This is a genomic window from Betaproteobacteria bacterium, assembly GCA_016709965.1.
GTDB classification, from domain to species: domain Bacteria; phylum Pseudomonadota; class Gammaproteobacteria; order Burkholderiales; family Rhodocyclaceae; genus Azonexus; species Azonexus amarohabitans.
In genome coordinates, this window is sequence record JADJLT010000004.1 from 1 (window position 1) to 57,671 (window position 57,671).

The 57,671-nt window shown below is 56.8% G+C and carries 53 protein-coding genes and 1 pseudogene; 33 read left to right on the forward strand and 21 right to left on the reverse strand.

All coding sequences use genetic code 11. From position 1 onward, the window contains the following. Positions 1–465: 465 nt before the first annotated feature. Positions 466–750: a hypothetical protein gene (locus IPJ12_13685; GenBank protein ID MBK7648174.1), complete on the reverse strand. Its 285-nt coding sequence runs from the start codon at positions 748–750 to the stop codon at positions 466–468. Positions 751–1,270: 520 nt separating this feature from the next. On the opposite strand from IPJ12_13685, the gene IPJ12_13690 reads away from it, so the two are divergent. From IPJ12_13690 to IPJ12_13700, 3 genes are read left to right on the forward strand one after another with little or no spacing between them, the layout of a single operon-like run. Beyond that, complete coding sequence (locus tag IPJ12_13690; GenBank protein ID MBK7648175.1) at positions 1,271–8,827, forward strand: hypothetical protein; 7,557 nt, start codon at positions 1,271–1,273, stop codon at positions 8,825–8,827. Continuing rightward, entirely contained in the window at positions 8,764–11,466 is a 2,703-nt protein-coding gene (locus tag IPJ12_13695; protein MBK7648176.1) for a DEAD/DEAH box helicase, read from the forward strand. The genes IPJ12_13690 and IPJ12_13695 overlap by 64 nt, the downstream gene beginning before the upstream one ends. Before the next feature lie 42 nt (positions 11,467–11,508). Then, positions 11,509–13,779 carry a hypothetical protein gene (locus tag IPJ12_13700; protein MBK7648177.1) on the forward strand — a complete coding sequence of 757 codons (2,271 nt, stop codon included), beginning with the start codon at positions 11,509–11,511 and terminating at the stop codon, positions 13,777–13,779. Positions 13,780–14,152: 373 nt separating this feature from the next. Here IPJ12_13700 and IPJ12_13705 read toward each other — a convergent pair whose 3' ends face one another. The 7 genes and pseudogenes from IPJ12_13705 to IPJ12_13735 all read right to left on the reverse strand — a co-directional run bounded on the left by IPJ12_13705 (position 14,153) and on the right by IPJ12_13735 (position 20,379). Further along, positions 14,153–15,178: a nucleotidyl transferase AbiEii/AbiGii toxin family protein gene (locus IPJ12_13705; protein MBK7648178.1), complete on the reverse strand. Its 1,026-nt coding sequence runs from the start codon at positions 15,176–15,178 to the stop codon at positions 14,153–14,155. Next, positions 15,171–15,768 (reverse strand): annotated as a pseudogene (locus IPJ12_13710) (type IV toxin-antitoxin system AbiEi family antitoxin domain-containing protein). Before IPJ12_13710 ends, IPJ12_13705 begins: the two are co-directional and overlap by 8 nt. Positions 15,769–16,223: 455 nt before the next feature. Then, a complete protein-coding gene (locus IPJ12_13715) occupies positions 16,224–17,030 on the reverse strand; it encodes a DUF2189 domain-containing protein (protein ID MBK7648179.1) in 807 nt (268 codons plus the stop codon). Between the two features lie 149 nt (positions 17,031–17,179). Then, positions 17,180–18,229 carry a COX15/CtaA family protein gene (locus tag IPJ12_13720; GenBank protein ID MBK7648180.1) on the reverse strand — a complete coding sequence of 350 codons (1,050 nt, stop codon included), beginning with the start codon at positions 18,227–18,229 and terminating at the stop codon, positions 17,180–17,182. Positions 18,230–18,238: 9 nt separating this feature from the next. Then, positions 18,239–19,135 carry a protoheme IX farnesyltransferase gene (locus IPJ12_13725; protein MBK7648181.1) on the reverse strand — a complete coding sequence of 299 codons (897 nt, stop codon included), beginning with the start codon at positions 19,133–19,135 and terminating at the stop codon, positions 18,239–18,241. Positions 19,136–19,145: 10 nt separating this feature from the next. After that, a complete protein-coding gene (locus IPJ12_13730) occupies positions 19,146–19,487 on the reverse strand; it encodes a hypothetical protein (protein ID MBK7648182.1) in 342 nt (113 codons plus the stop codon). 205 nt (positions 19,488–19,692) lie between these two features. Further along, a complete protein-coding gene (locus tag IPJ12_13735; protein MBK7648183.1) occupies positions 19,693–20,379 on the reverse strand; it encodes an SURF1 family protein in 687 nt (228 codons plus the stop codon). 79 nt (positions 20,380–20,458) lie between these two features. Between IPJ12_13735 and IPJ12_13740 the strand changes: the two genes are divergently transcribed. Next, the gene (locus IPJ12_13740) at positions 20,459–20,659 is read left to right on the forward strand and encodes a twin transmembrane helix small protein (protein MBK7648184.1); all 201 of its coding nucleotides are present in this window, start codon (positions 20,459–20,461) and stop codon (positions 20,657–20,659) included. Here IPJ12_13740 and IPJ12_13745 read toward each other — a convergent pair. The 4 genes from IPJ12_13745 to coxB form a co-directional block, all read right to left on the reverse strand. Next, the gene (locus IPJ12_13745; protein ID MBK7648185.1) at positions 20,647–21,519 is read right to left on the reverse strand and encodes a cytochrome c oxidase subunit 3; all 873 of its coding nucleotides are present in this window, start codon (positions 21,517–21,519) and stop codon (positions 20,647–20,649) included. The two genes, IPJ12_13740 and IPJ12_13745, sit on opposite strands and share 13 nt — an antisense overlap. Beyond that, on the reverse strand, positions 21,516–22,127 hold the full coding sequence (locus tag IPJ12_13750; protein ID MBK7648186.1) for a cytochrome c oxidase assembly protein: 612 nt from the start codon (positions 22,125–22,127) through the stop codon (positions 21,516–21,518). Before IPJ12_13750 ends, IPJ12_13745 begins: the two co-directional genes overlap by 4 nt. 139 nt (positions 22,128–22,266) lie before the next feature. Further along, positions 22,267–23,862 (reverse strand): cytochrome c oxidase subunit I, encoded by a 1,596-nt coding sequence (ctaD, locus tag IPJ12_13755; protein MBK7648187.1) that lies wholly within the window; start codon positions 23,860–23,862, stop codon positions 22,267–22,269. Positions 23,863–23,872: 10 nt separating this feature from the next. Next, positions 23,873–25,024 (reverse strand): cytochrome c oxidase subunit II, encoded by a 1,152-nt coding sequence (gene coxB, locus IPJ12_13760; protein MBK7648188.1) that lies wholly within the window; start codon positions 25,022–25,024, stop codon positions 23,873–23,875. Between the two features lie 143 nt (positions 25,025–25,167). Between coxB and IPJ12_13765 the strand changes: the two genes are divergently transcribed. The 3 genes from IPJ12_13765 (at position 25,168) to IPJ12_13775 (ending at position 26,820) form a co-directional block, all read left to right on the forward strand. Further along, positions 25,168–25,749, forward strand: coding sequence for an SCO family protein (locus tag IPJ12_13765; protein MBK7648189.1), 582 nt, complete (start codon positions 25,168–25,170; stop codon positions 25,747–25,749). A 109-nt stretch (positions 25,750–25,858) separates the two neighbouring features. Next, on the forward strand, positions 25,859–26,341 hold the full coding sequence (tadA, locus tag IPJ12_13770; GenBank protein MBK7648190.1) for a tRNA adenosine(34) deaminase TadA: 483 nt from the start codon (positions 25,859–25,861) through the stop codon (positions 26,339–26,341). Continuing rightward, positions 26,338–26,820 (forward strand): L,D-transpeptidase, encoded by a 483-nt coding sequence (locus IPJ12_13775; GenBank protein MBK7648191.1) that lies wholly within the window; start codon positions 26,338–26,340, stop codon positions 26,818–26,820. The genes tadA and IPJ12_13775 overlap by 4 nt, the downstream gene beginning before the upstream one ends. Here the strand turns inward: IPJ12_13775 and IPJ12_13780 are convergent. Together IPJ12_13780 and IPJ12_13785 are read right to left on the reverse strand one after the other, a co-directional pair. Further along, entirely contained in the window at positions 26,790–27,539 is a 750-nt protein-coding gene (locus IPJ12_13780) for an NRDE family protein (protein MBK7648192.1), read from the reverse strand. The two genes, IPJ12_13775 and IPJ12_13780, sit on opposite strands and share 31 nt — an antisense overlap. A gap of 17 nt (positions 27,540–27,556) precedes the next feature. Beyond that, a complete protein-coding gene (locus IPJ12_13785) occupies positions 27,557–28,573 on the reverse strand; it encodes a folate-binding protein YgfZ (protein ID MBK7648193.1) in 1,017 nt (338 codons plus the stop codon). A gap of 92 nt (positions 28,574–28,665) precedes the next feature. Here IPJ12_13785 and mltG point away from each other — a divergent pair, with 92 nt between their 5' ends. From mltG to IPJ12_13825, 8 genes are all read left to right on the forward strand, one after another. Continuing rightward, positions 28,666–29,661: an endolytic transglycosylase MltG gene (mltG, locus tag IPJ12_13790; GenBank protein ID MBK7648194.1), complete on the forward strand. Its 996-nt coding sequence runs from the start codon at positions 28,666–28,668 to the stop codon at positions 29,659–29,661. After that, entirely contained in the window at positions 29,658–30,272 is a 615-nt protein-coding gene (locus IPJ12_13795) for a dTMP kinase (protein MBK7648195.1), read from the forward strand. The genes mltG and IPJ12_13795 overlap by 4 nt, the downstream gene beginning before the upstream one ends. Beyond that, positions 30,269–31,288 carry a DNA polymerase III subunit delta' gene (gene holB / locus IPJ12_13800; protein ID MBK7648196.1) on the forward strand — a complete coding sequence of 340 codons (1,020 nt, stop codon included), beginning with the start codon at positions 30,269–30,271 and terminating at the stop codon, positions 31,286–31,288. Before IPJ12_13795 ends, holB begins: the two co-directional genes overlap by 4 nt. 6 nt (positions 31,289–31,294) lie before the next feature. After that, positions 31,295–31,657, forward strand: a complete 363-nt coding sequence (locus tag IPJ12_13805) for a PilZ domain-containing protein (protein ID MBK7648197.1) — start codon at positions 31,295–31,297, stop codon at positions 31,655–31,657. 9 nt (positions 31,658–31,666) lie between these two features. After that, the gene (locus IPJ12_13810; GenBank protein ID MBK7648198.1) at positions 31,667–32,440 is read left to right on the forward strand and encodes a TatD family hydrolase; all 774 of its coding nucleotides are present in this window, start codon (positions 31,667–31,669) and stop codon (positions 32,438–32,440) included. After that, a complete protein-coding gene (locus IPJ12_13815) occupies positions 32,437–33,105 on the forward strand; it encodes an ankyrin repeat domain-containing protein (protein MBK7648199.1) in 669 nt (222 codons plus the stop codon). Before IPJ12_13810 ends, IPJ12_13815 begins: the two co-directional genes overlap by 4 nt. Before the next feature lie 168 nt (positions 33,106–33,273). Then, positions 33,274–36,126 carry a PEP-CTERM system TPR-repeat protein PrsT gene (gene prsT / locus IPJ12_13820; protein MBK7648200.1) on the forward strand — a complete coding sequence of 951 codons (2,853 nt, stop codon included), beginning with the start codon at positions 33,274–33,276 and terminating at the stop codon, positions 36,124–36,126. A gap of 144 nt (positions 36,127–36,270) precedes the next feature. Then, entirely contained in the window at positions 36,271–37,110 is an 840-nt protein-coding gene (locus IPJ12_13825; protein MBK7648201.1) for a hypothetical protein, read from the forward strand. 62 nt (positions 37,111–37,172) lie between these two features. On the opposite strand, the gene IPJ12_13830 is transcribed toward IPJ12_13825, so the two are convergent. Then, a complete protein-coding gene (locus IPJ12_13830) occupies positions 37,173–37,442 on the reverse strand; it encodes an acyl carrier protein (GenBank protein ID MBK7648202.1) in 270 nt (89 codons plus the stop codon). 200 nt (positions 37,443–37,642) lie between these two features. Between IPJ12_13830 and cysE the strand changes: the two genes are divergently transcribed. From cysE to sulP, 16 genes are read left to right on the forward strand one after another with little or no spacing between them, the layout of a single operon-like run. Next, entirely contained in the window at positions 37,643–38,398 is a 756-nt protein-coding gene (gene cysE, locus IPJ12_13835; protein MBK7648203.1) for a serine O-acetyltransferase, read from the forward strand. 57 nt (positions 38,399–38,455) lie between these two features. Then, positions 38,456–38,959: a Fe-S cluster assembly transcriptional regulator IscR gene (gene iscR, locus IPJ12_13840; GenBank protein MBK7648204.1), complete on the forward strand. Its 504-nt coding sequence runs from the start codon at positions 38,456–38,458 to the stop codon at positions 38,957–38,959. 7 nt (positions 38,960–38,966) lie between these two features. Next, positions 38,967–40,127 (forward strand): cysteine desulfurase, encoded by a 1,161-nt coding sequence (locus IPJ12_13845; protein MBK7648205.1) that lies wholly within the window; start codon positions 38,967–38,969, stop codon positions 40,125–40,127. 34 nt (positions 40,128–40,161) lie between these two features. Next, positions 40,162–41,373, forward strand: coding sequence for an IscS subfamily cysteine desulfurase (locus tag IPJ12_13850; protein MBK7648206.1), 1,212 nt, complete (start codon positions 40,162–40,164; stop codon positions 41,371–41,373). 21 nt (positions 41,374–41,394) lie between these two features. Next, complete coding sequence (gene iscU / locus IPJ12_13855; protein ID MBK7648207.1) at positions 41,395–41,778, forward strand: Fe-S cluster assembly scaffold IscU; 384 nt, start codon at positions 41,395–41,397, stop codon at positions 41,776–41,778. A gap of 2 nt (positions 41,779–41,780) precedes the next feature. After that, positions 41,781–42,104: an iron-sulfur cluster assembly protein IscA gene (gene iscA, locus IPJ12_13860; GenBank protein ID MBK7648208.1), complete on the forward strand. Its 324-nt coding sequence runs from the start codon at positions 41,781–41,783 to the stop codon at positions 42,102–42,104. Continuing rightward, a complete protein-coding gene (hscB, locus tag IPJ12_13865; GenBank protein MBK7648209.1) occupies positions 42,104–42,631 on the forward strand; it encodes a Fe-S protein assembly co-chaperone HscB in 528 nt (175 codons plus the stop codon). The genes iscA and hscB overlap by 1 nt, the downstream gene beginning before the upstream one ends. A gap of 2 nt (positions 42,632–42,633) precedes the next feature. Next, complete coding sequence (gene hscA, locus IPJ12_13870; GenBank protein ID MBK7648210.1) at positions 42,634–44,514, forward strand: Fe-S protein assembly chaperone HscA; 1,881 nt, start codon at positions 42,634–42,636, stop codon at positions 44,512–44,514. Beyond that, entirely contained in the window at positions 44,511–44,855 is a 345-nt protein-coding gene (gene fdx, locus IPJ12_13875; protein ID MBK7648211.1) for an ISC system 2Fe-2S type ferredoxin, read from the forward strand. The genes hscA and fdx overlap by 4 nt, the downstream gene beginning before the upstream one ends. Next, a complete protein-coding gene (iscX, locus tag IPJ12_13880) occupies positions 44,852–45,046 on the forward strand; it encodes a Fe-S cluster assembly protein IscX (GenBank protein ID MBK7648212.1) in 195 nt (64 codons plus the stop codon). The genes fdx and iscX overlap by 4 nt, the downstream gene beginning before the upstream one ends. Positions 45,047–45,052: 6 nt before the next feature. Further along, complete coding sequence (locus IPJ12_13885; GenBank protein MBK7648213.1) at positions 45,053–45,448, forward strand: DUF2237 domain-containing protein; 396 nt, start codon at positions 45,053–45,055, stop codon at positions 45,446–45,448. A gap of 1 nt (position 45,449) precedes the next feature. Further along, positions 45,450–45,758 (forward strand): YkgJ family cysteine cluster protein, encoded by a 309-nt coding sequence (locus tag IPJ12_13890; GenBank protein MBK7648214.1) that lies wholly within the window; start codon positions 45,450–45,452, stop codon positions 45,756–45,758. 27 nt (positions 45,759–45,785) lie between these two features. After that, positions 45,786–46,010, forward strand: coding sequence for a DUF2132 domain-containing protein (locus IPJ12_13895; GenBank protein MBK7648215.1), 225 nt, complete (start codon positions 45,786–45,788; stop codon positions 46,008–46,010). Then, positions 46,010–46,207 (forward strand): hypothetical protein, encoded by a 198-nt coding sequence (locus IPJ12_13900; protein MBK7648216.1) that lies wholly within the window; start codon positions 46,010–46,012, stop codon positions 46,205–46,207. The genes IPJ12_13895 and IPJ12_13900 overlap by 1 nt, the downstream gene beginning before the upstream one ends. Before the next feature lie 4 nt (positions 46,208–46,211). Then, positions 46,212–46,466 carry a hypothetical protein gene (locus IPJ12_13905; GenBank protein MBK7648217.1) on the forward strand — a complete coding sequence of 85 codons (255 nt, stop codon included), beginning with the start codon at positions 46,212–46,214 and terminating at the stop codon, positions 46,464–46,466. 16 nt (positions 46,467–46,482) lie between these two features. Beyond that, positions 46,483–48,207 (forward strand): sulfate permease, encoded by a 1,725-nt coding sequence (gene sulP / locus IPJ12_13910; GenBank protein MBK7648218.1) that lies wholly within the window; start codon positions 46,483–46,485, stop codon positions 48,205–48,207. A 12-nt stretch (positions 48,208–48,219) separates the two neighbouring features. Here sulP and serB read toward each other — a convergent pair whose 3' ends face one another. The 6 genes from serB to mfd form a co-directional block, all read right to left on the reverse strand. After that, the gene (serB, locus tag IPJ12_13915; GenBank protein ID MBK7648219.1) at positions 48,220–49,065 is read right to left on the reverse strand and encodes a phosphoserine phosphatase SerB; all 846 of its coding nucleotides are present in this window, start codon (positions 49,063–49,065) and stop codon (positions 48,220–48,222) included. Beyond that, positions 49,062–50,297, reverse strand: a complete 1,236-nt coding sequence (locus IPJ12_13920; protein ID MBK7648220.1) for an AAA family ATPase — start codon at positions 50,295–50,297, stop codon at positions 49,062–49,064. The genes serB and IPJ12_13920 overlap by 4 nt, the downstream gene beginning before the upstream one ends. 101 nt (positions 50,298–50,398) lie before the next feature. After that, positions 50,399–51,127: a hypothetical protein gene (locus IPJ12_13925; GenBank protein MBK7648221.1), complete on the reverse strand. Its 729-nt coding sequence runs from the start codon at positions 51,125–51,127 to the stop codon at positions 50,399–50,401. Positions 51,128–51,219: 92 nt separating this feature from the next. Further along, positions 51,220–51,417, reverse strand: coding sequence for a hypothetical protein (locus IPJ12_13930; GenBank protein MBK7648222.1), 198 nt, complete (start codon positions 51,415–51,417; stop codon positions 51,220–51,222). 137 nt (positions 51,418–51,554) lie between these two features. Beyond that, positions 51,555–52,628, reverse strand: a complete 1,074-nt coding sequence (locus IPJ12_13935; protein MBK7648223.1) for a 3-deoxy-7-phosphoheptulonate synthase — start codon at positions 52,626–52,628, stop codon at positions 51,555–51,557. 1 nt (position 52,629) lies between these two features. Continuing rightward, positions 52,630–56,088 (reverse strand): transcription-repair coupling factor, encoded by a 3,459-nt coding sequence (gene mfd, locus IPJ12_13940; protein ID MBK7648224.1) that lies wholly within the window; start codon positions 56,086–56,088, stop codon positions 52,630–52,632. Positions 56,089–56,189: 101 nt separating this feature from the next. Between mfd and IPJ12_13945 the strand changes: the two genes are divergently transcribed. Both IPJ12_13945 and IPJ12_13950 read left to right on the forward strand, forming a co-directional pair. After that, a complete protein-coding gene (locus IPJ12_13945) occupies positions 56,190–56,966 on the forward strand; it encodes a type VI secretion system tube protein Hcp (protein MBK7648225.1) in 777 nt (258 codons plus the stop codon). A 447-nt stretch (positions 56,967–57,413) separates the two neighbouring features. Then, positions 57,414–57,608: a hypothetical protein gene (locus tag IPJ12_13950; protein ID MBK7648226.1), complete on the forward strand. Its 195-nt coding sequence runs from the start codon at positions 57,414–57,416 to the stop codon at positions 57,606–57,608. Positions 57,609–57,671 lie beyond the last annotated feature (63 nt).

The following is a 57,671-nucleotide window of genomic DNA, read 5'->3' on the forward strand; positions in this document are numbered from 1 at the left end:
CGCGCTCCTGACCGTCGCGGGCGTTGCACTAAAGACGGGGTAACCAGGCCGGCCCAGGTCTTCGCGCCGACCTCACCGGAAGAGCGAATCCCCAAGAGGCAAGCGCAGCGCGCAGGGACCGGCACCTGCTGGGGCTGTCGGGGATCTAAGCCGGACGGCCGCGATTCGGCAGAAGCGCGGGGCAGAGCCCACGAGCGCGGCGGCGGACGCCGAGGCCCCCGGAGAGGCTGACCACCTAGCCCGAAGCGCAGGCTAGTCTAGGGCCCTCGCGCTTATTTGCTGCGCAGTAAATATTCCTATCTGCATATTCGATACAATGCCCATATTTATTGGACAGTAAAAGAGGGCTTTGCGCCACGATGATGCTTGAGTCCCCCCTGACCGAACGGCTGTTGATCGCGCGCTTCGTTGATGCCCTGCGGGAGCTTGGTCTACTGCATCGAGCATGCACCGGAGGGGCTCGATTCAGTCGTCGCGGCCTTTGGCCGGGTGCTTGTGGGCAAGCATTCGGCAGTCATACGGGACGGACCCGAAGTCCTCAGACGGCGCTTCGCCAATGATGCGGCGACCGAGGGCTACCGCAAGGACGGGCCGGTTTCGGTGGCAAAGTTCGAGCACGGAGAAGGGCTGGATGTCGAACTGCGCGAGGTCCGGGTGCTCAGGCAGCGCCGGGCCAGTGATCTCATCGACCGGCTGCTCGCCGGCATCGGGTACCCGGCCATGTCGAGCGAATGCCCATCCATGCGACAAGCCCCGACTGCGGCTCTATCCGAACTGCTCGCGACCCCGCCCGGGATGGCTTGTGGGACGTCAACGATCACTCGTCGATGGGCCACGGCAGGCTCACCTGGTGAGCTTGCCGGATGTCAGCATTCAATGGTGATTGGACCGTGGTGCGCGCGGTCCTTCACTATGAATGTGACGCGCGAGGGGAGGTAGGCAGATGGCATCGATCAAGGGCGTAATGCTATTTCCCCTGGATGCAGAGAGCTACCGCCACCACGTGGCGCACAACACCTTCCTCGCCATGGTGAATTCTGGAACCAAGACGCCCGACTCCAGGCTGAAAAGCCCTCTGGCATCAACGTCTCGCTGGTCTCCAGACCGACATTGTGCGAACGATTGCCGATGGAATTGGCAGAGGACACGATATGAGTCGGTCGGCACTCAACTTGGATGGCATATCGAACTTGAGCCTTATCGGGCTGTGGCGACTGCCTTGACAGAAGATCTCCATGCGTAGTCGAAACCTTTACGGGAGACGCAAGAAGTGACCGGATTCACCACTGACTACGTCAACCAGATTGCCATCAATCTGCGCGATCGCTACAGGAGCGGTTTCCCAATCCTGAAGGAGCTCGTGCAGAACGCAGACGACGCCGGCGCAAAGTCCCTGGCGTTCGGGTTCCACGCTGGCCATGGCGCGGCAGCCGACCACATGCTGCTCAAGGGGCCGGCTCTTTGGGTGTTGAACGATGGGAGGTTCGAGGCAATCGATCGCCGCGCAATTCGCTCGTTTGGACTGAACGCCAAGGCGGGTGATTCCGGGGCGATCGGGAAGTTCGGTCTCGGCATGAAGAGTGTCTTCCACCTTTGCGAGAGCTTCTTCTACTTGGCAAGCCATGGAGGAGAGCTAAGCCACGACTTTCTGAACCCGTGGCGTGCGGAAGACTATGACTGCTCGGAGATGCACCAGCAGTGGGAGACTGTCACAGACCAAGACTTGGGCTGCCTGGCGGCGGTGGCGCGAGCGCAACCCGAGGCGTCCAGCGGCCGAGATTGGTTCCTGTTGTGGGTTCCACTGCGGCAGCAATCGCATGTTCCCCGATCAGGTGAACGCCCCATGGCTGCAATCATCGAGCGGTATCCCGGTGAGAACCCCGCCGAGGACCTCGACTTTTTCTCGGATCCCCGCACCGATCAGCGCATCGGGGGGCTGTTGCCCCTTCTGCGCAACTTGAAGCAAGTGAGGTTTGCTGGGGCGGACATGCGTGAACCGTTCACGGTGACTCTGGAGTCGCACCCCTCGGATCAACGACTGGATCATGAGACCGACGACGTTCAGATCTCTGGCACTGTCAGGGATGATCGCCCACGCTCTGAACACATGCACTTCCTGGTTCGCCAGCGCGTCCCGGGTGCCGTTCTGCCCTTTGGCGCGCTACGCGCTACCAAGAGCTGGCCGACGTCAATGGTCATCACAAAGGCTGGGACCCGCGAGCCGAGACCCGACAAGGCGGTCGCCGAAGCTGCCGTGATGTTTGCTCATGCGGACAAGCGTGTCGGTCGACTGGACCTGCAGTGGGCCGTCTTCCTTCCGGCCGAGGAGCAGCGATTCAGCTACGAAGCCTGGATACCCGGGTCTTCGCGGGAATATCGAATCGTCCTGCACGGGCAATTCTTCGTCGACGCGGGTCGTCGGGGGATCGCCGACATGGACGCTTTGGACAAGCCTTGCGAGGTCTTGCCAGAAAGCCCCTCGCAGCATGTGGTGCTCAGGCAATGGAACCAGTCATTGGCGCAGCAAGCCGTGCTGCCTGAGTTCCTCCCGGGACTCTCGGAGTACGTCAAATCCGCTGGTCTGAAAGACGACGAGACTGCTGCGCTGACCCGCGCCATCGTGGAGTGCGCTGCGGCGGGCGATGCGGGGTCGCGCGTCGCGTTTTACCCGACGTTTCAGCAATTCATCTGCAAGCGCTTTGCCTGGATTCGACGGCTGTCGAAGTCAGGGTCGCGTTGGGAGCTCGTCGAGCCGGCCATTCAACCGGTGTTGTCCTTGCCAGCTCCACCGTTACACGATGCCGAGAGACCGTGGCGAGCTCTTCCTGGCCTGGCAGCTTTGAACGGGTATGCGTTTGCTGATGCAGCGGCCCCCTGTCTTGCGATCGGCCACGCCACTTGGGAGACGGGTCTTCTGCTTCGTGCCCTGAAGGGCATCGATGCGCAGATCCTGAAGAGCGGGACGGACCTCGAATATCTCGCCAACTTCCTGGAGATGGAGGCTGCGCGGTACGTCCGTACAGGCGACATCCAGGATGCACTGGTCGCCCTCTTGCGAACGTGTCTGCAGGCAGTACGTTTGGTCGATGTCCGCCAACACAGGAAGATTTTCAAGCGCATTGTTCAACTGTTGTCGCCCGACCGGATATTCGCATTCGGTCCGCAGGATCATGCGGCCAAAGGGGCAATACCTGAGGCGCTCTATCGAACGCTTTTGAACGCTTCGACCCGAGCGCTTCCGGTACCTGGCGATCTCGGTCCGGACGGCGTGACCGCGATCACGAGCGATGCAGACCTCGGTGCCTGGCTGGATGCCATGATGCGGCACGACTTGAGCGAATCGCACTCAGGCGGCGTCACCAAGACTCAACTTCTTGATGCTTCAGAACGCGTCATTCGAGCAGCTGGCGACGAGGCCAGGCAGATATCGCTACTGCGCCAATGCAGCCGCCTCAAGGTGCTTCGTGCCTACAAAGGCGCGGATGGCGACATCGAGGGCGTATCTCTGGCGGAATTGACCGAGTCCCATGGTCGCGGCTGGCTCTTCAAGGTTTCCGATCCCAATCGGCCTTTGGGATTCGTCCAGAAACTGGCTCGCGCCCTCCCCGAGATCCGAGTGTTCGTGGTTCGCTCGACCGTCGCGTCGTATGTGGATGGGGTGAGAGGGGATGGCCTCGGCAGGATACCCAGTTCGGAAGACGCCGAGGCGCTGTTGCGCTCAGCGGGTGCACAGGCGACGCCGCCGCTGCTTGGCGACAACTCGCAGCGCGCCGACCTCCTCACGCTGGTGGCAACCGCAAAACTCGAGGATCCAATCGTCATCCGTGGCGTTCGATACCTGCTGCACGGATCGGCGGATCACTATCTTGGGAGCGATGTGCTCTGGAAGGATCCGGTCGGGCAGAAGTCGCCCTGGGTCAGGCTATGGCGAATGGTCGATGAGGCGCCGTGGCGTGTGCTGACCGACAGCCTGTGCAGTTCCATACCGGACAAGTGCGCACAGCCACTCAACGTCAAGGCTGTCGATGAGACCTCCGTGCTCAATCGACTTCGCGTGTGCAACGACTTCAGCCGGGTCGACGCGACTGAATTCACTTCCGAGGAGATCGATCTGCTGCTCGGCAGGGTTGTGGAGGAACACGCTTGGATGCGCCTGCCACTTCACAGGGACTTCAGTGGTGACCGCGGTGCGGTGCAGGGTGAATGTTTCTTGGGTCGAGATCCTGAACTCCCTGAAGGCCTGACTGTTGGCGTTCGGTTCATCGAACCATCCATCGATTCTGACCATTTGCGGCAGCAGAACCGATTCCTGCGGTCCTGGGGCGCAACGACCGCCGCGTCGGTCGTCTTGAAAGCAGCGAGCCCCGTTCAGCATTGGCGGTACCTGATGGACCTGTTGGGCGCGCATCGGACTCTTGCTGAGCGACTGCCGCAGGCCTGGATTGAAGCGGAATGGTTGCCGCTTGAGACCGGTGACGCAATTGCGTTGAACAGTCTCATCCGCATAAGCAATCTCGACGCTGAAATCAGAGACCTCGCACGCCGATGTGACTATGCATACGCCGGTCCGGACGACTTGTTCCCCGAACTCCGGGCTCACCCCGCCTTCCCGGCACTTCTGGCTCAAGTCAGCAGTGGGGAAGAAGCGTTACCGGTTCTGGGGCAGTTGATGTCCGAGGCCGGCCTCTCGATTGGTCGGGCAGCACGTTCCGGCTATCGCGATTTGCAGCAATACATGTCCACTTTGGTCTCCATCGACCTTCTGCCGGCATGGGGAATTCTTGAGCGGGTGACGGTCGCAACCTCGATCGATGCGGTCGAGAAGCATCTGGTGCCCGAGGTTGCCAAACAGCTATCTGCAGACATCTGCCGGAGGACGCTGACCCAGATTCCCGAGCTGGGACTGAGTGCGCCCGTGCGCGAGGTCTTCGGTATTTACTTGCGTGAATGGCGTGCCAGCGCTCCGGACTCGGAACTCCGCAAGGCGCTTTCGGAACTCCGGCTGCTGAGCAAGGCCGGAACATGGGTGCACGCCGCCGAACTCGTGGCTGGCGTGCATGGCGTGATGCCTGAGCTTGTCGTGAGCGACGGGCAGTTCGAATCCTTGGGCGGAATCGCTGTTGATAATCGTTCGACGCCAACGCTTGAGCCGGCTGACGTGCCGGCCGAAGAGGGCGGCGCTGCGCAGGAGCAACTACTGCAGTCGCTTGAGGAGTACTTCGAGCCTTTGGTGTCCAGCAGCGTCAAGCCTGCTGCGGGTGCCGTTATCGGTCTCTTCGGAGAACGAGTTGCCTCTCTCGCGAAGAGTTGGCTCGACCCCATTGCATACGAGGACTATCTCGCCAAACTTGGTTGGCGAGATCCAGGCCACGAGGACGGCTTTGACCGGCGGGTGAAGTGGATGGGCAACAAGACCCTGGCCCAAGCGCTCAGGACGCTGACGATCCGTCTCGCCGTTTTGAGCGGCAACCATGTGAGCGCGAAGTCGTTGACTGGGGCCGCAGTGCAGGTTCGGATTGCACCGGTCGATGAGCTCCAGACCTTGTTCGTCATGACGGACCGCTGGCAGGGGGTCACCTGTCGGGTGCATATGCGCCCAGCGACCGTGCTCCTGGACAAGGAGCCCCAGCAGCAGCGCGACATCCTGATGCGGACGGGGGAATCGCTTCTCAAGGATCTCTATAACCAGCAGCACGCCAACCTGTCCGAGCTGTTTGCCCTTGCCGACGAGGCGGATCAGGTCACGCTGGACGTGGCTCGAAGCCTGATCCTGGAAGGGCTTCCGCAGTCCTTGCGTTCATTGCCCGGTATCGGAAAGAACAAGAAGTTGGCGCAGGCGCTGGCGAGCCTGGACGCAGCGAGACGCGGTGCCGCCAGCGCCAAGCGGGCGGGCCGTAGCAGTGCTGGCGCAGCAGCAAATCTTGAAAAAGCGCTCGCGGACCTTGCCGCGCTGGTCGAATCTGACGAAGAAGTACAGGGCGCTGTACTGGCTGGCATCAAGGCTCGGGTCACGCACAACCAGTACGAGGTGGCCAGCATCCCGTTCGAGGTTTTTCAAAACGCCGATGATGCCGTCATCGAGATGCAGTGTCTGCAGAAGGCCGACGGACGCCTGGAGTTCGACGCGGAGGCCATCGGCCGCTTCGTCATGCAGTCGTCCGACCAAACGATCCGCTTCGCCCACTGGGGTCGCCCAATCAACTACGCTGGTCGTTTGGCCAGCTACAAGGCGGAGTTCGCGAACGACCTCGAACGCATGCTGATGTTGGGTGCGTCGGCGAAGGACGAAGACGAGGGAGTCACCGGCAAGTTCGGACTTGGATTCAAGAGCGTGTTGCTCGCATCGAGCACGCCTCGCATCTGGAGCGGTGACCTATGCTTTGACGTGGTGGCGGGATGCCTTCCCCGCAAGTGGAAGGCGAGTTCGGCAACGAAACAGTTCCAGCAAGCGGTGCAGACACCCAGCCAGCGCGCACTGCGTGGAACGCTCATCGAATTGCCACTCGATTCGCGGGGTGCTGCCGCTGAGGTGACGGAGCGGTTCGCGGCCCTGGCTGGACTTCTGCCAGTCTTCGCACGGAAGCTTCGTTGCGTAGTAGTCGGTGAGGAGCCTCACACCTGGCAACCCCGGATCCTTCGGCTGGGCAGTGGCAGGCAGATCGAGACCGGATCAGTGGCGCTTCCCGTCGAGGGCGGGCGGATCCACTCGGGAATCCTGGTGTTCAGAGCCGCTTCTGGGAGTGTCGTTCTCCGGATTGGAGCAGGCGGTATCGAGGAATTCGACCGCAAAGCGCAACCTGCTGTACCAGGCTCCTGGGTGACAGCGCCGACCCGCGGAACGCCCGCCCGCGGCGTTCTGTTGAACGCGCCCTTTCAGATCGACACGGGTCGCGCAACGCTGGCTCTTGGAAAGTCAGCCACCCAGATCAACATGACCCTGACGCTGACACTCGCGAACGAAGTCTCACCGGTCCTGATTGACTTGCAAACCGAGTCGAAGTCGAACTGGCCTGTACTGGCGGCCGCGTTGGGCTGTTCGAAGTCGGTTTCGCCGGCCGGTTTTTGGTACGGTCTATGGGAGAAGCTCCTCGGCGAGCCTCCTGAGCAGGATTCTGCGATGGACGTGCGCCTTCTCGACACATTCGCCTGCAGCGTTGTCCGCACTGTCGTTGAGCGGACTGGTCGGATTCCAAACGGACTGAAAGGGGACGGTGCAGCCTTGGCCGAGGTCGAGAGTCTCTGCTTGTCGGTCAATCTGGGCTACTTGGCGAACGTCGTCCCCGCTCTGCTCCGGTGGGAACTGTTCGTCGACAAGTACCCCGTTGAAGGATGGTGTGCCGACCAAGTTCGCGGATGGCTGCAGCGCTCCGGTTTGGCAGAGGACGAGAGCATTCCGTCGCTCGGCTTGGCTCAGGTCGTGGGGACTTTCGATTGCGGTCACTTGCCACCGACTGAAGTGGCCAACCTAGCCGAGATCCTCCGTGTCTGGCCAAGCAATCTGGGCGAGCCCTACAGGTGGCGCGCCGAAATGGCCTCGCTATCACTGCGCTCCCGTGCCGGCACCTGGGTTCCCGCAAAGGCTTTGATTCGAGGACATGGGCCAGAAGACCAACTCCTGAGCAGATTCGCGCCGGACAAGGCGGTTCTACACCTCGACTACGCCGCTGATTCCCCGGCGTTTCGTATCGTCGAGCAATACCTGCCCGTCTGGAGCGATGACTCATCCATGCTTGCGGGCTGGTGTATGACGGCCACCGGCGATGACCCCCAGGGCGCTGCCGCCACATGGCTGGCGCGCAATATCTACGGCCCCATCATCGAACTGATTCGAGCGCGGCATCACCTGGGCGGATGGCTGTTCGAGTTGACGGAGGATTCATCTGCCTTGAGTGGGCTGTCGACAGAAGAAAAGCGACTACTGCTGACCAAGCTCGGGCTGGCGGCGAACGACCAAGAAGACTTTCCTGACCTATCGTCGAGTCTCGACCTGGCCTCGATTCATGGCTGGTGGTCTGAGAACGGTACGAAGTGGCTGGCCGAGTTCGACCGCAAATTCTGGCCAGCGAGCGTCGATCGAAATGCCCTCAGAGAAGAAGAGCCTCACGATAGAACTGCTTGGATGACGCTTTTTAGCATGGGTCTGTTCCGCCGATACGGTCGCGTCACGGACCAGCAGCATCGTGGTTTCCTCGATTTTCTGGGTAGCAAAGGCTGGTGGCAGACGATCTGCGAGGTGCATCCCGACGTCGGCGCAGAGGCCTGGATGGACATCCTACGGGCCTACGGTGAGGGGCAGCAGACTGACACGCTTTTCGAGCTGTGGATGGACAGCTTTCCGAGGCTGTATCGGATTGCTCGATGGCTCGACACCTACGTTCACCTGTTTCAGACGCTGGATCGCCGCGACTCGAAACTGGCCAAATTTCTGCTGTCGCCAGCGTCGGACCCCAGTCTCAGTGGCTCCGGCATTGAGGCGCCAACCTTGAGCGGCATGCTTAGGCTGGGCCAGCACCTGGTCATTCGGGAGTTGCTTCGTCTTGAGGTCCTGTCCTCGGATGTTGCGCGCGAACTTGCCTTTGCTCCAACAAGTGCGGTGCTCGAGCTGATGGCTCGACTTGGGCACACCGATCTCCGGTCCAGCAGCGACATCTACAGTGTCCTGGTGTCAGAGCTAGGCGAGGAGGAGGCGTGCTTTTCGGGAGCCTATGACATTCCGCTTCAACTCGTTGCGACCAACGAGGCGGCGCGCCGCGAAGCTGAGCGATGGGCAGAGCACGGATCGTTCGTGGAATCCGACGAAGCCGCAGAACAGGAGGAGCAACTGTGACGACCAATGGCACGACCTATCAGGCAAATGCCTTGGTGCTTCACGCACGGCACGGACAAGGCACCGTGCTACTCACGGACCGAGACACGACCGTCGTCCGATTTGCTCACGGCATCGAGCAGGTCTTCACCAAAGAATTGACCCCGGTCGCCTCAGTATCCGAGGCGCTGAGAAAAGGGCAACTAGCACCCTCGCTTGAAGTGGCCGCGCGGGTCCAGGCCGAGGTGATCACATCTGTGAATGCGGCTTGGGGCGTGTTTACGAGGTCGCGCATTTCGCTACTCCCACATCAGCTATGGGTTTGCCATCGTGCGCTGCGTTCTTGGCCGATGCGTCTGCTGATCGCTGACGACGTCGGCATGGGAAAGACGATCGAAGCCGGCCTGCTGCTTTGGCCCTTGCTTGCAAGCAGAAAGGTACAGCGGGTGTTGATTTTTTGCCCGGCCAAGCTGGTCGGTCAATGGCAGATGCGACTGAAGCGGATGTTCGACATCCGGGCAGCCACGTATCACACGGATCTGGACACGGATCGAACCGACTTCTGGGGCATTCACCAGATCGTTGTCGCCTCGTTGCCAACCCTGCGCGCGGACCGCAATGGACGCCATGACCGCCTGCTCGATGCGCCGGTCTGGGACATAGTGGTCATCGACGAGGCTCATCACCTCAACGCTGATGAGGAAACCGGAAAGACCCTCGGCTTCGAGCTGGTTGAAAAGCTGAACAAGGCTGGCAAGGTCACCTCCTGCGTGCTCTTTACGGGCACGCCACATCGAGGGAAGAACTTTGGGTTCTGGTCGCTGATGAGTCTGCTCGATGCCGAGGTGTTCGGTCCCAAGACGAACGAAGGCGGCATGCTTCAGGCCCTTCCAAGATTCCTGATCCGGAACGCCAAACAGAAGGCAACTGACATGAAGGGCCAGCGGCTGTTCAAGCCAGTGGTCCAGTACCCCGAGACATTCACGTACTCGCCGCCCGAAGAGACCTTCTATGAACTGATGTCCGAGTTCATCCTGGCGGGCAAGGCATACGCGACGTCGCTCAGTCGAACTGAGGGCGGGCAAGTGATGCTTGTCCTGATTGCGCTTCAGAAACTCGCATCGAGTTCCATTGCGGCAGTTGTCGCCGCGCTTCAGACGCGGATCAAGCGTCTCGGGGCGGAGGCTGCCAAGTCCAAGTCCGAGCTTGCATCCATTGATGAAGGTGAGGGAGACGAGGCCCAGAAGGCCTTGCAGCGCTGGCTACGTGATGAAAAGCAGGCTCGTCTTCGCTTGATGGAGGATGAGGGGCGATACCTTGTCGACCTCATTGCCGCGGCGGGTCAGGTGACGTCGGAGACACGAATCGTCCGAATCATCGAGGTCATCAAACAACGGTTTGCCAACGAGCCCGTGCTGCTGTTTACCGAGTACAAGCGGACCCAGGCGCTCGTCATCAGTGCCTTGATGGCGGAGTTTGGCCAAGGGGCGGTGGGATTCATGAATGGGGACGACCGGCTGGAAGGCATCAGGCTGTCAGACGGTCGACTGACTCAGCTGGCGGGACGCCGTGAGGACATGTGCGATGCCTTCAATGCTGGGCGCATTCGATTCCTGGTGTCGACGGAGGCTGGTGGCGAAGGCATCGACTTGCAAGAGCGATGCAGTGCTTTGATCCACGTCGACTTGCCCTGGAACCCCATGCGACTGCACCAACGCGTCGGTCGCCTCAACCGCTACGGGCAGCAACGTCCAGTCGAAGTGGTGTCGCTCAGGAACCCGGACACGGTCGAAGCGATGATCTGGCAGAAGCTTGAGCAAAAGCTCAATAGCATCATGCGTGCGCTCGGATCCGCGATGGACGAGCCTGAGGACCTGATGCAGCTCGTCTTGGGCATGAGTGGTGAGAGCCTGTTCGACGACCTCTTCTCCGGCGCGATCAGCGTGAAGCGTGAGAAGCTCGACGCTTGGTTCGACAACACGACTGGAACGCTGGGCGGTGAGTCGGCGATACAGACGGTTCGCGACCTCATCGGTCATGCGGAGAGCTTCGATCTATCGGATCTGAAGGACGTCCCGCCAGTCGATCTGCCGGACCTCATGCCATTCTTCCAGAATGTTTTAGCCCTGAACCGCCGCCGGCCGAAGGTGGAGGGCACCTCGCTGTCCTTCAGGACGCCAGAAGATTGGCTCACCAGCCACGCCATTCGCAAGTCCTATGACAACTTGGTCTTCGATCGGAAGGCACCGGTTCAGGCGGACTTGATGGGCATAGGACATCCGCTGCTTGAGAAGGCGCTGCATCAGGCCGAGCGTTTGGCTGGAACAGTTTGTGCCGTCGATGGCCTCGACGATCCGATGATGGTGGTTGACGTCTCGAGCAGAGTGACCGATGTGGCAACACAGTCGCGGCGAGCCATTGTCGGGATCACAGGCGCCATCGGCAGCTTCAGGCTGCTTCGCGACTGGGAGGTGCTTCGCACTTTGAACCGCTGCAACCTCAAATCGGAGCCCACGGATGGCACGTTTGACACCGAAGCCCTCACGGGTTGGCGAAGCTCGGCAATGTCTGCGCTCAACGACTTGCTGGATACCGTGGATCTCCAGTTCGGATCCAGGGTCGTGAAGGAGTCTGCCTTGGTCTGGCCCACCGCTAAATGAATCGACTTTCGGTTTAGAAGCCAGATTGGCTCGCATCCACATATGCTCAATTGCGCTACAAACTACCACGACGACCTGTTTAGCCGCTTAATCGGTGGTGGTGTCCCGCTGCCGGTCGCCGTCGAGCGAGTCGCGGGCGCCTACCTAGACGGAAAGCCGCTGCAGGTCGGTAAGAGGAAGCTCACGAAGAAGGAGCGCGACAGCCTCTTCTGGTCCAGTAACGTGGTGAAGGAATGCCTGCCGGACTCGTGGAACGCGGAGGCCATGGTGCTCGCCCTGGCGCGATACCTAGGCCAGGAGTCTGTCGCTGCTGAAGGATTGGTCACTCGCGTGGCTCGCGAAGCGCCTGACGCGTTGACTCGCGCGGTCAGGTACTCCGCGCTGGTTCTGAAATCACACTCCCCGCGACGAGCTGAACTGGACCGCGCCGCGTCCGAAAGCGAGGCCGTGGCCAAGCTGTGCCGCGTGCTCGACCTGTTTGTGCTGGCGCATCGGGAACGGATCGCGGCCGTGGAAGTGCAGAAGGCGCGGCTGGCGGGGTTGTCGGTCTTCGACCTCCTGATCTATGCGAGCCTCTATGCCTTCGAGGTTCTGGTTCCAAGGGACTTCGAAGCAAAGGCACCTATACCTCCCGCAGGCGCTGATCTCCAACTCGCATGGGATGCTCTCAACGATCTGCTTGCGTGGAAGCTCGCCGGCGCCAGCATCTCGTCTCTGAAGCTGGCTGACGACAGCATTGGGAAGTCGGTCGCACGGCATCTTCGCCCGATCCTGTTCGAATCCGGTACGACGAACGCCAGGGAGGCCGTTCGGAGTCTGCGCGCCCTTCACGCGCTGATGGACGCACAGATCGAGTTGAACGAGTTCATCTCCAGGTCGGCCGAAGCCTTCTGCTACGACGAAGGCATTCGGTTCGAGCGGCGAGGCGATCGGCTCGAGATCGTCGAGACGGATCCGGCCGCGCGGGCTGCGTGGCAAGACGACGGGCGGAAGCTTGAACGTCTGCATAGCTACTGGTTCCATCGTGCGATCGAAGCGTTCGTCGAGCACGTCGCATCCGATCCGGCCAGGTGGGAGATCGGTCGTCCGGAGAATGCGGACGCCAATCGTTTGGCCTGGTTGCGAGCGCTGCAAGCGCAGCTTCGCTTGCGTGAGGCGTACGGTGTTACCGACGAAGTGACTTCCGAGTCTGGAGACACCGTCGATCTCTTCCGGGCGCTGCTGTCGCTGGACTTGATGTCGGCCTTCTTCCAGCGGGACTTCCTGGCAGCCTTTGCGGATCGCCTTGATGCATCGGGCGACTGGGTCGCAGCGCTGCAGCGTCTGACCATGGACGGCCTGCGCGAAGGGCTTCAGAACCGGCTGCCGCTCACTTGGTCAGATCGGGACTCGAAGGTGACCAACATTACTGGGTGGACCATCACGGCATCTGAGCCAAGAGGCAACCCAAGAATGGCATCCGCGATCCTGGACTTCTGGACCTACGACATGGTCGCGATGGCAGAACGCCTCCAGCGCAAGGAGCCTGGTCTTCAGCCCCATCTGTTCGAGCGACCGGTTCTCAAGTTCGGAGCTACGCTGGTTCAGTTGCCATGGATCGTTGGCCTGCAGAACAACAGTTCGGCTGCGATCAACAATCTGAGGCGACTCGGCGCACGACGAGGGCAAGCTCGGGACGAGGCGCAACGGATTGAGTCAGGCCTGGCACAGCTATTCGAGACGCGTGGATTCAAGACGCTGCTCAACTGGAAGCCACCGCGCGACGTGGACGACCCTGGCGAGGTAGACCTGATCGTCACCCTCGGCCAACATCTGTTCATCATCGAGGTGAAGTCGACGTTCTTGCGACGCTCTCAGCGGGAGGCATGGCTGCACGCCACCAGCACGCTTCGCAAGGCAGGCCATCAGCTTCGCCGCAAGGTCGAAGCGGTGTCGCGGGCAATCGCCTCGAATCCCGAGCTACGCGCCTTGCTCGACTTGAACGAGGATAGTGTCCCAACTCGCCATCACGGTTGGATCGCCGACACATCCATCGAATGCGACCACCAGCGCTTCTCTGGCTTCCTGAAGGTCTCAGTCGAAGAGTTGTTGATCGTGCTTCGCGATGATCGTCACCTCTTGAACGACCCCGAAGGTTTGCTCGCCGGGAACTACAGGGCGGACCAGTCCCTTGAAGCCGATACGAGCAACTCTGCCTGGACTTTGTATCCTGACGGGTTCAGTGCAGAGCGATTCATTGAGGTGATCGAGACGGAGGCTGTTTGGGATCTACGCGATCGAACTCACCGTTGGCCAAGTCCGTTCGCATCGTGACGGTAAAAAATGAGTGAAAAAGTGAAGTGAGACAATAACCTATGGCGCTTGATGGCGGGGCCGCGGTTTGGACGTGCGTCGATGGTGTTGATAAGCCGTCATTGGAGTCGATAGACCTCGATAGATCTCGAAAGATCGCTTTCGGCCGAATCGCCCGCAAACCCGCGCCAATGCTGGTGTCTAACACCTTGACGGTAAAAATGACGGTAAAAATCGATAACGCAACCACGGGTAGGGGGCTGGATACAACGTGTCGCCAAAGTCGCTGCACTTGGGCGCCATGTCCGAACTGCATCGACAAGTTTCGGACACCACGGGAGTTTTCGATGGGCAGGCGCGACACGCATATGGGCTCCCCGTTGGTTGTGTGGTGTCATGGCTTGGCTGCCTGATTCACCCGTTCTTGAATGTCGCTGCAGACCTGCATGAGTTGATCGAAAGCGAGCGCTTCGCCGAGCATCATGCCGTCGCCAATCATGGCCGCATAGTCTTCTTGTAATGCATCGCGCGCCGCGCCTTCAGGAACAATGCGCAGATTGCCGGTCACCGCCGATTTGTAGTTGATGACGAAGCCATCGACATTCTTCTCAAGAAAGAAGAATGCCTTGTGTTCGGCGACCGCCGCCGCTACAGCGCAGTCGGTGATGACCTCATCGCCGTGTCGGCTGTGCGCAATGGCCGCCAGGTCATGCCAATGACGCGCGTACCGTTCGCCGCGTATCCGTCCCTGCGCACAGTAGACGTGCGCAGCAGTTGCCTTTTCCCAGAAGGTGCGCGCCACGCTCATGACTAGGGGTCTAGCAGTCGGGAACGAAACATCCTCGACATGTCCCTCCATGTCGCAGGCAACGGGCAACGCCTGATGCGGCTCACCGGTAGCGCGGGCACCGAATTCCAGCGTCACGACCGTTCGAACATAGCCGCTGCCGGGCTTGAGCGTGGGGTAGTGCAGCAGCAGTTTGTCGTTGTCCTCGCCACCCATTTCCAGCCGTGCGTGCAATTGGTCTCGCGCGAGCGCGGCTTCGATGATGGGGCGCACCTTCGTGGCGATCCACTCGGGCAAGCGCTCCCGCACGGTGCGCGTCCATTTGCTCGCCTGGCTCCGGCTCGATGGCAGAAAGCCATCGCCGCCGATCAGGTCCGGAATGAGCTTGCGGATGTCGTACGTGAGGTCGATGTCCTCGGAGAAGCGGTCGATGACCTTGTATGCCTTGGACAGGGAGGTTCCGCCCTTGAAGGTCAGGTCGTCGGCGAGCGCCGAGTCGAAGAGGGCGCCCAGCGCCCAGACGACCCACACGTCCTTTTCGAGGAGAAGCGTCGGCCGCTGCGTCTTCTCGCGGACGATCTCCAGCACCTCGCGCTGGTCGTCTTGGCTGAGCCGCAGGAAGGCATCAGCCATGCGCTGCTTCCTCGCCAATCGCTCGCGCCATCCACGACGGCAGCGCCGCCCGCGAGGATTCCAGGATCTGCCATTCTGCCGGCGGAAGAGATTGGTGCAGGGTTGCCAGTGACTTGCTGGCATGCGTCGGTCCCAGCCAAGCCAGGGCGCGTACTGCGGCGCCGGCGGGTCCTGTGCCCAAAGCCAGCATCCAGCGGGGCACGTGCTTCACCACGATCTCGGAGCGGCCGAGCTTGAGTGTTCGGGTTCGCCCAGAGGTCAGGTAGACCTCGCGGACGGGCACTTGCTGGGTCAGGCCCAGGGTATTCGCTGCGATGGCGCCGTGCGAAGACGATCACTTCACCGCTCTGGGCGGCCAGCGCTTCGACCACTTTCTCCGGCGCTGGTGCGCGCGTGCCGAAGCGGCTGGAGACTGGCGCGGCATACGCGCCACGCGCGACCCGCAGCAGCTTGCCCTCTTTGGTGAGCCTTGAGAGCGCCTGATCGATCGCGGCCCGTGTGCCCATGTGCAGAAACTCTTTGGGCGACACCAGACCTCCCTCGGGCAGGGATCGAGCGTGGATCAGGATGGCTTCAGGTAGCGTGTTCATGGGCACCTCTGTGTCAGAATAATACATAAGTTTCTGACATCCTGCACGGTCTCTCGCTCGTCGCCATGAGCGGCAACTCTCCTATATAATCAAAATTATCAAGGTGTTCGACGCGTTCCGGGGCTCCAACCAACCCTGCAGCCCCTCGGCCCTGATCGCATTGATGACTGGCCTCTGATGGCTAGAGCAACCACCTCACAAGAGCGTTCGTTCTCTGACGGTAGATATGACGGTAGACGCTCTTATGGGCAAACACAAAGCTAGGTTTTATGCGGGTTTCCGGCCATCGGAAATAATCGAGTGGGAATGATCGAGGCTTGGAAACGATCTAAAACATAAATTGGCCATGAGCGAAAATGCCCTGAAATTTCAGGGCATTTTCTATTAAACGTGCTCAAACTCCCGGTTTTCGCGCCAATCCGAATAAAAATCCCGTCACCGGAAAGTCTGTTCCTTCATGTTTCATTACTATTCATGTCTGGCGCAGTCGGGGCCGCGAGTTCCCGGTAAGCGTGCCAAGTGGCGTGGCCCAGTATGGGCATGATAATAATCAGGCCGATGAACCTGGTTGCCAGTCCTATGGCAACCAGCACCACGATACAAAGCGCCCATAACAACATTGGCAGCGGATTGCGCGCGCAGGCGCCAATGCTGGTGATAGCTGAACTGATCGCATCTGTGCCCCGGTCCAGCATGAGCGGTACAGCAACGACGCTAATAGCAAAGACGAAAAGGGCAAAAAAACCGCCTACCATAAAATAGACCAATGCGAATTCGGCCTGTTCCAGAGTGACAATAGCGCGCACGACGTCGGCGAAAGTCGGCAAACCGGCAGCATCGAAGAAGAGGGCGAAGATCACCATCGAAGCCCTGGCCCAGACGAGGAATACGACGGCCAGCACAGCAGCCAGCAGGCTGACATTGGCCAGATTGGCACGCCATGCGGTAAAGGTAACTAGCAGGCGGGGTCGTTCACCCAGCTCTATGCGACGACTCAAGTCGTAAAGCCCCATCGCAAGGAACGGGGCCAGTAAAAGGAAGCCGGTGATGAGTCCGGCAAAAAGTGCGTAGGCGTGCGCAAATACGACTTGCATGACCCAGCCGCCGACAGCGAAACAGGCGCCGTAAAAGAGGCTGGCGCCCCTTGCCTTGCGCAGATCGCCCCATCCAGCGCTTAACCAGCGTGCCGGCGCGTCCAAGCCGACGCTACGAATTTTGGGAAACGCTGCGGCGGCTACTGGGCGTTGTGTATTCTCGCTCATCAGAATCTTTCGTTTTTGCTTAAAATGACCAGTTGACCGCAGCATTCCTGCGAAGTTTTCCCGGAAAGTTAGCGGGAACGATTCGGTTTCCTAGTGACACGTGGAAAGCGTACCTTTTTGTAAAAATTCAGTCTCCAGTCCCAAGGAGATTAGCGGCAATATTCGTGATGGCTTGGTGCCTCACAACCGATGATCGTGGCGCCGGGTTTGAGAAGGCTGGTACAGAAAATCTGAACGTTGATCGCCAGCACGACAGTCAACAGGCAGGCGGCGCCAATTGTATGGGCGACGGCGAGGCTTAGCGGCAGAGAGAGCAGCACGTTGGCAATCCCCAGACTGATTTGTATCAGAAGTAGGGCCAACACTGTTCCGCCCCAGATCTGCCATCGGCGTTGGCCGGTCCTGAGCAAGGTCAGCGCCAGCGCGCCGGCAATCAATGTCACTGCTGCTGCGCCGATACGATGCGTCCAGTGAATGGCTGTCAGTGCTTCGATGGGCAGCAACTGGCCGTCTGCCGTCATCCCCAGCTCCCGATGCAGGCTGTAAGCCTGAGCAAAACTCATCGGCGGCTGCCACTGGCCTTGGCACGACGGAAAGTCTGTGCAGGCCAAGGCTGCATAGTTACTGCTGACCCAACCCCCGAGCGCAATCTGGACGATGATGGCCAGCAAGGCACTGGCCGCGACAATGCGCGTGACTCGCCCCAGAGTAACAGCGTGGACTGCCTGGTCTCTGAGTGCCAGACCGATAAGAAGTGAAAGCGTGGTCATGCCGCCGATCAGGTGCAGGGTAACGATCAGCGGTTTGAGTAACAAGGTCACTGTCCACATCCCGAGGGCGGCCTGCACGCCGACCACGCAGAGCAGCAGGGTTGGCAGGGCGGGAGATTGACGCTGGCGAAATTCCTTGCGCCAGGCCAGCAGCCACAAGGACAGGATCAACAAGCCGAGCGTGCCGGCCAGGTAACGGTGGAGCATTTCCTTCCATGCTTTGCCGGTATTGATCGGCCGCTCAGGGAAGGCTATTCGGGCGGCCTGTTGCTCATGTGCCGCATCCGGAACGCCCAGCCAGTGGCCATAGCATCCCGGCCAGTCCGGGCAGCCAAGGCCCGCATCGGACAGGCGGACATAGGCGCCCAAGGCAATGACGGCAAAGGCGAGTAGCGTGGCGACCAGTAGCAGTCGGCGGTAAAAGCGCATGGATGCGGTTCAGAGGACGATCAGTCGGTCGGCAAATAGCGCTGCAAAGAGCAGGGTCAGGTAGAGGATCGAATAGCGGAAGCTGCGGCGGGCCAAGGCGTCGCTGTAGTTTCGGCAGAGCGCGATGGCGTAGCCGAGGAAAACGAGGTCGAGAATGCTGATGGCGATCAGGTAGAAAGTGCTGCTCATACCCAGCGATACCGGAATCAGACTGGCGGCGGCAAGCATCAGCGAGTACCAGAGAATGTGCTGACAGGTGAAAGCAATGCCGTGGGTGACGGGCAGCATCGGCAAGCCTGAGCGCGCATAGTCGTCGCGCCGGTAGCAGGCCAGGGACCAGAAGTGGGGGGGCGTCCACAGGAAGATGATGAGGAATAGCACCAATGGTTCGGCGGATATCTGGCCCGTCATGGCTGTCCAGCCAAGCAAAGGCGGCATTGCGCCGGAGGCACCTCCAATGACGATGTTCATCGGAGTGGCGGGCTTGAGTATCAGGGTATAGATGACGGTATAGCCGACAAAGGTGCCGAGCGTCAGCCACATGGTCAGGTCGTTGATGTATGTATCCAGCAACCACAGGCCACCGGCGCCCAGAATGGTGGCAAGCGTAATTGTTTCAACGGGTGAAATTTCACCACGGGCTGTGGCTCGCCAGCTGGTTCGCGCCATTTTGGCATCGATTGTTCGCTCAACAAGACAGTTGAGCGCAGCAGCGGCGAATGAAACCATGGCAATGCCAAGGGAGGCCACGAGAAAGCGCAGGACAGGCGGGAAATCGGGTGTGGACAGACACATGCCAATCATCGCGGTAAAGACGATCAGGCTGTTGACCCTGGGTTTACAGAGATGGCTAAAGGCGGCTAATCGTTGGCCGATGCTTAGCGGGTGGGCGACAATCGTCTGCATGACAGTGCTCCTAGCCGTTCCAGGTAAATTTGAGCAAGCGTTCAATGTCGGCACGTATGCCTTGGGCGCTGGTGCCGTTGGGGAAGGTCATGATCAGTTGCCCCTGCGGATCGGCAAGGAGCACAGGATCGTCGGTTTCAGTGGGGGCCTGGGAAGGCGCCGCAGCTAGCAAAAGATCGGGCTGAGTCTGGACCAGAGCCAACAAGGCCGTATCGTCTGGCTGGTCGGTGATGACAACTCGGCGAAGGCGATCCATGTTCTTGTATAAGGCAACGTGAATTCGCCGTATTTCATCGAGACGTGCGATGCATGCGGACTCGCAGGTACCGCGAACATTCACAAAAGTATCCATTTTCCGCGCATTTTTGCCGTTGACCGTAGCAGATCATCCGGTAACGGCTGTGACGGCTCCAACAGGTTTCCATGGGTACTTGCGCGAGTGGGATGCCAGCCGCTGAAATAAAGTCCGCCGCCAATTACAAACGGCAGTATGAGCAAGCCAACAATCAGTAGCAGCATGCCGCGACCGTTGCCGGGCGAGTGGAGGGCGGCTTGGCTCATTGCCGCCTGACCAGGAAATAGCCCCATATGCCGAGGCTGGAGACGGCAAAGCCAAACCATTGCAGGGCGTAGCTCAGGTGACGGTCGGCACGTTCGTCCGGGCGAGGCCACTGGCGGAGATAGCCGGCGGGACTTCCGGGATCGAGTTGGATGATGACAGGTTGCAGTGGGTAATCCACGACATGGCGATAGCGCTCGATATCGAGGTTTTGCCAGACGGGATCCCAGCCGCTAGCCGGCTGTGGCGCAAGGTTGAAGAAACGCTGGGCCGGCAAAATCGCTATTCCGGTCAGTTCGATTTCGCCGGCAGGTACGTCGGCAACCGGAAGAATCTTATGATCGGCTGGGGCAGCTACCCAGCCGCGATTGACCAGAACATGCATGGTCGATCCAGCAATTTTCAACGGCGTGATGACGTGATAACCCGCCTGTTCCTGATGCAGTTGGTTGTCGAGCAGAATCTGCCGATCGGCATCAAATGTGCCGCGCAGAATAACGATGCGGTAGCGTAGCCCTTCAGCGTCGACGGGAACCGAAGGCATCAATACCGGCGCGTCGTGACTGCGCGTATCGAGTTCGGTTTGCAGATGAGTCTTGGTTTCATATTTTCGCCACTGCCACAGCCCAAGCGATATAAAAGCAGGGAGAACTATGCTCATGGCCAGCGCCCCGATGATGGCCACCTGCCGCCGACTTGCCCTTGTCGAACCTTTGGCAGGGCGCGCATACTGAGCCAACGAAAGACTGTCGGGAGACTCATCGATGCTCAGGGTAGTGGTAGTGTTGCTGTTGTTGGCCATTGTGGGCAGTTTGTTTTCGGGGCTGGTCTTTCTCTATCGTGACCGTGGCGCCGGCCAGCGAACGGCCAGAGCGTTGACCTTGCGTATTGGTTTGTCCATTACGCTTTTTATTTTGCTGTTGGCCGGTTTCCGTTTTGGGCTCATCCCCGGCTACACCCAGTAAACAAACACGAACAGAATCAGCCAGACGACGTCGACGAAGTGCCAGTACCAGGCGACGCCCTCAAAGGCAAAATGGCGCTCGGCCGTGAAATGGCCGCTCATGCTTCTAAGCAGGATCACCGCCAGCATGATGGTGCCAAGGGTGACGTGGAAGCCATGAAAGCCGGTGAGCATGAAGAAGGTTGCGCCATAGGCGCCAGCGCCCATTGTCAGACCCATTTCGGTGTAGGCATGGTGGTACTCGTAGGCCTGGAAACCGATGAAAAGGCAGCCCAGAAGCACGGTGGCCACCAGCCCGAGGCAGAGCTGACGACGATTATTCCGCAGTACGCCCCAGTGAGCCCAGGTGACAGTTGCCCCGGAAGTGAGCAACAGAGCCGTATTCAAGGCCGGAATTCCCCAGGCGCCCATGGGTGTAAATGGCGTACCTTTCGGGCCGCTCGTTGGCCAGGCGCCGGAGAAGTCAGGCCATAGAGTCGTGCCATTGGCGGCGGTCATGCCGCCGAGTTCAGGCACCGAAATGATTCGCACGTAGAACAACGCACCGAAGAAGGCGGCAAAGAACATCACCTCGGTCGCAATGAACCAGATCATTCCATAGCGAAATGACCGATCCTCCCAGTCACGGTACGAACCACTCTGGGATTCGCTGATTACCTGTCCAAACCAGTTGAATAGCACGTAAAAAATCACCCCTGTTCCCCCGAGCATGACCCACTTGCCCAGATGGAAGCCATTGATCAATTCAATGAAACCTAGTGCGAGAAGGAACATCCCGAAGGAGAGAATGACTGGGTAGATGCTGGGGTTGGGAACGAAATAATGTGCATGATCCGCAAGTTGATGGGCATTGGTTTTCATCGGGCCTCCGCGCCGCTGTTCAGGGTTTGGCGTTGTCCATCGACGCCGAAAAATGCGTAGGACAGGGTGATGTGGCTGATGTTGCGATCGACCTCGGGTTTGACGATAAAAGCCAGCGGCATTTCGCGTGCTTCACCAGGGCCAAGCGTTTGCTGGGAAAAACAGAAACACTCGATCTTCTCGAAGTGTTGCGCGGCTTGGCCCGGGCTGATACTGGGTACAGCCTGACCGACGATGGTCCGGTTCGAGGTATTTCGCACCAGATAGCTGACTTGCTGCAATTCCCCGGGATGAATGTCGAGAGAGAGAGTTAAGGGGCGCATGTCCCACGGCAAACCTGGCATGACTGTGCCGGTGAATTCAACGCGAACAATGCGCCCCAGATCGATGTTCGAGGTCGGCACCTTGTCGGTTTTGAGGCCACCAACGCCGAAACCATCGCGTATTGTTTTTTCACCGGTTACCTTGCCATTGAAGCCAGTTACCCGGCACAAGACGTTATAGAGAGGAACCAGCGCAAAGGCGAACGCGAATGCCGCCGCCACCATCACCAGCAGCCGGATGATCAGGCGGTTGTGATTGACAGGGGCTGGGTGTGTGCGGTCCATGGCATCAGCGTTTGATGAACAAACCGGCGATATAAATGGCCAACACGATGGTGCCCAGCAACCAACCCAGACGCCGTGAGGCGGTGCGGCGGCGTTGAAGGTCATCATCCGAAAACGGCTGATTCATCCTGGACCCCATTCACTTGATGACAGGCTGGGTTTCCCAGCTGTGGTGAGGCGGCGGCGATGAAAGCTCCCACTCCAGGCCTTCAGCGCCTTCCCAGACGCGACTATCGACCTTGGGTCCGCCGCGCACACAGGACCAGATATTCCAGGCAAAAATCAGTTGGCTAAAGCCGAGAATGAATGCGCCGACGCTGGAAATTGCGTTGAACTCGGCAAATTGCAATGCATAGTCGGGGATGCGTCGCGGCATGCCGGCCAGTCCCAGGAAGAACTGTGGGATAAAGGTGAGGTTGAACGACAGGACAGTCAGCCAGAAATGCAGTTTGCCCAGCTTTTCGCTGTACATGTGACCGGTCCATTTGGGCAGCCAGTAGTAGACGCCAGTCATGACGCCCATGATGCCGCCGGCAAAGAGCGCGTAATGGAAATGTGCAACGACGAAGTAGCTGTGGTGGTACTGGGCATCGGCGGCGACATCGGCGAGCACCAGACCGGTCAGGCCGGCGATGCCGAACAGGACAATGAACCCAATCGCAAAGAGCATGGGTGTCTCGAAGGTCATCGAGCCTTTCCACATGGTGGCTATCCAGCAAAAGAAGAGGACGGCCAGCGGTAGCGAAATTGCCATAGTGCTGAACATGAAGTAAATCAGAGCGGGGGTCGGCATCCCGGATGTCAGGATGTGGTGAGCCCAGACCACGACCGAAAGAATACCGATGGCAATAAAGCTGTAAACCTGTGCCTTGTAGCCGTAGCTCGGCTTGCGCGAAAAAGCCGAGAGTACGTGCGGGATCAGGCCCCAGACAGGCAGCAGCAGAATGTAAACTTCAGGATGGCCAAAGAACCAGAACAGGTGCTGGAACAGGATGGGATCGCCACCGCCGGCTGCATCGAAGAAGTGCGTACCGAAATGCCTGTCAGTGAGCAGCATGGTGACCGCGCCAGCCAGCACTGGCAGGGTTGCGATCAACAGAAAAGCAGTGATCAGCCAGCCCCAGGCGAAGAGTGGCAGCTTCATCATGGTCATCCCGGGGGCGCGCATGTTGAAGATGGTCACAATGATGTTTATCGATCCCATGATCGACGAGATGCCGAGGATATGTACGGCAAGGATGGCGAAGTCGACACCCATGCCGCCCTGCACCGACAGCGGTGCGTAAAAAGTCCAGCCGGTCGCCAGTGCACCATCGCCAATACCGAATAGCGCCAGCGTGAAGGGCAGGGTGAGAAGAATCGCAGCCGGCGGCAGCAGCCAGAATCCCCAGTTGTTGAGGCGGGGCAAGGCCATGTCTGGCGCGCCGATCATCAGTGGAATCATCCAGTTGGCGAAGCCGGTGGCCGCAGGCATCAAAGCGGCGAAAATCATCACCAGCGCATGGATGCCAATCAACTGATTGAAAAATTCGGGCTTCATTAGCTGAAGGCCCGGCTGGAAGAGTTCGGCGCGAACGCCGAGGATCATTATCCCGCCAACGAAGAACATGATCAGCGAGAAGGTCATGTACATCGTGCCGATGTCTTTGTGGTTTGTCGTGGTCAGCCAGCGTAGCCAGCCACCATGGTAGCTATCGGCTGCGTGTTCGACGGGGTGGGTGGTGGCTATGCTCATGGATCGCCTCCTAGCGAAGGGCCTTGATCTGGGCGGGTTGAATCATGTCGCCCTTGTGGTTGCCGAAACTGTTGCGTTCGTAAGTGATGATTGACGCGATCTCGACATCGGAAAGGCTGTTGCGGAATGCCTGCATGGCAGTACCTGCCTTGCCGTTCATGACACGGTCGACATGACTGTCCGTGATGATCTTGCCGCCTGCATCAAGGAGTGGTCCATTGACCACCTTGCTGCCGGACAGTGCGGGGAAAGTCGGAGGCAAACCTTGACCATTGGGTTGGTGACAGGCGGCGCAGACCTTTTCATAGACTTCATGTCCCTTATCCATCAACTCATCCCGGCTCCAGGTGCGATCAGCACCACCCGCGGCAGCCTTGGCCTCGGCCTTTTGTGTTTCCAGCCAGGCCAGATATTCGGGTTCGGGAACGGCATGGACAACCACAGGCATGAACCCATGGTCCTTGCCGCAGAGTTCCGCACATTGGCCGCGATAGATGCCCGGCTTTTCAATCAGCAGCCAGGTTTCACGCAAAAAGCCCGGTACGGCATCACGCTTTACGCCGAACTGCGGCACCCACCAAGTATGAATGACATCAATCGAGGTCAGCAGAACGCGGATTTTTTTGCCTACGGGAAGCACGACTGGCTTGTCGACTTCCAGCAGGTAGTTTTCGCCCTTCGGTTCATTGTTGGCGATCTGCTCGCGAGGGGTGGTGAGCACGCTGATGAATTTGACCCCGGCTTCAGGATATTCGTACTGCCACTTCCACTGCATCCCGGTGATCTTGAGCACCATGTCGGCGCGGGTCTTGGTGTCTTCCATATTGATGATGGCTTGCACAGCCGGGATGCCCATCAATATGAAATCGATGAAGAGCAGGATGGCAAATGGGATCAGTGCCCAGAACCATTGCAGGGCACTGGTCGGACCGGTGAATTTGGAGGGCGCGTGACCGGAACTCTTTCGATGCTTGATCATCGAGTAAATCATGATGGCGAACACCACGACGAAAAGCACCGTGATGACCAGCATGAACTCGTTATGGATATGCAAGGTTTCCCGCGCAATGGGGGTAACGGGTTCGGGGAAGTTGAAACTGTAGTCTGCGCTGGCGGAAATCGGCGCCGCTAGACTAGCGAGGGGAAGCAGGTTGCGATGCATCTTTCTGACAAGTTTTAACCCCACAACTTTCGTGGCCCGAGATACACGCGTACAACTCTCCATTCTGTTCCCTCCCCCTTGTGAGAACCGACCTTAAGCTTGAGAATCGGTTCTCCTGAAATAGTTCAGAAATATTTATCACGATGAACCGCCGCCTATTTCTCATGTTTTCCAGCGCGTTGCTGGTCGCCTGCAATCGAGCACCGGTGGCTTTTCGCAATACAGATCTGACCGGTGCAACTTTCGGGCGCCGCTTGAGCCTGACTGACCATCATGGACAGAAGCGGACACTGGACGATTTTCGCGGCAAAGCCGTGGTTGTGTTCTTTGGCTATACCGCTTGCCCGGATATCTGCCCGACCATGCTGGCGAGACTTGTCGAGGTGATGAAGGCGCTGAGTGGTGATGCCCCCCAGGTTCAGGTCTTGTTTGTCACGGTTGATCCGGAGCGCGATGGTGCGGATCGGCTGAAAGAATTTGTACCGTGGTTTTATCCTACGTTTCTTGGTCTGCGTGGGGATACGGCGGAAACCAAGGCGGTCACCGAAGAATTCAGGGTTTTTGCCGCACGCAAGACAGTGACTGGTGACCTGGGTTATGTCATCGATCATTCTTCCGGTGCTTACGTTTTCGACCCAGCTGGGCACTTGCGGCTGTATGTCAAAGATACGGCCAGTGTCGATGACATCGTGGCTGATGTTCGTCTGTTGCTGCATGGCAGCTAGGGCAGGTGGCTCCGGGGCGGCTATACTTCCTGCCCTTCTGACACAATTTTTGTGGTTAATTTATGATCGGTAAGTGTTTTCATCTGGTGATGACGAGCATAGGTGCCCTATGAGTGACTTGGCACCTGTCATCCTTGGAGATGAATTTTTCATGCGTGAAGCCATGTCGCTGGCGCGTGCCGCGGAGTGCCTTGGTGAAGTGCCGGTAGGCGCTGTCGTCGTCCTCAATGGTGCGATTGTTGGCCGCGGTTTCAACTCGCCCATCGGTGAGAGTGACCCGACTGCTCATGCCGAAATCGCTGCACTGCGCGACGCTGCACGTGTGCTGGGCAACTATCGTTTGCCGGGCTGTGAGTTGTTCGTGACGCTGGAACCCTGCGCGATGTGCGCAGGAGCGATCATGCATGCGCGAATCAGCCGCGTCATTTATGGGGCGCGCGATGCCAAGACAGGGGTGCATGGCAGCGTCGTCGATCTATTTGGCGTTGAACGACTGAATCACCACGCCACCGTCGAGGGTGGCGTTCTCGCTGACGAGTGCAGTGCCATGCTATCCGCTTTTTTTGCGGGACGCCGCAAAAAATCGTCATGAAGCTGCATATTTCAGTGGCACGGCAAGCAATGGCCGTCTTTGACGATCAGGGCAGGGTTGTTCGCGAGTATCCGGTGTCCACCGCTTTGGCAGGGGTTGGCGAGGTGTTCGGCAGTTTTCAGACGCCGCGCGGGCATCACGTTATTCGGGCAAAAATTGGCGCCGGGCTGCCTGAAAACACCGTCTTCGTACGTCGCCGTCCGACCGGCGAGATCTGGTCGCCAGAGCTGGGTGAGGCTTTCCCCGGTCGTGACTGGATTTTGACGCGCATTCTTTGGCTTTCCGGTTGCGAGCCGGGTTGTAATCGGCTGGGCTGTGTCGATACGATGCGACGTTACATTTACATTCACGGCAGTCCGGATTCTGCGGAAATGGGTCTGCCGGGTTCGCATGGCTGCGTGCGCATGCGCAACGCTGATATTGTCGAGCTATTCGATCTCGTGCCGAATTATTCGGAAGTAGAGATCACCGAAGACTGAAGGGGCTGGCCATTTGGGCCAAAGCTGTTTTCGTGCACGGTGACGACGCCATCAGCACGCTGCCAGGCCAGCGTTGAGGCGCGGGTGCCGTAGGTTTCCGATTTAACAAAAATGGCCGATAACAGGCGTTCCCATTCGAGTGAAACGCCGGTACTCGGCAAGCTCTCGTCGGCGATGATCGACGCGTCACCCAGTAGTTCAAAAAAAGCCGACTCATCGGGTAGCTTGATCAGTGCCTCAGAGAAATTCTCGCGAGCGGCCAGCAGTTTGGGCCAGGGAGTGTCGAGCCGGTAATTGGAGAGTCCGTAAATGCCCGGGGAAAGTGCGCGTGCCTCGCCATCGCGATTGGAAAAATAGGCCAGCGATTCACCGTCTGCCATCAACAGATTGAAACCGGAATACCGCCTGCCATCGATGGTTGAGGCGTAATCAAGCGCTGATAAGCAGGACTGCAGAAAGTTTCGTGTCAGTGCGCCTCGCGACAGATCACCGGCTGCCATGCCGGGTTCGCGGACGTTGGTGATTGCTGCAAATCTCCCGGCTTCGCTGATACCCAGCCATGTGCCACCCGCTTCAAGATCAAGTCCGCCCATGATCTCCGGTGCATCTGGCCAGCGAGAGAGTTGTGCCGTCGGCCGGGCATAAAACTCGTCGCGATTGGCGGCGACGACCAGCGGGTAATCCGGATGAACCCGCCAGCCGACGATGATCAGACACATTTCATTTTTGGCCGTTTTTACGGGTTGACCGCAGCAGCCGTCACCGTCGGGCCTTCCAGTGAGCCCAGGCGGATGTTGTCGGCAAAATTGCTCTGAACCACGGCCAGCGCTTCGTAACCACCCGCTGGCGATGGCGAAACGGTCATCACCATACCGCAGGATTGGTCCGGGTTGTCAGGTGAATGCAGCACATCGCCTGCCTTGAGCGGCTGCTGACTGGTCAGGCGAAATAGGTGTCGCTTGACCTTGCCGAGGTACTGCGTGCGCGCCACGATTTCCTGGCCGGGATAGCAACCTTTGTGGAAACTGACTCCGCCTATCTTCTCGAAATCCGCCATTTGCGGCACAAACTCTTCTTTGGTGGCCAAGGTGACGAGAGGGAAAGCTGACTGAATATCGAGCCAGCGCCATGCCGGCAAGCCGGCAGGACGGGCCTTGACAGTCAATTTTTGCCATAGCGAGGCCATGGCAGACTCCGGCGCAACGACGACGAAACGGACGGCGTCGAGGCGAATGACAGTCGTCCCCTGGTGACTCGACGTGGCCATGGCGTCGGCCGGGCAGGGGAGTCCGGCATCCGCGAGGGCTTCTTCAGCCTGCGGGCCGGACAGGCCGAGCATGATCATGGTGTTGGTCAGATTGATGAGTTTGACTTTGGAGCGCAGCACGAACATTTGCAGGCGCTTTTGCGTGGCTTCCTGCAGATCGGCCGACAGACCGAGGAAATAACTTTCTCCCTGGCGCCATGCGATGAAGCTGGCTTGCATGCGACCTTTGGCGGTACACCAGCCAGCATGCTGTGCCTGATGGTCGGCCAGATGATTGATATCGCTGGTGAACTGGCTGTGCAGGAAAGCCTTGGCATCGTCACCTGTTGCCTCGATCAGGGCAAGGTGAGTGAGCGGAACGACAACGGTACGTTGCGTGGCCGCCAGCAATTCGCCGGTCGCATCGCCGAAGTTGAGAAGTTCAGCCGCATCGCTGTCGAAGACACCTTCGGTCGATTCCAGAAAGCTGCGCCAGTTGGGGTTCATGAGGGCTCCTGATTGGGTTTCGTTTATTATATCGTTCGTTATAACGTGCTCGTTCCACACGGGCAAGACCTGCTTGCTCCACTCGAGTTCCCGTGCGCTTCCTCTCCAAACTGTTTTCCGTTGTTCTATTGCTGCTCGCCGGCTTGGCAGGTGGCGTATGGTGGTGGGCAAATCAACCGCTCACCCTCAAAACTTCACCGCTCGACTTCAGGGTGACAGTTGGCAGTAGCCTGCGCTCTGCGATAGCGCAAATGCGCGAGGCCGGCATCAATGTCGATCCGACTTTTCTCGCCGCACTGGCTCGCTTCAACAGATCGGATACGGCCATCAAGGCCGGTAGCTACGAGGTTAGCGAAGGCGTTACCCCCGTTCAACTGCTGGATAAACTGCTCAAAGGCAAGGTGACGCAAGGTGAATTGACTTTGGTGGAAGGCTGGACTTTCCGCCAATGGCGCGCCCGGATGGATAACCATCCCGATCTGAAGCACGACCTGCGTGGTTTGAGCGAAGCGCAGATTCTCGAGCGCATGGGTCTCACTGCCGCCAGTCTTGAAGGCTTGCTGTTTCCGGATACTTATCTTTTCGACAAACAGTCCTCCGATCTCGAATTGCTGGCCCGTGCCAATCGCGCCATGCGGCGCAAGCTGGACAAGGAATGGGCGCAGCGTGCGGAGGGGCTTCCTTACAAAACCCCTGATGAAGCACTGATCATGGCTTCGATTGTCGAAAAGGAAACCGGACGCGAGTCTGATCGCAGTTTGGTTGCAGCGGTATTCGTCAATCGGTTACGCAAGGGCATGTTGCTGCAAACTGATCCAACGGTTATTTACGGCCTCGGCGAAGCATTTGATGGCAATCTCAGAAGGCGCGACCTGCTTGCCGACACTCCGTACAATACCTATTCGCGGCGTGGCTTGCCGCCAACGCCGATTGCCATGCCGGGGCAAGCTTCCATACACGCCGCGCTCAATCCGGCGCAAAGCGACGCGCTGTATTTTGTCGCACGTGGCGATGGCAGTAGTCACTTTTCGCAGACGCTGGATGAGCACAATAACGCAGTTAACAGATATCAAAGAGGTGGCAAGTGAAAGGTAAATTCATCACTTTCGAAGGTATTGACGGTGCCGGCAAGAGCAGCCATGTCGAATGGCTAGCTGAATTGCTGCGTTCACGAGGCATCGTGGTTCAGGTAACTCGCGAACCTGGTGGTACTGAACTGGGCGAAAAATTGCGGACACTCCTGCTCAACGAGCCAATGCATCTGGAAACCGAAACCTTGCTGATGTTTGCGGCGCGTCGGGAGCATCTGGCTAAATTGATTGAGCCAGCGCTGGCTCGGGGTGAATGGGTAATCTGTGACCGCTTCAGCGATGCGACCTATGCCTATCAAGGTGGTGGTCGGGGGCTGGATAGGGCCAAGTTCCTGATACTGGAACACTGGGTTCATGAACACCTGCAGCCGGATCTCACTCTGTTGTTCGACCTGCCGCTCGAGATAGCCCGCGAGCGGATCGTGCTGGCAAATCGTGTGCTCGATAAATTCGAACAGGAGCGGGTCGATTTCCATGAGCGTGTGCGTCAGGCGTATCTGGAAAGGGCACACACCAGCCCATCGAGAATGCGGGTGGTGAATGCAGATAGCACCCTCGATAATATTCGTAAACAACTTGATCAAATTGTCTCAATGATCTGTTTATGAACATAATTGATCTCCATTCAAAGGTCTGGTCAGGTCTTCAGTCAAGGCGCAGCAAATTGCCTCATTCGCTGCTATTTATAGGGCAAAAGGGCTTGGGTAAATTTGAACTGGCCCGGCGATTTGCCGCCAGTCTGCTGTGCGAGTCGCCCACGATTGATGGTTTGCCATGCGGAAAATGCCTGGCCTGCAATTGGTTTGAGCAGGGAAATCATCCAGATTTTCGCTTGCTGCAACCCGATGCGCTCGGCGATGAAGCGGTGGTTGAGGATGGCAAGAAAAAGCCCAGTCAGCAAATCACTATCGATCAGGTGCGAGCGCTGGATGAGTTTTTTAACATTGGCACTCATCGCGGTGGCTTGCGGATTATTCTGGTTAATCCAACTGAAGCGATGAACAGAAATGCCGCGAACTCACTTCTTAAAACACTTGAAGAACCTGCTCCAGATACATTGTTTCTAATGGTTTCAAGTGAGCCAATGCGCTTGTTGCCAACCATCCGTAGTCGCTGCCAGGCTGTGCCGGTGCCGGTGCCAGCCACCAAGCTGGCACAAAAAGTATTGGCTGACGAAGGAGTGACTCAGCCGGAGCGTTGGCTGGCGATGGCAGGGGGGGCTCCCGGGTTGGCAATGGAGTTGGCTGCTTCCGGGCAAGGTGCCTGGCTGGAGTTGCTGGCAACGCGCATGGGGCTTGGGCCAAATGGTGACCCGTTATCAATTGCGGCGGAGATGGAGAAATCCATTAAAGACAGCAAGGGTAAACTGACGCTAAAGCAAGTCGTTGAGGCCTTGCAAAAATGGTTGGTGGATTTGACGCTGGCCAGGAATGCGCTGCCTATCCGATATTTTCTGCCGCAACAATCCATTATTTCGGGCTTGGCTGATATGATTCCACCTGAACGCTTGATACATTTGTATCGGGCCTTGATCACACGCCGCCAAGAGGCAGAGCAACCGCTCAATGCACGTCTCTTCCTGGAAGGCATTCTTCTGGATTATCGAGCCCTGTTTGCCAATTGATTAATAATGAGTGAAGTAAAACCCGCTCCGCAGCGTCCCAGCGTTCTCTCGCTCAATATCAATTCAAAATCCGCCCTTTATGCGGCGTTTATGCCGCATCTGCGCAGTGGTGGCATTTTTATTCCAACGACTCGTGGCTACGGCATTGGTGATGAGGTATTTATGTTGCTGTCGCTGATGGATGATCCAGCCAAGCTGCCGATTGCAGGCACTGTCGTCTGGATTACGCCGGCTGGCGCACAGAATGGCCGGGCGCAAGGCATTGGGGTCCATTTTAATAATGACGAAAGTGGCCAGGAAGCCCGCCGTAAGATTGAAGGTTTGCTGGGTGGTGTGATGCAGTCTGCACGCCCAACCCATACGCTTTGATCGGCCTGCATGCTGGTTGATTCTCACTGCCACCTTGATTTTCCCGATCTTGCAAATCGAATGCCTGATGTTTTGCAGCGTATGCAGGACAACGATGTTGGCGTGGCAGTTTGCATCGGGGTAAATCTTGAGGATTTTCCGAACGTGCTCGCACTGGCTGAGCAACATGCGCAGCTATACGCGACTGTTGGCGTACATCCGGAATATACCGATGTTGAGGAGCCGGATGAGGCAAGGCTGGTTGCGCTGGCTAAACACCCCAAGGTAATTGCGATCGGCGAAACCGGCCTCGACTACTACTGGCATAAAGATCAGCCCGAGTGGCAGCGCGAACGATTCAGAACTCATATCCGCGCGGCACGCCGTTGCAACAAGCCGCTGGTTGTGCACACGCGGGATTCCGCTGCAGATACGCTGCGCGTTCTCAAGGACGAGAGTGCAGACGCGGTAGGCGGCGTCATGCATTGCTTTACGGAGAACTGGGAAATTGCCCGCTTGGCACTTGATCTCGGGTTTTACCTGTCATTTTCGGGCATCGTTACTTTCAAAAATGCGACGATCGTCAAGGATGTAGCTCAAAAGTGTCCGCTTGATCGCATTCTGGTAGAAACGGATTCGCCTTATCTGGCGCCGGTACCCTTCCGTGGCAAGCCCAACGAGCCTGCTTACGTGCGGCATGTTGCCGAAGAAATCGCCAAGCTGCGTTCAATTTCAATAGAGTCGGTTCATCAGGCTACGACCGATAACTTCTATTCGCTGTTCCAACACGCAAGAAAATTATGAAAATCATCAAAAAATCCCTGTTGACCGTAGCACTCGTGTTGGCCTTCCCTTTGATGGTCGGCGCAGCAACCTACGATGACCTGATCAATGCTGCCAAGATGGGTGATACGTCCGAACTGACCAAACTTGCTGGAAAAGGGGCGTCCGTTGATACAACGGATATTGATGGTAATACGCTGTTGATGCTGGCAGCCCGTGATGGGCATGTTGAAACGGTTGATTTCCTTGTCAAGAACCACGCCAAGCTCAATGCACGCAATGCAGCTGGAGATACGGCTTTGCGTTTGGCGGCCTTTCGCGGTCATCAGAAAGTGGTTGAGCTGCTGCTGGCGGGTGGCGCCGCAGTGAATATGCAAGGTTGGACTCCTCTTGCGTATGCCGCTTTCAGTGGTCATCTGGATATAGCCAGGCTATTGATCAAGGCCGGTGCTGATGTCAATCTGGCATCCGAGAATGGCACGACTCCCCTGATTGCCGCATCGCGCGGCGGTCATCTTGATGTCGCGCGACTGTTGATTGCTACAAAGGCTGATCTGGGCCGTACGCTTGATAGTGGCGAAACGGCACTTGATATTGCTTTGCGCTTCAACAATACCGATATTGCTGAATTGATTCAGAAGGCGGGCGGAAAATCGGGGAAGTCCGTGTCTATCGAAGTTAGATAGGGCGTGATGTATTTTTGCTGATTCCCACGCATGGTTCTTGGAATCGATTTGGGTTCGTGAAAAAGTGCATATCTGGTGAGTGTTACAGCTCAGTAGTATTGGATTTGGTAATTCAAGGGCGAGTCGCCCTGATTGCCACATTCCACTCAACTACGCGCAGTGACCATCATGAATCTTCAAAGATCGTTTGGCAGCTGGCCTTGTTCGAGGATGGCGAGGCGAAAGATTGACCTTGCTCTTCGCTCATCTGCCTTGCTTCTTGTCGGGGTAAGTTGTGTTTCCAACGTGTTGGCAACCCCGGAAAAGGCCTCAGGTTATTACGAGGACGCCCTTAAGCGCTATGACCGCAATGAAATTCCTGCAGCTGTCATCCAGCTTAAAAATGCGATTCAGCAAGATTCGAAGATGCTGGCGGCGCACCTTTTGCTCGGCAAGGCCTTGCTCAGAAATGGCGATCTGAAAGGTGCCGAAGCGGCGTTTGAAGAGGCTTTAAAGCAGGGCGTCAATCGTGGTGAAGTCGCGCTGCCGCTTGGGCAAGTTTACCTCGCATTAGGCCGCCCCGAGGCAGTCATCGAAAAAATTTCAGCTTCCGGACTGTCGCCTGCCATGCAGGTTGAAGTGCTGACCATGCGCGCGAACGCCTATTTTGAGTCCGGAAATAATAGTCTGGCTACTCAGAGTCTCGAGAATGCGAAGGCCATTGATTCAAAGTCAGCCTCGCCGCTGATCGCTGAGGTTCCTATGCTGTTGGCTGCTGGTCGGCTTGAGCAGGCGAAGGAAAAAGCAAGCAAGGCTGTTGAACTCGCTCCCAATAATGCTTTTGCATGGAACGTTAAAGCGGCGGTCCTTCATGCTTCATTCGAGGTTTCCGGTGCTATGGCAGCCTATGACAAAGTCTTGGCTCTGAACCCGAAACATGTTGATGCCCGCGTTGCCCGCGCAGCACTGCTTATCGATCTGAATCGAGATTCGGAGGCGCGCAAAGATCTTGATTATCTGAAAGAAAATGCCGAAGACGAGCCACGCGCAGCCTATTTGCGCTCAGTGGTGGCTGGCCGTAAAGGCGATGTCAAGGCAGTCTCCGAGGCGCTTGGCGAGGTGACGCGGACTGTCGATGCTCTGCCTCCAGCCTGGCTGGCTAGGCGTGAACAGCTATTGATGGCGGCAGCCCTGGCCCACTATGGTCTCGGTAATCATCAAAAAGCTCGCGAATATTTGGATGTAATCATCTCGCGTAGCCCAAATAATCTTGGTGCTAAAAAGTTAATGGCTTCGATTTATGTCGAAACCAAGGACTATGGACGCGCCCAGCCCTTGCTCGAGTCGCTGCAACGCGCAATGCCCGAAGACCCGCAGGTAATGTTCCTGCTCGGAACGATAAATTTATCCCAGCGGCGCTATGCGCAAGCCAGTAGATTGCTTGAAAAGGCAGCTTCGCGAACAGGCTCTTCGGATATGAATCGCTCTCTGGGCTTTAGCCAGTTAGGCTTGGGGCAAACAGAGCTGGGTTTGAGCAGTCTTGAAAAAGCCTATGCCGCCAATCCGGCTGATGTCCGCTCCGGGATGGCGTTGGCGACGCGCTATGTTCGCGTTGGTAAGACGGAGAAGTCGCTCAAGATCGCTGAGTCGATGGTCAAGCGTGATCCAGCCAATCTGACTGTATTGAATTTCCAGGGGTCGATAAAAGGGGCTATTGGTGATAAGGCGGGGGCGCGCACGGTATACGCACAGGTACTTGCCAAAGACCCGACCTTTGGGCCAACGGTCCTGAATCTTTCGCGTCTGGATATTGGGGAAAGACGATTTGAAGAAGCGCGCCGTCGTCTGGATGGTTTATTGAAGGTAGATAGCAACGATCCTCAAGTGCTATTTGAATATGGCCAGCTGGAGCAGCGTGCAGGTCGGTCGTCTGAGGCAATTCGTTATTTGGTCAAGGCCGGCGAGGTGCAGCGAATCGATCCCAATCCAAGCTTGGTGTTGATAGAAATATACTTAAATCAGCACAAGGGCGATCAGGCGCTAACAGCAGCAAAGGAACTGGCCGGTAAATTCCCTGGAAACTTGAAAGTGCAACTTACTTTAGCACGAACTTATCTGGCAAATGGCGCCACCGCTGATGCCCGGACAATATTGACAGGAGCGACCCGTTTGGCTGAGTTCGATGCTAGGGCTCAGGTAGTAATAGCACGTTTGCAGATAATTGCAGCCAACCCGGATGGGGCAGCTTACAGTGTGTATAAGGCGCTGCAGGGCAATCCTGTCGATATTTCAGCGCTTGCTTTAGCTGTTCAGGTTGAGGCACGACGCGGCGATGCCGTCAAAGCTGATGTAGCCCTAAAGGCGCTCTCCGCCAAATATCCAAATGCGATCGAAACGGCTCGGGCTAGCGCTGATTTGGCGATGTCACGAGGTCAGTTTTCTTCGGCCATCGCTGGTTATACAAAGCTACTTACCCGAGAAGAGAATACAGGCAATGCTCTGGCGCTTGTTACTGCGCATATGGCTGCAGGAGATGCTGGCAAAGCATCTGCTTTTCTTGAGGCTTGGGTCAAGAGGCATACTGATGACAGGCTGGCACAAAAAGCCCTGGCTGAATCCCAATTTCGTGCAGGTCAGCTAGCAGCAGCAAAAGAGAGCTACAGGCGCGTAATTGCAAGTACGCCTGAAGACGCTATATCGATCAATAACTATGCCAATCTGCTTTTGCAGATGAATGACCCACTGGCTCAGGAAGTTGCCGAACAGGCTCTAAAACTTTCACCTAATAATTCTGCTTATGCTGACACCTTGGGCTGGATCTTGGTAAGCAAGGGTCAGAATGAGGCGGGCTTGCGTTATCTCCGTGAAGCCCGGTTGCGCAGTCCGGAAAATGGAGAATTTAGGTTCCATCTTGCCTATGCTCTTGCAAAAATCGGACGTAATGAGGAGGCGCGTGACGAAATGCGCGCAGCGGTCGCAAATTGGGGAGGCGCGGCACATAATCCAATGTTCAGTCAGCTAAAGACAGAACTGGGTATTTGAACTCGGCATTCTAGTGTCGGTAATCTTTACAGGTCTTGATCGCGAAGCGTTATGGCTTTAGGTAATACACTGAAACATAATTGGTTTTAACTATTGGTATATATATTGCTGGTGAGTATTTAAGGGTATTTAATGGGGAATGTGATGACAACTAAACTTAACTTGACGCTTGGTGCAATAGGGCTATTGGCAGCTGGGAGTGTTTTCGGCGCTACGACTTGGGTATTGAATACAGGTACTGTTACTGTGTCATCTGTTTCCGTTACTTCAACGGGGTGGGCTGATACCGGCACCAACGCTAATCAGTCCGGTGGCCCATTACAACTGCAACCAGCAAACAGTAATGTGGTTCTGTACTCCGGAGGTCTGGGTATTAATAACTTGGATGGTTGTTCTTCCGGCAGTACTTGTGATGTTGGTGATGTTCAAAGTACCGCTCCGGAGCATGCCATTGACAACAATCAGCGATATGAGATGGTATTGCTGTCGTTTTCCCAGGCTGTTAATTTGACGAATGTCAGTTTCGGCTGGACTGGGACTAGTGATTATGCATCTCAGGGCGGTGACTCAGATTACACCGTAATGGCTTTTCAGGGTGCGGCAGGGAATCAGGGTTTGGCGACAAAAACTTGGAGTTCTTTGGATTCAGGATGGACTCTGGTTGGGCAATATAACGATGCTACAGACTATGAGAATCGATCGCTTAATAGCGTGAATAGTAATGGCGTGGCTAATTCATCTGCCGGTGTTTATTCCTCCTTTTGGCTAATTGGCGCCTACAATCCGTTAGTTGGTGGAAATATGAATTGGTCATTAGGTAATGATTATTTGAAGTTGGCTTCGGTCACCGGGACGGTTTGTGCCACAGGTTCCGCGCAGTGCGGTGGTACAACCACAAAGGTCTCAGAACCGGGTTATCTTGCCTTATTGGGTATCGGTTTGCTAGGCATGATGCGCATTCGTAAGTCATCACCTAAAGGTTGATCCGCGGAGATGGAATCCGAACAAAAATGATGGCACCTGTTGGTGCTATCATTTTTTTGATATCAGCTTTTTGGGGCCTGAAATGCCTCAATTAATGCGACCAGCGATGCAACGGTACGCAGATGTTGGCGTGCTTGCTCGTTGTTTGCTTCGAGCACGATGCCATAGGTCTTTTTCAAGGCCAGTACTAGTTCGAGTGCATCGATCGAATCCAGCCCCAATCCATCATCGGCAAAGAGTAGGGTGTAATCGCCAATATCGTTCGGGGTAGTGTCTTCGAGATTCATTGTCTCGATGATGAATGCCTTTAATTCCTGATTGAGATCTGTCATTTTCTATTTTGGTTTCTATCGCAGTTTATGCTGGAGAAGGCTAGTGCGGAGCCTTCTCCAGCATAAATAAGCTTAAGCGTGTATGGGTTATCAGAAAAGCATTATAAGTTCTTGGCGTGACAGGGCTACAGGGAAAATAGCTGACAATTTCAGTCGAGTATTTTAAAATCGCCCCTTGATCGATAGGGAGGCAAGGTTTCATGTTCCGGAGTTTGCGTGAGGACATCCGTGCGGTTTTCGACCGCGATCCGGCCGCCCGCTCGTTCTGGGAGGTGCTTACCTGCTATCCGGGTATTCATGCCCTGATCATTCACCGCCTAGCGCATTGGCTTTGGGGACATCGTTTGCGCTGGCTGGGTCGTTTCACTGCGCACCTTTCCCGCATGCTGACCGGGATCGAGATTCATCCAGGAGCGACTGTTGGCCGTCGGTTTTTTATCGATCACGGCATGGGTGTCGTGATTGGCGAAACCGCGGTGATCGGTGACGATGTTACGCTTTATCATGGGGTTACCCTTGGCGGAACTTCATGGAACAAAGGTAAGCGCCATCCCACGCTTGAGAGCGGCGTCGTTATCGGCGCGGGCGCCAAGGTGCTTGGTCCGATTACAATTTCTGCTGGCGCCAAGGTTGGTTCCAATGCAGTCGTTACCAAGCCTGTGCCAGCGGGTGCCACGGCCGTTGGCAATCCTGCACGGATTATTGAAAATGCCGAGCAGACTCGCCAGCGTGAGGCGCAGGCCGAGAAGCTTGGGTTTTCTGCCTATGCCGTGGCAAGGGATCAGGATGATCCAGTAGCCAAGGCTATTCATGCCTTGCTAGATCACGCTGCTGAAACTGATCGACGTCTGGCATCACTGGTGAAAGAGCTTGATGCGCAAGGTGTCAAGTGTGATCAGGATGTGCAACCGGCTGATGTGTTTGATCCAAAATACCTGAGCAAAATAGTTGACTAAATTAATCTGGTTTATATATAGTTGACTGTAACACTTGGTTATTTTCAGGAGTTCGGAATGCGTTTGACCACCAAAGGACGTTTTGCTGTAACCGCCATGATGGATCTTGCCTTGCGTGGGGAAGACGGTCCGGTGGCGCTGGCTAGCATCAGCGAACGGCAAAAAATATCGCTCTCTTATTTGGAACAATTGTTCGGCAAGTTACGCCGTTACAAGCTGGTGGATAGCGTGCGCGGACCTGGCGGTGGTTATTGCATCGCTCGACCTGTTTCTCAGGTGGCGGTGGCCGATATCATTCGTGCTGTTGACGAGCAACTCGACGCGACCCAGTGTGGTGGTCGGGAAAACTGTCATGATGAGCATCGCTGTATGACGCATGACCTGTGGTCGACGCTAAATACCAAGATGTATGACTATCTGGCCTCAGTGACGCTGGCCGATCTTGTTGAAAAAGAAAAACTGAAGCGTGGTCCAGCGACCATTGTGCTTGAAGACAAGCGTGGGCTTGGCTCTTCGCCTCGTTCGGGCAATGGGCGCGACAAGGTGTCGCTAGTCGCCTGATCCGCTTATGCCACGACCTGTCTATCTGGACCACAATGCTACGACACCACTTGATTCGGCGGTTCTGGCCGCCATGCTTCCTTGGCTGGAAAGCAATTTTGGAAATGCTTCCAGTCGTCATGAATATGGCCGGCAGGCACGGCAAGCGATTGACGAGGCGCGGCAGAAAGTGGCGGCCGCAGTCAATGCGCATCCGACAGAAGTGGTTTTTACCAGTGGTGGCAGCGAGGCTAATAATCTGTTTTTGAAAGGTGCTGCTGCCGGCTTCAAGCCGGGCATCATTGCCATAAGTGCTATCGAACATCCTTGTGTTCTCAAGCCTGCGGCGCAACTGGTCGCAAATGGCTGGCAACTCAGGTATATAGCGGTCGACGGCGCTTGTAGGGTCAATTTCGCAGATTTTCGCGAAGCTGTGCAGGCGAAGCCCAAGCTTGTTTCGATAATGTTGGCCAATAATGAAACGGGCGTGATTCAGGATGTTGCCGGGTTGGCGACTGCTGCGAAGGCTTGTGGAAGCTGGTTTCATACAGACGCGGTACAAGCGCTGGGCAAGCTGGATATCGATTTTCGTGCGCTTAGTCTGGCCGGGGTGCATGCCATGACACTGTCTGCCCATAAGGCATACGGACCGAAAGGGGCTGCCGCGCTGGTGCTCGACAAGCGTGTTGAATTGCAGCCCTTGATTGCTGGCGGTGGTCATGAGCGTGGACTTCGATCCGGGACTGAAAATGTGGCAGCCATTGTTGGATTTGGTGTGGCTGCGGAACTTGCGGCACAACGCGTTGCCGAATTGCCTGAACGTTTGCGATTGCTGATATGCAAACTGGAAAATCGGCTGGTAGCGCTTGGGGCAACGATCTTCGCGGTCAACTCGAAAAAACTGCCAAATACCAGTTATTTTGCGTTTCGCGATATTGATGGTGAAACGCTGGTCGGAAAGCTGGATCGTGAAGGATTTGCGGTGGCTAGTGGTGCAGCCTGTTCAAGCGCCAACCCGGAACCGTCGCATGTCCTGCGCGCCATGGGGGTGGCTCCGGAGATTGCTCGTGGCGCAGTACGTGTGAGTGTGGGAATAAGTAATACCGAAACAGAGATTGACCAATTTATTGATGCCTTGCAGGTTACCGTCGGACGCCTGCAGGGACTGACAGCGGTTGTAGCCAACTAAGCTGACTGAATAACCCGACTTAGCGAGAATGAAGATGAAACTCCCGATCTACCTGGATTACTCGGCAACCACACCGGTCGACCCGCGCGTCGCAGAAAAAATGATTCCCTACCTGTGTGAGCATTTTGGCAACCCCGCGTCGCGTTCGCACAGCTTTGGCTGGGTAGCTGACGCGGCGGTTGAAGAGGCGCGAGAGCAGGTTGCGGACCTGGTCAACGCAGATCCAAAGGAAATTATCTGGACTTCTGGCGCTACCGAGTCGAATAACCTAGCTATCAAGGGCGCCGCCAATTTCTATGCCGGAACCAAGGGCAAGCACATCATCACGGTCAAGACCGAGCACAAGGCCGTTCTCGATACCGTGCGCGAATTGGAACGTCAGGGCTTTGAGGCAACCTACCTTGATGTAAAGGATGACGGCCTGCTTGATCTGGAAGTCTTCAAGGCGGCAATACGCCCGGATACCGTGCTAGCTTCGGTGATGTTCGTAAACAACGAAGTCGGTGTCATCCAGCCGATCGCCGAGCTCGGTGAGATCTGCCGCGAGAAGGGGATCATTTTCCACGTCGATGCCGCGCAGGCAACCGGCAAGGTGGATATCGATTTGAGCAAGCTCAAGGTCGATTTGATGAGCTTCTGTGCCCACAAGACCTACGGTCCGAAAGGTATTGGTGCCCTTTATGTCCGTCGTAAGCCGCGTATTCGCCTTGAGGCACAGATGCACGGTGGTGGCCATGAACGTGGTTTCCGTTCCGGGACCTTGCCGACGCATCAGATCGTCGGGATGGGTGAATGCTTCCGTCTGGCCAAAGAAGAAATGGCCGAGGAAAACAAGCGCGTCGGCGCGCTGCGCGACAAGCTGTTGAAGGGCCTGCAGGATATCGAGGCGACCTACGTCAATGGTGACCTTACGCACCGCGTGGCGCACAATCTGAACATTAGCTTTGCATATGTTGAAGGCGAGTCAATGATCATGGCAATCAAGGATTTGGCAGTCTCTTCCGGCTCGGCTTGCACTTCGGCCAGTTTGGAGCCTTCCTATGTGTTGCGTGCTTTGGGGCGCGATGACGAACTGGCCCATAGTTCCATTCGCTTCAGTATCGGTCGCTTCACGACAGAAGAGGAAATCGACTATGCAATCAAATTGTTGCATGCGAAAGTTTCCAAATTACGTGATCTTTCGCCGCTATGGGATATGTACAAAGACGGCATCGACCTGAGCACCGTGCAATGGGCCGCCCACTAAAGAAATTCAAGGAGAATTAACATGAGCTATAGCGTAAAAGTCATTGATCACTATGAGAATCCACGTAACGTCGGTTCATTCGGCAAGGAAGATGATGGCGTTGGTACCGGCATGGTCGGCGCCCCGGCATGCGGCGACGTAATGAAGTTGCAGATCAAAGTGAACAAGGCAGGCGTGATTGAGGACGCCAAATTCAAGACCTACGGATGCGGATCGGCCATTGCTTCGTCGTCGTTGGTCACTGAGTGGGTCAAGGGCAAAACGGTTGATCAGGCGCTGTCGATCAAAAATACTGAAATCGCTGAAGAACTAGCCCTTCCGCCGGTTAAAATTCACTGTTCGATTCTGGCCGAGGATGCCATCAAGGCAGCCGTGGCCGATTACAAGAAGAAGCACGGAGAATAAGCATGGCAGTCACCTTGAGCGACAAGGCGGCACAACACGTCGCCAACTTCCTGACCAAACGCGGCAAAGGCATTGGCCTTCGCCTCGGCGTACGGACTAGCGGCTGTTCAGGCATGGCTTACAAGCTGGAATTCGTCGACGAGGTGAATCCTGACGATCTGGTCTTCGAACACAACGGCGTAAAGGTGATCGTTGACGCCAAAAGCATGCCTTACCTTGACGGGATGGAACTCGATTTCACCCGCGAGGGATTGAATGAGGGCTTCAAGTTCAACAACCCGAACGTCAAGGATCAGTGCGGCTGCGGCGAATCGTTTAACGTCTGATGGATTTTCGAGCCGACCACTTCTCCCTTTTTGGGCTGAATCGGGCTTTTCGGCTCGATTTGTCAGATCTTGATTCTCGCTATCGCGATATTCAGGCCCAGGTGCATCCGGATCGGTTTGTCAATGCTGGGGATGCTGAGCGTCGGCTTTCCATGCAGTGGGCTACCCATGCGAACGAGGCTTATCAAACACTGAAGAAACCGCTGGAACGGGCCAAGTACCTGCTGCATCTGGCCGGTCATGATATTCAGGCGGAAAGCAATACCGCCATGCCGGCTGATTTTCTGATTGAGCAGATGGAATGGCGCGAGGCGGTGATGGAAGCGCGCGATGGCGGTGATCACCACGAGTTGGAGCGTCTTCACAACCGCTTGCGTGGTGACATCAATGGCCGTTATGACGAACTGGGGCAGTTGATTGACGACTCAGGGGATCTCGCCTTGGCGACAGACCGTGTTCGCCGGCTGATGTTTCTGGAAAAACTTTTGCACGAAATCGACGACGCGCTGGCGTCGCTGGAAGAATAAAAATGGCTCTGTTTCAAATCGCCGAACCCGGCGAATCAGCGGCACCGCACGAGCACAAACTCGCTATCGGTATCGATCTTGGCACGACTAATTCGCTGGTTGCCACCGTACGCAGTGGCATCGCCGTCTGCCTTAACGATGATCAGGGTCGCCCGCTGCTGCCTTCAGTGGTCCGCTACCACGCCGATGGCACGACCGAAGTCGGCTATGACGCCCAGACCAAGCAGGCAGTTGATCCGCACAACACGATAGTTTCGGTCAAACGCTTCATGGGGCGTGGGCTGAAGGATATTTCGCATGTCGAATCGATGCCCTACGATTTTATTGAAGCGCCAGGCATGGTCAAGGTCAAGACGATTGCTGGGATCAAGAGCCCGGTAGAAGTCTCGGCAGAAATTCTGAAAAGCCTCAAATTGCGTGCCGAAGCTGCCTTGGGTGACGATCTGGTAGGTGCTGTGATTACCGTTCCTGCCTATTTCGACGATGCGCAACGTCAGGCCACCAAGGATGCCGCTCGTCTGGCCGGCCTCAATGTTCTGCGCCTGCTCAACGAACCGACTGCCGCCGCTATCGCCTACGGCTTGGATAATGCGTCGGAAGGCGTCTATGCCGTCTATGATTTGGGCGGTGGCACATTCGATATCTCGATTCTGAAGCTAACCAAGGGCGTTTTTGAAGTGATGTCCACTGGCGGCGACTCCGCCCTCGGTGGCGACGATTTCGACCACCGTATTTTCTGCTGGGTTATCGAGCAGGCCAAGTTGCAGCCGCTCTCGCCAGAAGATGGCCGTCTCTTGATGATGCGCTGCCGCGAAGCGAAGGAATACCTGACCAACCACCCGGAAGCACAGATTACGGTGCGCCTGACCTCTGGCGAAATGGTCGACATCAAGTTGGATGTCGCAACTTTTGCCGAGATCGCCCAGACGCTGATCTCGAAGACCATGCAACCGGTCAAGAAAGCCTTGCGCGATGCCGGCCTGCGTGCCGACGACGTCAAGGGGGTGGTTATGGTCGGTGGATCAACCCGCATGCCACAGGTTCAGAAGGCGGTCGGCGATTTCTTCCGTCAGGAGCCTCTGACAAATCTCGATCCGGACAAAGTAGTGGCGCTCGGCGCTGCTACGCAAGCCAATCTGTTAGTCGGTAACAAGACGGGCAAGGATGACTGGCTGCTGCTCGATGTGATTCCGCTATCGCTGGGCTTGGAAACCATGGGGGGGCTGACCGAAAAGGTCATTCCACGCAATTCCACCATTCCGACAGCGCGCGCGCAGGAATTTACGACTTTCAAGGATGGACAGACGGCAATGGCCATCCATGTCGTCCAAGGCGAGCGCGAACTGGTCAGTGACTGCCGTTCCCTGGCTCGTTTTGAGCTGCGCGGTATTCCGCCGATGGTGGCCGGTGCAGCACGTATTCGCGTAACTTTTCAGGTTGATGCCGATGGTTTGCTTTCGGTGGCCGCGCGCGAGCAGACAACAGGTGTCGAATCCAGCGTGACGGTCAAGCCGTCCTACGGGCTGTCTGATGACGAAATCGCTGGCATGCTCAAGGATTCGATGGAGCATGCCAAGGACGATGCAATCAATCGCGCGCTGAAGGAAGCCATTGTCGAAGGGCAGCGCATGATCGAAGCCACCGAAGCGGCAATGAAGGAAGATCCTCATCTGTTGAATGAAGCAGAGACAGCCAAGATCAAGGCCACAATCGCCAAGTTGGCCGAAACGATGAGAGGCGAAAATCGCCGCCAGATCAATATCGCCATGGATGACCTCGGCTTCGAAACACAGGCCTTTGCCCATCGCCGTATGGATCAAAGCATCAAAAAGGTGTTGTCCGGCCGCAATGTGGACGACATCAAAATGGGAGAAGACGCATGACACAAATAATTGTGCTGCCGCATGTTGAATTGTGCCCGGATGGCGCGGTGATTGATGCGGAAGAGGGCAAGTCGATCTGCGAAAATCTACTGGCCAATGAGATCGAACTCGATCACGCCTGCGAAATGTCCTGCGCTTGCACCACCTGCCATGTCATCGTTCGTGAAGGCTTCAACTCACTCGAAGCCGCAGAGGACATTGAAGAAGACTTGCTGGACAAGGCTTGGGGCCTGGAACCCAATTCGCGTCTGGGATGTCAGGCAATCGTGCGGTCAACGCCGTTAACGGTCGAAATTCCGAAATACAGTATCAACATGGCGAAGGAGGGCCACCGCAAATGAAATGGACTGACATCAACGATATCGCCATCGAGTTAACCGATGCCCATCCAGACAAAGACCCGTTGAAGATCAATTTTGTCGATCTGCGCGACTGGGTTATGGTCTTGCCTGGATTCAATGACGACCCCAAACATTGTGGCGAAAAGATTCTCGAAGCCATCCAGCAAGCCTGGATTGACGAAGTCGCCTAGTCACCCATGAAGTTTCGCGAGATCCCCGGCAGCGGCAGCCAACTCAACGTGCTGGGTGGCCCGCTGATGACCTGTAGCGACAACCCGGTCACCGGATTTCTCCGGGACGGTTGCTGTAATACTTCGGAAGATGACTTTGGCAGCCATACGATCTGTGTGGTGCTGACCGAGGAATTCCTCGCCTATTCGAAGGCAGCCGGTAACGATTTGTCTACGCCGCGTCCGGAATTCGGTTTTTCCGGCCTCAAGGCCGGACAGCGCTGGTGCCTTTGTGCCGCTCGCTGGCTTCAGGCATATATTGCCGGCAAGGCCCCCAAGGTTTCGCTGAACTCGACCAATCAGGCCGCTCTCGAAATCGTATCGCTTGACCAGTTGAAGCAACACGCAGTCGATCTGCACTGAGATGTTGCGTTCCAGTCAGATTATCTTTCAGGAATCCCCCAAAGACATTTCCTGTGATAGCTGCGCTGCCTGCTGCTGTCAGCTTGAAGTCATGCTGATGGACGGCGATGATGTGCCTGGCCGGTTTTCAACGCAGGACGAGTGGGGTGGCTGGGTCATGCGACGGCTGGACGACGGCTGGTGCGCGGCGCTTGATCGTGACACCATGCGCTGTACCATTTACGAGCGCCGGCCGGATAATTGCCGGGTGTTTGAAATGGGAGATAGCGAATGTCAGAACGAGCGGCGCCTTTTTTACACGCCCGTCTGAATCCGGCAACTGACGAAAACCAATAACATGTCCGAAAAACAAGCCAACAACCCGCTTCATGGCCTGACGCTGGAGACGATCCTCAATCGGCTGGTCGCTCAATATGGCTGGGCTGAATTAGGCCAGATTATCGATATCCGTTGTTTCAATCTTGATCCGAGCGTCGCTTCCAGCCTGAAATTTCTGCGCCGTACGCTTTGGGCGCGTGAAAAGGTTGAAGCTCTCTATATTTCTACTGAATTTGACTCGTAATGACCTACGAAGAACATCTCGACGAAGTGACCACACTGATCACTGAAAAATACGATATCGACGATCAATCCGCGATCAAGATGGTGATGCGCGCCCAGGCCGATGACTTTTTTTCCGGTCACGATGATGATCCAAAGATTTGTACGCTGGATCGGGCCCATCTCGACGCCAAAGCTGTTTTCAAGAAATACAAGTAAGCAGATGCGCTCAACCCGCGCCACTGCCGCTGTCGCCCGTCTTAATCAGCGTAGCGAAGGTCGCACCTATCTGATGGTAATGACTGGTGATGGCAAGTTTGTCCTGCGAGAAAAGCTGGATGCTGGTGAAAAGGACGCCTCCGAAGCGCTACCGCTTGATGAATTCGTCCGCCTGGTTAACGGGACAGGGCCTCAAAGCGTGCCGCGGATGACGAAAAACGATGTGGCTTTTGCCCGGCAGTTGGTCAGGAAAACCTGAATCTGCGGCGAGACGCATGCTTTCGAAACTGATTCCTGATTGGCTGATAAATTACCCCAAGGAAAAGCTGGGTGCCGATGTCTCGGCCGGGCTGATCGTCACCATTCTGGTCATTCCTCAGAGCCTGGCCTATGCGCTACTGGCCGGCCTGCCGCCGCAGCTCGGCCTGTATGTCAGCATTTTTCCGGTCATTGCCTACGCCCTGTTGGGTAGCAGCATGGTCCAGGCGGTCGGGCCGGTTGCGATCACGGCGATCATGACCTACTCGGTGCTCAGCCCGCTGGCGCTACCTGGTTCGCCGGACTATATCGTGCTGGCGGCAGTGGTTTCGCTGCTATCCGGCGTGATGTTGCTGGCTTGCGGAGTGTTGCGTCTCGGATTCCTGTCGCAATTGTTGAGTCGGCCAGTCATCAGCGGCTTTATCTCCGGATCTGCCGTGTTGATCATCATCAGCCAGATGAAATACCTCCTCGGCGTTGCCCCTCACGGGGCCAGTAGCGGCGAAATGCTGCTCGACTTGATGCGCAAGTTGCCACAGGTGCATCTGCCGACGCTGATAATTGGGCTGCTGGCATTGTGCGTTTTAGCCATTGTCCGACTTGCCCTGGCTGGCTGGCTGGTCAAGGCTGGCTTGGGTGCAGGGCGGGCCGCTTTTATCGTGCGCTTGATGCCGCTGGTTGTGGTTGCCATCGGAACGCTGGCCGTGATCCAGTTCGATCTTGACCATGGGCATGGTGTTGCCGTCGTCGGCTCGGTGGTTTCGGGTCTGCCCGGTTTCAATTTCTTCATGCCCGGCCTCGATACCATGCACCGATTGATGCTGCCGGCTTTTGTCATGATGCTGATCGGCATGGTGCAGAGCATCACCATGGCGCAGGCATTGGCTATCAAGCGGCGCGAGCGGATTGACGCCAATGCAGAATTGGTCGGCCTGGGTGCCGCCAATGTGGTGGCCTCTTTTTATGGAGGCATGCCGGTCGGTGGTGGTCTGTCGCGCTCGGCGATTAACGTTGCGGCTGGCGCTCAGACGCCGCTGGCCAGTCTGGTTTCAGCGCTGGCCATGATCGGCGTGGTCGCTGGCGCTGCGCAGTGGTTCGAGCGCCTGCCGCTGGCCGTGCTGGCCGCCAGCATCACCATGGCAGCGCTGTCGATGATCGATTTTCGTGCCTTGCGCCAGGCCTGGGCCTATGACCGTGCCGATGCCTTGGCTCTTCTATGCACAGCGGGCGGCGTACTGGTGTTCGGACTGGAGGCGGGGATAGGCATGGGTATCGTGCTCTCGATGGCGACCTTGCTGTATCGCGTCAGTACGCCGCATATTGCTGTCGTCGGCCGAGTGCCGGGGACGGAGCACTTCCGCAACGTTGCTCGCTACGAGGTGGAGACGTTGCCCGGCGTACTCTTCGTGCGCATCGATGAGCGTCTGTTTTTCGGCAATCTGGGTGCGGTTGAGCAGCGCCTGAACCAGGAGCTGGAGCTTATCGCCGCGCCACACGATCTTGTGCTGGTGATGAGCGGCGTGAACTTGCTGGATACGACCGCGGTCGATGTCTTTGCCGAACTGAATCAGGACCTTGCCGAGCGGGGTATTCGCTTACACCTCGCCGAAGTCAGGGGGCCGGTCCAGGACCGACTGAAGAAATCAGTGCTGTGGCGCGAGTTGACCGGCGAAGTTTTTCTGTCGGCCAATGCAGCGTTTAAAAAGCTTGCGCCACCCGGCATCTGGAGCCCGGAAATCTAGATTTTTGCTGATTTATTCGCTGTCGAACATATTGAGCAGCGAATCCAGCCCGCCGAAATTGATGGCCACGTCCGCCTTGGCGCGAGTCGCCGGCTTGGCGCGGAAAGCGACCGAAAGCCCGGCCTGGGCCATCATCATCAGGTCGTTGGCGCCATCCCCGCAGGCGATGACCTGCTCCTTCTTGAGACCCAGTTCATCGGTCAGGCGGGCGATGTGATGTGCTTTTGCGGCGGCGTCAACAATGTCGCCAACAACACGGCCGGTCAGCTTGCCACCGGAAATCTCCAGTTCATTCGAGGTTGCGAAATCAAAACCGAGTTCGATGCGCAGGCGCTCGGTGAAATAGGTGAAGCCACCCGAGAGAATGGCGGTGCGCAGGCCGGCGTTCTGGCAGGCTTCGAGCAGCTCGCGGGCGCCGGGTGACAGTAGGAGGCGTTCGCCGAAGACGCGAGCCAGCACACGGGCATCCAGGCCAGCAAGCAGCGCCAGGCGCTGGCGCAGGCTTTCGCGGTAATCAATTTCGCCACGCATGGCCGCTTCGGTGACAGCCGATACTTCTGCTTTCTTGCCGGCGAAATCGGCCAGTTCGTCAATGCACTCGATGGTAATCAGCGTCGAATCCATGTCGAAACAGATCAGGCCGAAATCGGACAGTTTTTTACCGGATTCGACAAAAGCCCAGTCAAGTTTTTCGGCTTCGATCATTGGAATCAGTGCGTCGAATTCCAATGTGCGACTTGCATCGTTCAGTCGAACGACTTGCGGTGGGCGAGGTTCAACCGCCGCGGCGCCGGTCGCGGCAACGATACGTTCGAGCAGAAAGGTGGGAAGGGCGCCGCCCTGAATAATCAGATTCATTTTGCGATGGATTCCTTGATCAGTCTGACGGCGCTTTCGGCATCATCCGATTCCAGCAGGCTTTGCTGGATGCGGGCCGGACTGAGGGTTTTTTCTGGATATTGGCTGGTGACCTCGTCGGCAAGCTGCGTGGCGTCGGGGTAAAAACGCAGGAACATGGTACGCAACTGCTGGCCGGTGGCATTGCTCAGTTCGACCGTCATGTCGATACGGCCAGGACGAATCAGCGCGCGGTCCAGTTTTTCGATATGGTTGGTGGTCAGAAAAACGATGCGGCCTTCCTGGGCCGCGACGCCATCAATGGCATTGAGCAGGCCGCTGAAGCTGACTTCGATACGGTTATCCTGCTTGTCTCGGGCGACGAAGAAAGCGTCGATGTCTTCGATCAGGATCAGCGAGCGCGGCGGGGTTTTTTGCAGCAAGTCGGCAATGCTCTGGTCGTTCAGCTTCGGGTTGGTTAGCGACACCGCGCACAGCTTGAGATGCTGTTCGCCAGCCAGTGCGTAGGCGAAGCTGGTCTTGCCGGTACCCGGCGGACCGTAGAGCAGGTAGCCGCGGCGCCAGGGAATGCCGAGGTCGGCGTACCACTGCCGACGCTGGAAAAACTCCTGGACGTCGCTGATCAGTTGCTGCGCTGTCTCGCCTTCAAGAATGACCGAGTTGATCTGCCGGCGCGGCCGCGAGTCGGCCAGATTCCACGATTCACCCCAGCGATCGATCGAATAAATCATCGTATGGTCGGCCAGGCGCGCATAGGCGCGGCGCATGACGTCTTCGAGCATTTGCTCGAGCAGGCGGCGCGAGGCAAACAGGGCGCTGATCTTGACCGTCTCGATGACCTGCAGGTTCATCGAGATGTCGCGCTCGATCCACATCGGCCGGCCGCCATACCAGAACAGATGAAAACCCGGCGCCGGGCTGTAGAGCAGGCGGGGCAGGCCCTCCGGCGTTTCATCCTCAAGGTCTTCCTTGTTGCCCTGAATGACGGTGAACAGCCGGCTGTTGCGCCCGTAGGGCAGTTCATTCAGCCAGGCGATGTAGGCATTGAACAGATCGTTGCGCGAGTCGATCACGGCGGTGACGACGACGGCCCGCTTGGCGTAGTTCCACAAGGTCAGCGGCAGATTGCGCAGCGAAGCGAGGATCAGCCCCATCAGGCCCAGCACCAGACCGCCAGCGACGACCTGATTCTGGAACTGTTCGCGGATCGCGTTGCTGATTAGCTCAAGCATGCATTATTTCGTTCTTGAGCAAAATTTCCGGTTGACCGTAGCATGATCTGGAAAACCCTAGAAATGAATATGGATTGCTATAATAAAAATATTAATTTTTATTATAGTTTATCGCATACTATTTCTAGTATCTTCGTGGCTATTGTGTCCGGTGGGACTCGCTGCCAAGTAGTGGGTGTTTGATCAAAAAACATGGTGTCACCAGAAGTGTTTAATTTCGAGTGCAGTGACATTTGCAGAATGTGCATCGAGTCACCTTGGCAGTCAAATTCGTTCAGATACCTTCCCGATCGGTATGGCTTTTCATTCAAATATTGAGTAGATTTGTAATTGGTATTTACCCAGATAGATGCAAGATGCCCGTCGGCTCGAATTGAGTTTCGATCTATAAATATCGTTTTGATTTTATCGTCTTGTATTATTTCTTTTTTTTGTTTTCGTTGATTGCACGCAAAGCTTGCCAGTTTGGCCTCAAAGGTATTTGCGTTTATGACTTCCCACTCGCTTGAGGCATCAGACTGAAGCATAGGGCTTCCCCGTGCTAGAGGCAGTTTGAAGATTGCAATTTGCAACATTCGTCGTTTATTTTTCTCACAGTCATATTCTGCTTTTATTGCCATTGAAAGATGTTGGTGGCCATCGAATGTTCGTGTCGTTTTGTAATCTAGAACATCTGTCATAGTTGCCCGATATCCAATTTTATTTATTGTTGATCTTTCGGCATATAGGGTTCCTTGATCATCATCATTTATCGGAACAAGTTCGGCCAAACAATTTGTTCCAAATAAAAACGCAATTAAAATTATAGTTAAGTGTTTCATATTGTCCATTCAGACATATATAGGCGGCAAAAAAATAGAGGTTAGACCCTGCTTTTTTATGCTTGGCAAATGAATAGGGACTAACCCATATTGCTCAAGGGTTATGCCTTTACAAGCTTGGCGATCTCTCGCTTGAGTTCAGCACCAACATGTAGCCCCCGCGTATAACTGGCTGCATGCGTATTGTGGGGCGCTTGCTCGTGTTCTCGACTATCAAGTAGCCCATCAGCCACACCTTTCTTGAATGAAAGACCATGACCATGCGGAATATCAGGAACTTGAATTTGAATAGTTTTCATCATATGTTCCAGCCCCTGTTGTTTTAGGCCGCTATTTCACCGCGTTGTCGATGCATCAGCTCAAGAAGGAATTCCGATTGTTGATTTTGGCCAATAATCCGCGTTGACCGCAGCAATCTCTGCATGAGTCCAAGGGGTCAGGCCAGCCGTTCCGGCAAAATGTCGCGCAGCAGGATGGCGGCGTCGCGGATCATCTTTTCCGTGGTGTCCCAATCGACGCAGCCATCGGTGACCGAGCAGCCGTATTTCAGTTGCGAGAGGTCAGCCGGGATGGACTGGTTGCCGGCTTCGATGTTGGATTCGATCATCACGCCGAGCAGCGACTTGTTGCCGAGGCGGACCTGATTGACGATGTCGGCCATGACCAGCGGTTGCAGCTCCGGCTTCTTGAAGCTGTTGGCGTGCGAGCAATCGACGACGATGTTATGCGGCAACTTGGCCTTGGTCAGCGCCTGTTCGACCATAGCGACTGAGACGGTGTCGTAGTTCGGACGGCCATCGCCACCACGCAGTACGATGTGGCCATAGCCGTTGCCCTTGGTGCGGACGATGGCGACGCGGCCCTGCTCGGTCAGGCCGAGGAATGAGTGCGGCTTGGAAGCAGAGAGGATGGCGTTAACCGCTACGCTGAGATCGCCGCTGGTGCCGTTCTTGAAGCCGACCGGCGTGGACAGGCCGGAAGACATTTCACGGTGGGTCTGCGATTCGGTCGTGCGGGCGCCGATGGCGGTCCAGGTAATGAGGTCGCCGTAGTATTGCGGTGCATTCGGGTCGAGCGCTTCGGTGCCAGTGGGCAGGCCGATTTCAGCCACTTGCAGCAGAAATTCGCGAGCCTTTTGCATGCCGATGTCGATGCGGAAGCTGTCGTCCATAAACGGGTCGTTGATGTAACCCTTCCAGCCGACGGTGGTGCGCGGCTTTTCGAAATAAACGCGCATGATGATCTGCAGCGTATCGCCGACTTCATCGGACAGTTTCTTTAGTCGGCGGGCGTAATCCAGGCCGGCGACCGGGTCGTGGATGGAGCAGGGTCCGACGACGACAAACAGGCGATGATCCTTGCGATCCAGAATCTTGCGCAGCAGGTTGCGACCGTGGGTAACTGTTCGGGCAGCCTTGTCGGAGATGGGCAGCCGGGCGTGAATCTCTTCCGGCGTTGGCATCGTGTCGAAGGCCGTAACGTTTACGTTTTCAATGTTTTGGGTCGTCATATTAGTTTGTCAGCTGGCGAATCATGTCTTTTACTGCGGCAACCTTGTCGTTCAGGGTCGGGCAGTGGCGGAGAAGGGAAATTTTATCCTGTCCTGCTAATTTAAAGCTGCGGTTTTTCTGAATCAAATTAATGATCTTAATCGGTTCGATAGGCGGGTTCTTGGCGAACTCGGGGCTGAACTGCAGCGTGATCTGGTCATTGGTGGCGTCCAGCTTCTGGATGCACAGCGGTTTGACCAGCAGGCGGAGGCGGTGGGTGGCGAGCAGGGATTGCGCTTGCAGCGGCAACTCGCCGAAGCGGTCGATCAGTTCTTCCTGCAGGGCGTCGATGTCGTCGGCGCTTTCGCCATTGGCCAGGCGCTTGTAGAGCGTCAGGCGCTCGTGGACATCGGGGCAATAGCCGTCGGGTAGTAGGGCGGGCGTACGCAGGTTGATTTCGGTGCCGATACCAAGCGGCTGGGTCAGATCGACGGCAGCCAGGTGTTTGCCCTGCTTGAGCGCCGCGACGGCGCGATTAAGCATGTCGGCGTACATGTTGAAGCCGACTTCCTGCATTTCGCCGGACTGGTTATCGCCAAGCACTTCGCCAGCGCCGCGGATTTCCAGATCGTGCATGGCGAGGAAGAAGCCGGAACCCAGTTCCTCCATGGCCTGAATGGCTTCCAGGCGCATTCGGGCCTGCTTGGTCAGGGCCTTTTCGTCCTGCACCAGCAAGTAGGCGTAGGCCTGGTGGTGCGAACGGCCGACGCGGCCGCGTAGCTGATGCAACTGGGCGAGGCCGAACTTTTCGGAGCGGTTGATCAGGATGGTGTTGGCGTGCGGGTTGTCGATGCCGGTTTCGATAATGGTCGTGCACAGCAGCACATTGGCGCGCTGGCCGGTGAAGTCGCGCATGACTCGCTCCAGCTCGCGCTCATTCATCTGGCCGTGGCCAATGACGATACGGGCTTCGGGCACCAGCTTGGCCAATTTTTCCTGCATGTTTTCGATGGTGTCGACTTCGTTGTGCAGGAAGTAAACCTGGCCGCCGCGCTTCAGTTCGCGCAGCACGGCTTCGCGGATGATGCCGTCGGAGAAATTGCTGACGAAGGTCTTGATGGCCAGGCGTTTCTGCGGTGCGGTGGCGATCACCGAGAAGTCGCGCAGGCCTTCCATGCTCATTGCCAGTGTGCGTGGGATGGGCGTGGCGGTCAGGGTCAGGACATCGACCTCTGCGCGCATGGCTTTCAATGTTTCCTTCTGGCGAACGCCGAAACGGTGCTCCTCATCAATGACCACCAGGCCGAGGCGATTGAACTTGACGTCCTTGCCGATCAGCTTGTGCGTGCCAATGATGATGTCGATCTTGCCGTCAGCCAGATCTTTCAACGCTTGCGCCGATTCCTTGGCGGTCTTGAAACGGGAGATTTCGGCGATCTTGACTGGCCAGTCGGCGAAGCGGTCAGCGAAGGTCTGGTAATGCTGTTCACAAAGCAGGGTGGTCGGGCACAGCACGGCCACCTGCTTGCCGCCGGCCACCGCGCAGAAGGCGGCGCGCAGGGCGACTTCGGTCTTGCCGAAGCCGACGTCACCGCACACCAGACGATCCATCGGCTTGCCGGAGCGCATGTCTTCGATGACGGCGGCAATGGCCGTTGCCTGGTCGTTGGTTTCCTCGAAGCCAAAACCGTCGGCGAAAGCTTCGTAGTCGTTTTCCTCAAATGCAAAGGCATGGCCCTCGCGGGCAGCGCGGGCAGCATACAGTGCCAGCAGTTCGGCCGCGGTGTCGTGCGCCTGTTCGGCAGCCTTGCGCTTGGCCTTTTCCCACTGTCCGGAGCCGAGGGTATGCAACGGCGCACTTTCCGGGTCGGCGCCGGAATAGCGGGAGATGACGTGCAACTGGGCGACCGGTACGAAGAGCTTGGCTTCGTTGGCGTAGTGCAGTTCGAGGAATTCCTGCTCGCCGAGGCCGAGGTCCATGCGCACCAGGCCGAGGTAACGGCCAATGCCGTGGCTTTCATGGACGACGGGGTCGCCGACCTTGAGTTCGGCCAGATCCTTCAGCCAGTTGTCGAAGGTGGCTTTTTTCTGGGATTCGCGTCGCGTGCGGCGCGGCGACCCGGCGAATAGTTCGGTTTCGGTGATGAAGGTGAGCTTGTCCAGCGCGAAACCGGCATGCAGCGGGCCAATACCGAGGGCGACCTTGCTGTCGCCAGTCAGGAAACCGGCCAGATCGGCGCTGGTCTCCGGTTTCAGGCCGTGTTCGGCGAACATGGCAGCCAGTGTTTCCCGTCGGCCAGCGGTTTCGGCGACCAGCAGCACACGGCCGGGGAAGCTTGCGAGATAGGTTTTCAGCGCGCCAATCGGGTCGTCGCTTCTACGGTCAACGGCAATATTGGGCAGTTTTCCGGAAGAGTTTTCATTTTTGGCCAAAAATCCCAGTCGACCGTAGGATTTGGCTGCAGTGAAGAAGGCTTCGTCAGTCAGGAACAATTCTTCCGGCGGCAGCAGTGGTCGGGACTTGTCGCCCTGCAGCATGTTGTAGCGCGAGCGGGTGTCGCTCCAGAAGGCGGCGATGGCGCCCGGCGCGTCACCATGAGTGGCGAAAATGGCGTCCTTCGGCAGGTAGTCGAAGATGCTGGCCATTTCGTCAAAGAACAGCGGCAGGTAGTACTCGATACCAGCGCTGGCAATGCCGGTGGAAATGTCCTTGTAGATGCCCGATTTGGCCGGGTCGCCCTCGAAACGCTCGCGGAAAGCCTGACGGAAATGCGTGCGACCCTTGTCGTCCATCGGGAATTCGCGTGCCGGCAAGAGGCGGACTTCGGGCACCGGGTAAACCGTGCGCTGGGTGTCCACGTCAAAGGTCTTGATGCTTTCGATCTCGTCATCGAACAGGTCAAGGCGGTAGGGCAGTTGCGAGCCCATCGGGAAGAGGTCGATCAGCCCGCCGCGGATCGAGTATTCGCCGGGCGAAACGACCTGCGTCACATGCGCGTAGCCGGCCAGCGTGACCTGGCTGCGGAATTTCTCGGCATCCAGCTTCTGCACCTTCTTGAACTCGAAGGTGTAGGCGGCCATGAATTCCGGCGGCGCCAGCCGGTTGACCGCGGTCGAGGCAGGTACGAGCAGGATATCGACCTGGCCCTGCAAGGTGGACCACAAGGTTGCGAGGCGCTCTGAAACAAGATCCTGATGCGGTGAAAAATGGTCGTAAGGCAGCGTTTCCCAGTCTGGCAACTGACGGACGCGCAGATTCGGGGCGAACCAGGGGATTTCATCGAGCAGGCGTTGGGCATCGGCGGCACTGGCGGTGATGACAGCGAGCAGTTTTCCGGTGTTGCGACCGGCGATTTCGGCCAGTGCCAAGGCGTCGGAAGACCCGGCCAGCGATGGTAGATCGATGCGGGCGCCAGGCTTGGGTAAGGGGGGGAAGGAAAGCAGGTGGATTGAGTTCGGCACTGGTGCGCTGTACGGCATGGCGGGGGACGGATTATAACTTTTTCGCGTCGCGAACTTTTTCGAAAAATATTTGTTTAAACAGGATGTCATCCAGATTACGATGACAATGTGACTAAACTATGCCAGCGGGTTGGCCGTCATGTTTCGTTTGTTTCCTTTCCTTTCCAGGTATTTCATCCAGCAAATCCGGAGATCTCATGAAAGTCGCTCAATTCTCACGCAGCAAACTCCTTCCCCTTTTTTCATGTCTGGCGCTGTTTGGCACTAGCCTGCCAGCGACAGCAGCGAACGATTATTTTCTTAAATTCGATGGCATCAATGGTAGTAGCGTGGTTAAAGGCCATGAAAAGGCCATTGAGTTCAATTCCTTCGACTGGGGTGTATCCATTGCACGCTCGCCGATTGGTGGCGGTGGTGGTGGCGGCAAACCTGTCTTCAGTGATTTTTCGTGGACTCAGACGCTGGATAACAGCGTGACGGGGTTGTTCAATAGCGCGGTCAGCGGAAAGGCAATCAAAAACGCTGTCGTGGATTTTGTTGCCACAGGACAGAATCCGCAAACCTATTTCCGCATGACCTTTGATAACGTTTTTTTGACCTTCCTTGATTATTCCGGAAGCAGTGGCGGCCCCATTGAACTCGATGGCGGTTTTACTTACGACAAGGTGAAGCTGGAGTATTGGGCGCAGGACAAGACTGGAAAATTCGTTCCGTCGGGAACAGCATCTTACGACCTGCTCTCAGGCAAAGGGTCAGTTTCGGCTGTCGCAGCGCTTTTCTCTCAAGGGCTTGCCGGTCCGCAGGCTGCAATGGTTCCCGAACCGGAAACCTACGCGATGTTCCTGGCTGGACTCGGCTTGATGGGTGTCATTGCCCGGCGGCGGGTTGGCGTTTGAGTACGGATCGATTGCTTGGTGGATGCTACGGTCAACCGGAAAAAACAGGGAAAAATGAAAAGCCGGGGTAACCCGGTTTTTCATTTTCTGCCAGTACACGTTTTCCGCTTGTCAGGCTGCCCTGGCTTATCAGGTAAAATGCCGAAGGCGTATGCCGAGGTGATATGATGCCGCCGGACTAAAGTTATTGGGTGTTTCAAAATGAATGATGTCCATCGTTAGTGAGAAACGAGCTGGTCGAGAACGACGCACGGCGTCTGGTCGACCGCCGTCAGGCATAAGGGAGCGGCGCACGGACGACAGGCGGCAAACGATCGTTTCGGAAATTCCGTTTGTCGTATGGGTCAGGCATTTCGCTGCTTTTCAGCGTCAAATAATTTCAAGGAACCGTGAGTCGTCAACCGGTGTCTCTACCGCACCGGCTGATGACGAAGGCAAGAAATGAATATGGACTCAAATTTGAACAACGAGCGCCGCAAGCGTGAGCAACGGCGTCATGTCGATCTTGGGCCGCCGTCCGGCATCGGTGAAAGACGCATCAACATCGAACGTCGTGTGTTCAACCTCGACTTCAATAGCGGCGAGCAGTGGTTCTCCCACCCGCAGCAGGGTGCTGCAGGCAAGGGAACCACCAGTCACTGATGATTGCCGGGTTTAAGCGGTCTGCCTGGCTTTCTTTGAGGTGTTACCAGCCGGGGCTTTTTC

Excerpts from the sequence above, each read along its gene's own strand:
- IPJ12_13705 (MBK7648178.1), bottom strand. The coding sequence starts at position 15,178 with ATGGCTGATGCCTTCCTGCGGCTCAGCCAAGACGACCAGCGCGAGGTG.
- IPJ12_13850 (MBK7648206.1), top strand. The coding sequence starts at position 40,162 with ATGAAACTCCCGATCTACCTGGATTACTCGGCAACCACACCGGTCGAC.
- IPJ12_13890 (MBK7648214.1), top strand. The coding sequence starts at position 45,450 with ATGTTGCGTTCCAGTCAGATTATCTTTCAGGAATCCCCCAAAGACATT.
- iscA (MBK7648208.1), top strand. The coding sequence starts at position 41,781 with ATGGCAGTCACCTTGAGCGACAAGGCGGCACAACACGTCGCCAACTTC.
- IPJ12_13730 (MBK7648182.1), bottom strand. The coding sequence starts at position 19,487 with ATGGATACTTTTGTGAATGTTCGCGGTACCTGCGAGTCCGCATGCATC.
- tadA (MBK7648190.1), top strand. The coding sequence starts at position 25,859 with ATGAGTGACTTGGCACCTGTCATCCTTGGAGATGAATTTTTCATGCGT.
- fdx (MBK7648211.1), top strand. The coding sequence starts at position 44,511 with ATGACACAAATAATTGTGCTGCCGCATGTTGAATTGTGCCCGGATGGC.
- IPJ12_13810 (MBK7648198.1), top strand. The coding sequence starts at position 31,667 with ATGCTGGTTGATTCTCACTGCCACCTTGATTTTCCCGATCTTGCAAAT.
- IPJ12_13905 (MBK7648217.1), top strand. The coding sequence starts at position 46,212 with ATGCGCTCAACCCGCGCCACTGCCGCTGTCGCCCGTCTTAATCAGCGT.
- IPJ12_13945 (MBK7648225.1), top strand. The coding sequence starts at position 56,190 with ATGCCAGCGGGTTGGCCGTCATGTTTCGTTTGTTTCCTTTCCTTTCCA.
- IPJ12_13895 (MBK7648215.1), top strand. The coding sequence starts at position 45,786 with ATGTCCGAAAAACAAGCCAACAACCCGCTTCATGGCCTGACGCTGGAG.
- IPJ12_13825 (MBK7648201.1), top strand. The coding sequence starts at position 36,271 with ATGACAACTAAACTTAACTTGACGCTTGGTGCAATAGGGCTATTGGCA.
- IPJ12_13695 (MBK7648176.1), top strand. The coding sequence starts at position 8,764 with ATGGGCAGAGCACGGATCGTTCGTGGAATCCGACGAAGCCGCAGAACA.
- IPJ12_13805 (MBK7648197.1), top strand. The coding sequence starts at position 31,295 with ATGAGTGAAGTAAAACCCGCTCCGCAGCGTCCCAGCGTTCTCTCGCTC.
- IPJ12_13830 (MBK7648202.1), bottom strand. The coding sequence starts at position 37,442 with ATGACAGATCTCAATCAGGAATTAAAGGCATTCATCATCGAGACAATG.
- IPJ12_13815 (MBK7648199.1), top strand. The coding sequence starts at position 32,437 with ATGAAAATCATCAAAAAATCCCTGTTGACCGTAGCACTCGTGTTGGCC.
- IPJ12_13715 (MBK7648179.1), bottom strand. The coding sequence starts at position 17,030 with ATGAGCGAGAATACACAACGCCCAGTAGCCGCCGCAGCGTTTCCCAAA.
- IPJ12_13950 (MBK7648226.1), top strand. The coding sequence starts at position 57,414 with ATGGACTCAAATTTGAACAACGAGCGCCGCAAGCGTGAGCAACGGCGT.
- cysE (MBK7648203.1), top strand. The coding sequence starts at position 37,643 with ATGTTCCGGAGTTTGCGTGAGGACATCCGTGCGGTTTTCGACCGCGAT.
- IPJ12_13935 (MBK7648223.1), bottom strand. The coding sequence starts at position 52,628 with ATGACGACCCAAAACATTGAAAACGTAAACGTTACGGCCTTCGACACG.
- IPJ12_13925 (MBK7648221.1), bottom strand. The coding sequence starts at position 51,127 with ATGGACAATATGAAACACTTAACTATAATTTTAATTGCGTTTTTATTT.
- prsT (MBK7648200.1), top strand. The coding sequence starts at position 33,274 with ATGAATCTTCAAAGATCGTTTGGCAGCTGGCCTTGTTCGAGGATGGCG.
- ctaD (MBK7648187.1), bottom strand. The coding sequence starts at position 23,862 with ATGAGCATAGCCACCACCCACCCCGTCGAACACGCAGCCGATAGCTAC.
- IPJ12_13740 (MBK7648184.1), top strand. The coding sequence starts at position 20,459 with ATGCTCAGGGTAGTGGTAGTGTTGCTGTTGTTGGCCATTGTGGGCAGT.
- coxB (MBK7648188.1), bottom strand. The coding sequence starts at position 25,024 with ATGCATCGCAACCTGCTTCCCCTCGCTAGTCTAGCGGCGCCGATTTCC.
- sulP (MBK7648218.1), top strand. The coding sequence starts at position 46,483 with ATGCTTTCGAAACTGATTCCTGATTGGCTGATAAATTACCCCAAGGAA.
- IPJ12_13765 (MBK7648189.1), top strand. The coding sequence starts at position 25,168 with ATGAACCGCCGCCTATTTCTCATGTTTTCCAGCGCGTTGCTGGTCGCC.
- iscR (MBK7648204.1), top strand. The coding sequence starts at position 38,456 with ATGCGTTTGACCACCAAAGGACGTTTTGCTGTAACCGCCATGATGGAT.
- IPJ12_13900 (MBK7648216.1), top strand. The coding sequence starts at position 46,010 with ATGACCTACGAAGAACATCTCGACGAAGTGACCACACTGATCACTGAA.
- IPJ12_13780 (MBK7648192.1), bottom strand. The coding sequence starts at position 27,539 with ATGTGTCTGATCATCGTCGGCTGGCGGGTTCATCCGGATTACCCGCTG.
- mfd (MBK7648224.1), bottom strand. The coding sequence starts at position 56,088 with ATGCCGTACAGCGCACCAGTGCCGAACTCAATCCACCTGCTTTCCTTC.
- IPJ12_13920 (MBK7648220.1), bottom strand. The coding sequence starts at position 50,297 with ATGCTTGAGCTAATCAGCAACGCGATCCGCGAACAGTTCCAGAATCAG.
- IPJ12_13930 (MBK7648222.1), bottom strand. The coding sequence starts at position 51,417 with ATGAAAACTATTCAAATTCAAGTTCCTGATATTCCGCATGGTCATGGT.
- IPJ12_13750 (MBK7648186.1), bottom strand. The coding sequence starts at position 22,127 with ATGGACCGCACACACCCAGCCCCTGTCAATCACAACCGCCTGATCATC.
- holB (MBK7648196.1), top strand. The coding sequence starts at position 30,269 with ATGAACATAATTGATCTCCATTCAAAGGTCTGGTCAGGTCTTCAGTCA.
- serB (MBK7648219.1), bottom strand. The coding sequence starts at position 49,065 with ATGAATCTGATTATTCAGGGCGGCGCCCTTCCCACCTTTCTGCTCGAA.
- iscX (MBK7648212.1), top strand. The coding sequence starts at position 44,852 with ATGAAATGGACTGACATCAACGATATCGCCATCGAGTTAACCGATGCC.
- IPJ12_13725 (MBK7648181.1), bottom strand. The coding sequence starts at position 19,135 with ATGCAGACGATTGTCGCCCACCCGCTAAGCATCGGCCAACGATTAGCC.
- IPJ12_13745 (MBK7648185.1), bottom strand. The coding sequence starts at position 21,519 with ATGAAAACCAATGCCCATCAACTTGCGGATCATGCACATTATTTCGTT.
- IPJ12_13720 (MBK7648180.1), bottom strand. The coding sequence starts at position 18,229 with ATGCGCTTTTACCGCCGACTGCTACTGGTCGCCACGCTACTCGCCTTT.
- IPJ12_13700 (MBK7648177.1), top strand. The coding sequence starts at position 11,509 with ATGCTCAATTGCGCTACAAACTACCACGACGACCTGTTTAGCCGCTTA.
- IPJ12_13845 (MBK7648205.1), top strand. The coding sequence starts at position 38,967 with ATGCCACGACCTGTCTATCTGGACCACAATGCTACGACACCACTTGAT.
- IPJ12_13775 (MBK7648191.1), top strand. The coding sequence starts at position 26,338 with ATGAAGCTGCATATTTCAGTGGCACGGCAAGCAATGGCCGTCTTTGAC.
- iscU (MBK7648207.1), top strand. The coding sequence starts at position 41,395 with ATGAGCTATAGCGTAAAAGTCATTGATCACTATGAGAATCCACGTAAC.
- IPJ12_13885 (MBK7648213.1), top strand. The coding sequence starts at position 45,053 with ATGAAGTTTCGCGAGATCCCCGGCAGCGGCAGCCAACTCAACGTGCTG.
- hscB (MBK7648209.1), top strand. The coding sequence starts at position 42,104 with ATGGATTTTCGAGCCGACCACTTCTCCCTTTTTGGGCTGAATCGGGCT.
- IPJ12_13785 (MBK7648193.1), bottom strand. The coding sequence starts at position 28,573 with ATGAACCCCAACTGGCGCAGCTTTCTGGAATCGACCGAAGGTGTCTTC.
- hscA (MBK7648210.1), top strand. The coding sequence starts at position 42,634 with ATGGCTCTGTTTCAAATCGCCGAACCCGGCGAATCAGCGGCACCGCAC.